The organism is Streptomyces sp. NPDC051555 (assembly GCF_044454405.1).
Classification (GTDB): Bacteria; Actinomycetota; Actinomycetes; order Streptomycetales; family Streptomycetaceae; genus Streptomyces.
Genome location: NZ_JBITDP010000003.1, coordinates 464,436 through 522,106 on the forward strand (window position 1 = coordinate 464,436; position 57,671 = coordinate 522,106).

A 57,671-nucleotide genomic window follows, 5' to 3' on the forward strand; every position below is an offset into this window, starting at 1 on the left:
GAGTGCCCGACAAATTCGCCACGCTGGGGCTCACTTACGACGATGTGCTGCTCCTGCCGGGCGTGTCGGACATGGCGCCTGACCAGATCGACACCTCCTCCCGGATTTCGCGGAACGTGCGGGTCAACGTCCCGCTGCTGTCCGCCGCGATGGACAAGGTCACCGAGTCCCGCATGGCCATCGCCATGGCCCGCCAGGGCGGCGTCGGCGTGCTGCACCGCAACCTCTCCATCGCCGATCAGGCCAACCAGGTGGACCTGGTCAAGCGCTCCGAGTCCGGCATGGTCACCGACCCGATCACGGTGCACCCCGACGCGACCCTGCGCGAGGCCGACGAGCTGTGCGCGAAGTTCCGCATCAGCGGCGTCCCGGTCACGGACCCGGCGGGCAAGCTGCTCGGCATCGTCACCAACCGCGACATGGCCTTCGAGTCGGACCGCGCCCGCCAGGTGCGCGAGGTCATGACCCCGATGCCGCTGGTCACCGGCAAGGTCGGCATCACCGGCGTCGACGCCATGGAGCTGCTGCGCCGCCACAAGATCGAGAAGCTTCCGCTGGTCGACGAGGCCGGCATCCTCAAGGGCCTCATCACGGTCAAGGACTTCGTCAAGGCCGAGAAGTACCCGAACGCCGCCAAGGACAAGGACGGCCGCCTGCTGGTCGGCGCGGCCGTCGGCGTCGCGGGCGACGCGTACGAGCGCGCCCAGGCCCTGATCGAGGCGGGCGCCGACTTCATCGTCGTCGACACCGCCCACGGCCACTCCCGCCTCGTCGGCGACATGGTCTCCAAGATCAAGTCGAACTCGACGGTCGACGTCATCGGCGGCAACATCGCCACCCGCGACGGCGCCCAGGCGCTCATCGACGCCGGCTGCGACGGCATCAAGGTCGGCGTCGGCCCCGGCTCGATCTGCACCACCCGCGTGGTCGCCGGCATCGGCGTCCCGCAGGTCACCGCGATCTACGAAGCCGCCCTCGCCGCCAAGGCCGCGGGCGTCCCGGTCATCGGCGACGGCGGCCTGCAGTACTCCGGCGACATCGCGAAGGCCCTGGTCGCGGGTGCCGACACGGTGATGCTCGGTTCGCTGCTCGCGGGCTGCGAGGAGTCTCCGGGCGAGCTGCTCTTCATCAACGGCAAGCAGTTCAAGTCGTACCGCGGCATGGGCTCGCTCGGCGCGATGCAGTCGCGCGGCGACCGCAAGTCCTTCTCCAAGGACCGCTACTTCCAGGAGGGCGTCGGCGGCGACGACAAGCTGATCCCCGAGGGCATCGAGGGGCAGGTGCCGTACCGCGGCCCGCTCTCCGCCGTCGTGCACCAGCTGGTCGGCGGCCTGCGCCAGTCGATGTTCTACGTCGGCGGCCGCACGGTGCCGGAGCTCCAGGACCGGGGCCGTTTCGTCCGGATCACCTCGGCGGGGCTCAAGGAGAGCCACCCGCACGACATCCAGATGACGGTGGAAGCGCCGAACTACTCCCGCAAGGGCTGAGCGGGCGACGTACGCGTAGGGGGCGGGTCCGCACGGCGGACCCGCCCCCTTCCCGTGCGCCCGTACAGCGTCCGTCCGACGTCGATCCGGCGTCCGTACCGCGTCCGTACAGCGTCCGTACAGCGGTCACCGAAACGCGGCCCGCCGCCGGTCGGGGATACTGGACGGGCAGACCCAGAGGAAAGGCCACCACACGTGACTGAGATCGAGATCGGGCGCGGCAAGCGCGGCCGCAGGGCGTACGCGTTCGATGACATCGCCATCGTCCCCAGCCGCCGTACGCGAGACCCGAAGGAGGTCTCGATCGCCTGGCAGATCGACGCCTACCGCTTCGAGCTTCCGTTCCTGGCCGCTCCGATGGACTCGGTGGTCTCCCCGCAGACCGCCATCCGCATCGGCGAGCTGGGCGGTCTGGGTGTGCTCAACCTCGAGGGTCTGTGGACCCGGTACGAGGACCCGCAGCCGCTGCTCGACGAGATCGCCGCGCTGGACGAGGAGTCGGCCACCCGCCGCCTCCAGGAGATCTACGAGGCCCCGATCCAGGCCGAGCTGATCAAGCAGCGCATCAAGGAGGTGCGCGACTCCGGTGTCGTCACCGCCGCCGCGCTCTCCCCGCAGCGCACCGCCGAGTTCTCCAAGGCGGTCGTGGACGCGGGCGTCGACATCTTCGTGATCCGCGGCACCACGGTCTCCGCCGAGCACGTCTCCGGCGCCGCCGAACCGCTGAACCTGAAGCAGTTCATCTACGAGCTGGACGTCCCGGTGATCGTCGGCGGCTGCGCCACCTACACCGCGGCCCTGCACCTGATGCGCACCGGCGCGGCCGGCGTGCTGGTGGGCTTCGGCGGCGGCGCCGCGCACACCACCCGCAACGTGCTGGGCATCCAGGTCCCGATGGCGACCGCCGTCGCCGACGTGGCCGCGGCCCGCCGCGACTACATGGACGAGTCCGGCGGCCGCTACGTGCACGTGATCGCCGACGGCGGCGTGGGCTGGTCCGGCGACATCCCGAAGGCCGTCGCCTGCGGCGCCGACGCGGTCATGATGGGCTCCCCGCTCGCCCGTGCCACGGACGCGCCCGGCAAGGGCCACCACTGGGGCATGGAGGCCGTCCACGAGGACGTGCCGCGCGGCAAGAAGGTCGACCTCGGCACCGTCGGCACCACCGAGGAGATCCTCACCGGCCCGTCGCACTCCCCGGACGGATCGATGAACATCTTCGGCGCCCTGCGCCGCTCGATGGCCACCACCGGCTACAGCGAGCTGAAGGAATTCCAGCGCGTCGAGGTCACCGTCGCGGACTCCCAGCACCGCCGCTGACACCGCGGACCGAACGCCGCAGGGCCGCCACCCCGAACGGGGTGGCGGCCCTGCGGCGTTCGCGCGCGACCGGCCCGTCAGTAGCGGCCCTTCGAACGGCGGCGCAGCATGACTCCCCACGGCGCCAGGAAGACCGCCGCGAACAGCCAGAAGATCCCCGCGGCGGCCCAGTCGGAGGTGCTCAGCCGCTCCGCGTCGCGGAAGATGACGTAGCTGCCCAGTGCGGCGAAGACGCCGAGCGCCACGGCGGGCACGCCGAGCACCCACAGCACGACCGTCACCCAGGTGAGCCGCGGCCCGGCGGGCGCGCCCGTGGTCCCGGCGGTCGGCGCGGCAGCCTCCGCCCGCGGGATCCGCGACGGATCGCGCGGCGGCATCGAGACGACCGCCGAGGGGTGGACCCCGGCGTCCAGCGGGGCCAGCTGCGCCGCGCCGATGCCGTAGAGGGTGGGCTCGATGGTGAGCGTGAAGCCGTCCTGGCCGACGAGGTAGCGGGCGCCGTCCGGGTAGGAGTTCAGCAGGACGCACTCGGCGTAGCGGATGGTCACCTGGTGGTCGGGCGCCACCAGGCTGATGCCGTCGCCGCCGACGATCAGCGTCGCCTTCTGCTCGCCCAGACGGGCGTAGCGCCGGCCGGTGACCACCTCGGCGGACTGCTGCGGGGCCTCCGCGAGGCCCGCCCAGTCCACGCCCCGGCCGCCGGGCACCTGCATCAGGGCGCCCGCCCACACCTCGCGCGCGATCCGGTGCAGGCCCTCGACCGTGACGGCCTCGATCTCGGCCGCGGCCTCGGCCGTGGTGAGGTTGCGGTGGCCCATGAGCAGGTTCATGGCGTGCCCGGGGAGCTGGTGCGCGGCCAGCTCCGGCACGTCGAAGCGGGCGAGCGCGGTGGTCCGTACGGACTCCAGGTCGGCCTGCTCGATCCGGCCGGCGCGCAGCTTCGCGAGCACGTCGAGGAACGCGCCGACCATCGCGTCCCGCTTCTCGGGCAGCGCGTCGGCGAAGGCCACGACGGTCGCGCTGTCGCGGTCGCGCGGCTGGTAGTCGGCCTCGGCGGTGTAGGAGTAGCCGCCCTTCTGGCGCAGCTCGCGGAACAGCTCCTTGCCCAGCACCTCGGAGAACAGCATGGCCTCGGTGGAGCGCGGGACGACGGCGCTGAGCACGGTCCCGCCCTCTTCGCCGTGGTAGTACGCGGGGGTGGCCGGGAGCGCGGAGGTGACCTCCGGCAGTTCCTGCCACGCACCGGCCGGCAGGGTCAGGTCCAGGCCCTCGGGAACGGTGTCGCTGGTGATCCACAGGACCGCGTTCTCGGTGGTGAAGCGGGTCCGGGCCCATTCGCGGACGGCGTGCGCGGTGAGCCGGGGCAGGCCCGCCTCGGCGTAGCTGAGCAGGCCGTGGCCGCGGGCCCCGTAGCGCCACAGCGGCATGCCGTGGCCGGGGCCGCGGGAGCGCCCGGCGGCCTCGGTGCGCAGGATCTCCTTCTCGGTCTCCAGCCGCTCCGTCGGCAGGTCGCGCAGTGCGGCGCAGACGCCGTTCAGGTACTCGACGACGTCGGCCGGGGTGCCGGAGACGTGGAAGTGGGTGTAGACCGCGGCGGTGGCGCCGTTGTAGTGCAGGTCGCCCAGGCCGTGCCGGTGCAGTGCGAGGTGCTCGACGAGGTGGGTGATGCCGCTGGTGGCGAGGGTCTCGTCGGCGCGGCCGACCCGGAAGAGCAGCCCGGCGGCGACGGGGCCGGAGCGCGGGGCGAGGACGGTGCGGATGCCGCCCACGGTGGTGTGGCGGATGCCGTCGACGACGTAGTCGGTGTCGGTGTTGCTGTTCACGGGACCCCCTAGCCCTTGGCCAGGGCGAGCTTGCGGTGACGGACGAACGCGGCCTCGTAGTCGACCTTGACGTAGCCCCAGGGGAACTCGTGGGCGTGGTCGCCGAGGGCGCGGAAGTGCGGCGCGGCCTCGGCGTGGCGCCCCGCCACGGAGTGAGCTGCCGCGAAGGCGCTGTGCGCGCCGACGGCCTGCGGGTCGTCGGGGCGGGCGTCCGGGTGCAGGACGGACCGGGCGGCGGCGTCCCGCAGCCGGCTCTGCCGGGCGGGTTCGCGCAGGTACGCCTCGCGCGCCGGGTCGCCTTCCAGCTCCAGCCACTGCTCCATCTGCGCGATCGCGACCAGGGCTCCGTTGGGGCTGCCCGCGGGTGCGTTCACGGTGGCTTCCCAGGCGAAGCCGTGCGCGGCCTCCCAGCTGCCGCCCCACTTCGGGCAGAGCTTCTGGAGCAGCTGCATCTGCGCCGGGTAGTGGTGCGGGTGGTGCTCGGCGAGTCGGTCGTAGCGGCGGCGGGCCTCGCTCTGGCCCAGCTCCAGGCCGCGCGCGGTGATCACCCGGTGGTGCCAGGCGAGCCCGAAGGCGGGGTACTCGGCGCACACGTCGATCAGGAGGACCTCGGCGCGCCGCAGGTAGGCGTGGAAATCGCGGAACTGGTCCTTCGAGACGTGCTCGGCCCCGTACCCGCTGCGGATGTTCCAGCCGATCTGGACGAAGGTGTCGGCGAGCAGCGTGCGGGCCAGCGGGTCGCCGGGCCGTTGCGCCACGACCCGGCCGAGGAACTCCTCGGCCCCTTCGGTGTCGGCGACGACCCGGGAGGCCGCGGGCCGTTCCTGTTCGCGGGGCAGGGCGTCGAAGGCGGCGGCGACGGCGGACCAGTCCTGGCCCCGTACCGCGCTGCGGAGGGTGGCGAGGGCCGGTATGCGGTCGACGGGTTCGAATACGGGCCGACCGAGCGGCGGATGAGCGGACACGGCCGGATCATATGACCGGGGCATGTGACCACAACAGTGGTTTCAACGCTCCGTGATCCGGTCGTGCCTGCTCAGGGTCGTGCCGGTGGTCTCTGACGAGGGTTACGCGGCGGTCTTGCGGGCCGTGGTGAAGCCGGCGAAGGCCCCGAGCCCGAGGAAGAGGAACTCCATGAGGTCCGCAGCCTTGCTCCAGACGTCGGTCAGGCCGTCGATGCCAGGGGTGTCGAGCACGTCGGCCACGCCCACGTGCTGGAGGCGCGCGAAGGTGAGCGCGATGAAGAACAGCTGACCGGCGTACACGGCGCCGACGGAGAGCGCCCCGGCCAGGACCGGGAGAACCGGGTTCCGGCCGCCGAGCTTTCCAGCAGCGATGCCGACGAGAGCACCGACGCCGACAGCGGCGTAGCCGAACTCGCGATCGATCGCGTTCATGATCCCGCCGTACGCCGCCGCCGCGACCAGCGCCGCGACCACGGCCGCGATGACGCCGAGGGCCACGTTGCCCTTCGGCGCCGGCGGGGCCGGGTAGCCGGGGGCCGGGGTGACGGAGTCGGGCGCGGGCGGCTGGAACTGCTGGCTCATGAGAGATCCCCCCCAGGGATACGGGCGCACGGGTGCCCCAGGGGTGACCGTGGGGACGTAAGTGCGAAATAAGAACGCCGCAGGCTAACAGGTGCCGGTGACAGCCCGAGGGGGGATTTCGGCGCGCCTTCAGAGCCGGTACGCGGCCCCCACCGGACTCGCGCCCCGCGTGTCCAGCAGCAACTGGGCCTTCACCGCGAGTCCTTGCAGGTCATAGGTGCGGTGGTGCTGGAGCAGGATCGTCAGGTCGGCGTTGGCCGCGGCCTCGTACAACGATTCGGCACGCGGTACGGGCTGGTCCCGTACCCGCCATCCCGCGATGTACGGATCGTGGTAGCTGATCAGGGCGCCGAGGTCGAGGAGCCGGCTCGCGATCTCGCGGGCCGGGGAGCCCTCCTGGTCGGCCAGGTCCGGCTTGTAGGTGACCCCCAGCAGCAGCACCCGCGCCCCGCGCGCGGACTTGCCGTGCTCGTTGAGCAGGGTGGCGCTGCGCTGGATGACGTACTGCGGCATCCGGTCGTTGATCTCCTGCGCCAGGCCGACCATGCGCAGGGGGTGGCCGGGGGTGCGGGTGGTGTGCGGGAGGTAGTTGGGGTCCAGGGGGATGCCGTGGCCGCCGACGCCCGGGCCGGGCCGGAAGGCCTGGTAGCCGTACGGCTTCGTCTCGGCGCAGCGGATCACGTCCCACAGGTCCACGCCGAGGTCGTGGCAGAGGACCGCCATCTCGTTCATGAGCGCGATGTTGACGTGCCGGTAGTTGGTCTCCAGGAGCTGGACGGTCTCCGCCTCGCGCAGTCCGCGCGCGCGGACCACCTTCTCCGTGAGGCGCGCGTAGAAGGCCGCGGCGGATTCGGTGCAGGCCGGGGTCAGTCCGCCGATCACCTTGGGGGTGTTGGCGATGCCGTGCGTCCGGTTGCCGGGGTCGTGGCGGCTGGGGGAGTAGGCGAGGTGGAAGTCGCGGCCTGCGCGCAGACCCGAGCCCGCTTCGAGGACGGGGCGCAAGTATTCCTCGGTGACGCCCGGGTGGGCGGCGGATTCGAGGATGACCGTGGTGTGCGGGCGCAGCCGGGCGGCCAGGGCGCGGCCGGCCTCGCCGACGGCGGACAGGTCGAGGGCACGGTCCGCGCCGAGCCGGGTGGGCGCGCAGATCACGGCCGTGCGGACCCGGCCGAGTTCGGCGGGGTTGGTGGTGACGCGGAAGCCCGCCGCCGACATTCGGCGGATCTCCGCGGCCGTGAGGGTGGAGTCGGTGGCGGGTCCGCTGTCGTATCCGACGGTCTCGATTCCGGCGGAAACGGCGGCCTGTGCGAGCGGGAGGCCGAGGTGGCCGAGTCCGATGACGGCGAGGTCAGCGGGCATGGGGTTTGCCGTCCTTCCTCCCCTGACATGAGGGGGCTGAACGCGCAAGTCCTGTGGACAGCTGGAGCTGGCGCTATGTCAGACTAGGCGTATATATGACCGATCTGCGGCATTGTGGGGTGGTCGCCACCGCTGTGTTGTCCACAGGCGGTGGCCGATGTGGGTGTGCCACGGTCAGAATCGTGACCAAGGGGGACATGAGCGGGAACACCCGCATCAACGGGAGGCAGCCGTGAGGACAGCGACACTGGGGCCAGCGCAGCGCGCCGAGGCGCTCGCCCGGATGGCCGAGCGAGAACTCGACGTGCTCGTGGTGGGCGCGGGCGTGGTGGGAGCCGGCACCGCGCTCGACGCCGTGACCCGAGGTCTCTCCACCGGCCTGGTGGAGGCCCGCGACTGGGCCTCGGGAACCTCCAGCCGCTCCAGCAAACTGATCCACGGCGGGCTCAGGTACCTGGAGATGCTCGACTTCGCGCTCGTCCGCGAAGCCCTCAAGGAGCGCGGCCTGCTGCTGGAGCGGCTCGCGCCGCACCTGGTCAAGCCGGTCCCGTTCCTCTACCCGCTCCAGCACAAGGGCTGGGAGCGGCTGTACGCGGGCTCCGGCGTGGCCCTGTACGACGCGATGTCCATCTCCAGCGGGCACGGCCGCGGCCTGCCGGTGCACCGCCACCTCTCTCGTCGGCGCGCCCTGCGGATCGCCCCCGCGCTGCGCAAGGACGCCCTGGTCGGGGCGCTCCAGTACTACGACGCCCAGATGGACGACGCGCGCTACGTCGCCACGCTGGTGCGCACGGCCGCGGCGTACGGGGCGCACTGCGCCAACCGGGCCCGGGTCGTCGGCTTCCTGCGCGAGGGCGAACGGGTGGTCGGCGCGCGCGTCCAGGACGTCGAGGGCGGGGGCGAGTACGAGATCCGCGCGAAGCAGATCGTGAACGCGACCGGGGTGTGGACGGACGACACGCAGGCCCTGATCGGCGAGCGCGGTCAGTTCCACGTCCGGGCCTCCAAGGGCATCCACCTGGTGGTGCCGAAGGACCGGATCCACTCGGCGACGGGGCTCATCCTGCGGACCGAGAAGTCCGTCCTGTTCGTCATCCCGTGGGGACGGCACTGGATCGTGGGCACCACGGACACCGACTGGGACCTCGACAAGGCGCATCCGGCGGCGTCCAGCGCCGACATCGACTACCTGTTGGAGCACGTGAACTCGGTGCTGGCGGTGCCGCTCACCCGGGACGACGTGCAGGGCGTCTACGCGGGCCTGCGGCCGCTGCTGGCGGGGGAGTCGGACGCGACGAGCAAGCTCTCGCGCGAGCACACGGTCGCGCATCCGGTGCCGGGGCTGGTCGTGGTGGCGGGCGGCAAGTACACGACGTACCGGGTCATGGCCAAGGACGCGGTCGACGAGGCGGTGCACGGACTGGACCAGCGGGTCGCCGAGTGCGTGACGGAGGACGTCCCGCTGGTGGGGGCGGAGGGGTACCGGGCGCTGTGGAACGCGCGGGCCCGGATCGCCGCCCGGACGGGCCTCCATGTGGTCCGGGTGGAACACCTGTTGAACCGGTACGGCTCGCTGACGGAGGAACTGCTGGACCTCATCGCGGCGGATCCGGGGCTGGCGGAGCCGCTGGCGGCCGCGGACGACTACCTGAGGGCCGAGATCGTCTACGCCGCTTCGCACGAGGGTGCGCGGCACTTGGACGACGTGCTCACGCGGCGGACCCGGATCTCGATCGAGACCTTCGACCGGGGGGCGCGGTCGGCGCGGGAGTGCGCGGAGCTGATGGCGCCGGTGCTGGGGTGGGACGAGGAGCAGATCGCGAAGGAGGTGGAGCACTACGAGAAGCGGGTGCAGGCGGAGCGGGAGTCGCAGCGTCAACCGGACGACCAGACGGCGGACGCGGCCCGGTTGGGGGCTCCGGACATCGTTCCGCTCTGAGCCGACCCCGTTCCGCTCCCGCCCTTCCCCCGGCCCGGATGCACGGCCCGACCCCCGCCCCGGTCCCGGTTCCGCTTCCGGCTCCGCTCCGGGTCGTGCTCCGTACCGCGGGTCGGGCGGACGGCGTACGGTGGCCCGGGGGAACCGCGGACCCGGAACACCCGTCCGTTGCGGAGTGAGGAACAATGAGGTTTCGGCCGGGGCGGGTTACGTCGGGCCCAGCGGGATGACGGGCCGGCCGGAGAAGGCGGCACGATCGCAGAGGGGACGCATGTCGAAGCCGGAGCACAAGCGCAAGCCGGAGTCCCCTGCGGAAACCGCCGACGCGGTGGCGGAGTCAGCCGTCGGGGGAGGCCCTGACCGGGTGTCGGGGCAGGGGTCGGACCAGGTGTCGGACCAGCCTTCCGCCGCAGCCGGCGGGGGCGTTCAGGACGCCACCTCGATACCGGACGCGGACCCGGCCCCTGCCGGGGCCGACGCCGAGGCCGCTGAGGCCGCTGAGGCCGAGGACGCCGCGCCGGACGTCGACGCCGCACCGGACGTCGACGCCGAGCCGAAGGACGCGGAGCCGAAGGACGCCGAGCCGAAGGACGCGGAGCCCGCGGCCGTCGAGCCGAAGGGCGCCGGCTCCAAGGCGTCCGAGCCCGCGGCCGCCGCGTCGAAGAGCGCCGGGCCCGAGGCCGTCGCGCGTCGGGACGGCGGTGCGAAGGTCGGGCTGTTGAAGGACGCCGTGTCCCTGGACGCCGCGGCGAAGGATGCCGCTCCCGCGGTCGCGTTGTCCAAGGGTGCCGCTTCGAAGGGCGCCGGCTCCCAGGCGGCCGGACCCGAAGCCGTTGCGCCGCAGGACGCCGAGCCGCAGGACGCCGAGCTTAAGGACGCCGCGACTAAGGACGCCGAGCCGCAGGACGCCGCGCCCGAGGACGAGGTGCTGGAAGTGCCCGGGATCGTCCGCACGCGGTCCGGGTCGGCCCCTTCGGGCGCCGCGGACCCCGCGTCGCCGCGCGCCGGTCGCCAGCCGGTCGCGGCCAGTGCCCCGGTGCCGCCGACCGGAACCACCGACGAAGGGCGCCTGCTCGCCCGCCGGTACCGCCTCGGCGGAGTGCTCGGCAAGGGCGGCATGGGCACCGTGTGGCGGGCCAAGGACATCACCCTCGGCCGCACCGTCGCCGTCAAGGAACTCCGCTTCGGCCACGGCGTGGACGAGGACGAGAAGCGCCGCCTGGTCACCCGTACCCTGCGCGAGGCCAAGGCCATCGCCCGGATCCGCAGCGCCGGCGCCGTGACGGTGTACGACGTCGTCGACGAGGACGACCGCCCCTGGATCGTGATGGAGCTGATCGAGGGCCCCTCCCTCGCCGAGTTCATCCGCGAGCGCGGCCCGCTCACCCCCCGCCGCGCGGCCGAGGTCGGCCTCGCCGTGCTCGACGTGCTCAAGGCCGCGCACGGCGAAGGCATCCTGCACCGCGACGTGAAGCCGTCCAACGTGCTCATCGCCGAGAGCGGCCGCGTCGTCCTCACCGACTTCGGCATCGCCCAGGTCGAGGGCGACCCCTCCGTCACCTCCACCGGCATGCTCGTCGGCGCCCCGTCCTACATCTCGCCCGAGCGCGCCCGCGGCTACAAGCCGGGCCCGCCCGCCGACATGTGGTCGCTCGGCGGGCTGATCTACGCCTCCGTGGAGGGCACCCCGCCGTACGACAAGGGTTCCGCGCTCGCCACGCTCACCGCCGTGATGACCGAGCCCGTCGACCCGCCGAAGAACGCGGGCCCGCTCACCGAGGTCATCTACGGCCTGCTTGCCAAGGACCCGGCGCACCGGCTCGACGACGCCGGTGCCCGCGCCCTGCTGAACGCCGTCCTCGATGCCCCGGAGGAACCGCCCGCGCCGCTCATCCCGGCCGTGGAGGAGACCCGCCAGATATCGCTCGCGGAAGCCCAGCAGGCTGCCGCGGACAAGGTCGCGGAGAAGGCCGCCGAACGCGCCGCCGAGAAGGCGGAGAAGGCCGAGCAGAAGGAACGCGACCGCGCGCAGCGCGAACGCGCCCGCGCCGCGCTGAAGTCGGCGCGCAAGGCCGCCGCGCTCGCCGCGGCCGAACAGAAGGCGGCGGCGAGCGCGGCTTCGGCGGCGGAGGCCCCGGCCGCCCCCGCCCGTACGCCGCGCACGGCCCCCGTCGCCGCCCCGCTCACCGACGTCATGTCGCGCCGCACGATCGCCCTGGCGATCGCCGGCCTGATCGTCGTCCTGGCGGTCATCGGCTCGCTCATCGCCTACGCCGTCAGTGGTGACGACGACCCCGGCAAGAAGAACACGGGCAAGGGCGCCGGTGGCAGCGGTACGTCGGCCAGCCCGAAGACGGGCGCGAGCGCGAGCGGCGACGGCAAGGGGACCGGCAACGCCGGCACCACCGGCGGTACCTCGCCCAGCCCCGACGGCAGCACCGGACAGCAGACCCAGGGCCAGTCCTCGCAGGGCCAGGGCCAGGCGCAGACCCCCGGCCAGAACGCGGGCCAGCTCCCGGGACAGGGCACGGGGAACGGCGTACCGGCGGGCTACGCCCTGGTGACGAGCGAGAAGTTCCACTTCTCCATGACGATGCCGCAGGGCTTCCACCAGACCGGCGTCGCGGGCAGGAACTCCGGCGGCATCTTCAGCCGCGACGGCGGCTTCCCGCGGATCCAGGTCGACTACACCGACAGCCCCGGGGGTGACGCCCGGCTCGCCTGGGCCGAGGCGGCTCCGGGCGTGGCGAGCGACAGCAAGGACTACAAGCTGCTCGGGCTGCGCGTCGTGGAGTATCGGGGCTACCCGACCGTCGCCGACTGGGAGTTCGAGCGTACCCAGAACGGGATGAAGGTCCGCGTCCTGAACCGCGGCTTCAAGATGGACGCCACGCACGGCTACGCGATCATGCTCAGCTGCGCGTCGGACCAGTGGGACGGAGCCGAGTGCACGCAGATGCGGAACACGGCCTTCGACACCTTCCAGCCGGTCGGCTGACCCCCTGACGGAGTTCCCCGTGCCGCACTGAATGTCGCGGCGGCGTCACGGGCCTGGGAAGGCCCGGGACGCGGGCGCCCCGGGCGACGTATCGTGTCAGCGGGGCCACGGGAGCGCACACCGCGCAGACCCGGGGCGCCCGCTCACCAACGCGCTCGGGGGAGGCGACATGGAGGAGTACGCGGGCCGGATCCTGGCCGAGCGGTACCGCCTTCCGCTGCCCCCGCAGGACGCGTCCAACGAGTACGAACTGGTCGAAACCCGGGCCTTCGACACGCGCAGCGGGCAGGAAGTACTGGTCCGGCAGGTGCCGTTACCGGAGATCGTCGACGCGGAGATGCTCGACGGCCACCGCGCGCCCGCGGCCGGACGGCGGCCCGTGCACGAACTGCCGGCGGTGCGGCGCGCGATCGCCGCGGCGCAGGCGGCGGCGCGGGTGCCGGACCATCCGCGCCTCGACCAGGTCTTCGACGTCTTCGCCGAGGGCAACTCGCTGTGGATCGTGAGCGAGCTGGTGCCCGCGAGGTCGCTGGCCGCGCTGATAGCGGACGAGCCGCTGAGCCCGTACCGCGCGGCGGAGGTGGCCGCGGACGTGCTGACGGCGCTGCGGGTGCTGCACGCGCACGGTTGGACCCACCGGAACATCACCGCCCGCACGGTGCTCGTCTGCGAGGACGGGCGCGTCGTGCTGACCGGCCTGGCGGCCGGGGCGGCGGAGGAAGCCCTGTGCGGCTACGACCCCGTGCCGGCGGCCGACCCGTCGGAACTCCCGGTGGATCCGGGTGGCGCCGAGGGCGCGCGCCAGGACGCGGCATGGGCGCGGGGCGTGCCGGCGCCGCGGCAACAGCCGCCGGGGGCGGTGCGGTCCGGGCCGCCGGGGCCGACGGGGCCGACCGGGCAGCCCTACGGGGCCTCGGAGTTCGGCAGCCCCGACCTGGGCGCTCCGAGCTTCGGCGGGCGGGGCCCGGTCCCCTCCCACGAGCCGGGCGACCACTACGGCTACGACGACCCCCTCGGCGGACCCGGACCCGGACCCGGTCCTGGCGATGACGACAACCGCGGCCCCGGGCTCGGCCGTTTCGCGTCCGAGGACCCTGATCCGGAGCAGGAGCGCGAGGGCGTACCCGAGCCGGACCCGGGCCGGGGCGAGGCGCCGCCGTACGCGCCGCTGGTGGCGCCCGGCTACGACACCGCGCCGCTGTCGGGGACCCTGCCGGGGTCGCGGGGCGTGCCGACCTACACCGATCACATCACTCCCGACGCGACGGCCGGGCGCCCCGACCTCAAGGCCACCGCGCGCGCCGGGTCCGTCGCGGCCTACCGGGCCGGGGCGCAGGCCGCCGCGCGCCTGACGGAGGAACGACGCGGCGGGGCGGCCCCGGAGGAGAACCGGCCCGAGGGGTCCAACCTGCCGCAGGGGTACTCGTACCCGTACGGCGGCCCCGGTGCCACCTGGCACGGCGCCACCCCCCGCCGCACCACCACCCCGGCGGCCCTCCCCCCGGCCCCGGACCAGCGGCCCGCCCCGGACGGGGCCCGGATCCCGGACCCGGAGACGAACCCGCCCGCACCCGGCACCGGCGCCCCGGCCCCCGGACCGGCCCCGGACGCCGGGACACCGCCGTCCCCCGCCCCGGCCTGGGCCCTGGGCGCGGAGCCGACCCCGGACCCTGACCCGCGTGTCGGCGCCGGCGGCGAAGGGTTCCCGTCCCCGGAGGCGTCCTGGTCCCGGGAGCCCGGGGCGGACGCGCCCGCGGAGCCGACCTGGGCGCTGGGCCCGGAGCCCGGCGCGGACCCGACCCCGGACCCGTATCTCCGCGGCGGGGCCGAGGGGTTCCCGGACCGCTCCCCGGAGCCGGAGGTGCTGTGGTCGCCGTACGCCGGGGACGAGGTGTCCGTCGCGCCGGACGGCAGCCGTGGCGCGGGAGCCGGAGCGGCGCCGACCCCGGACCGGGACCGGTCCCCCGGCCCGGAGTTCGGCTCGCCGGAACCCCGGACCGCCGCGGACCCGGACCGCGGCTGGACCCCGATCCCGGCCCGGACCCGGACGGGCGATGACGGACCGCGGTACGCGGCTGCCGCGGATCCGGAGTACGGGCCCCCGCGGGGCCCCGGCCAGGGCGGCTCCCCAGCACCCGGGCTGCCGGGCCGGTTGGCGTTGCCGCAGGGGTTCCGCGAGGCCGAGGCGCCCGCGGCGGTGGAGCGTGCGGTGCCCGCCGCCGGCGGTTGGGCCGCGGCCGTGGCCGCGGGGCCCGTCACCGCGCTCGACGCCGAGCGCGCCCGGCTCACCCGCATGGCCGTCGTCGGGGCCGTCACCGAGCGCTGGGCGCCCGAACAGGCCGGCCCCGTCCACGACAACTGGCAGCTGGCCGCGCCCATCGGGCCCGCCACCGATCTGTGGGCCCTGGGCGCGCTCCTCTACCGGGCCGTCCAGGGGCACGCCCCTTACCCCGAGGACAGCGCCGCCGAGCTGGTCGAGATGGTGTGCGCCGAGCCGCCCGCCTTCGCGGAGGAGTGCGGTCCGCTGCGCCCGATCGTCGAGTCGCTGCTGCGCCAGGACCCGACCGAGCGGCCCGACTTCGAGGAGCTGCGCGGCTGGCTGCGCTCGCTCGTACGCTCCGCCCCCGAGCCGGACGGCGTCGGCATCGGCGGCTTCGCCTTCCCGCTGCCCGAAGCCGACCCGGCCCGGCTGCCCGTCGTGCGCCGCAAGGGCGACCTCTCGCACGGCCGCCACCGCGGCAGCCAGCACGCCACCTCCCGCCCCCGCGGCGGGCGTTCCCTCGGCCGGACCCTGCTGCTGCTCGTCCTGGTGGCGCTGGCGGGCGGGGTCGCGTACGCCATGTTCTTCCTGCCCAAGGCGACGACCGGGGACGGGGACGGCGCCCAGGCCCGGGGCGGCGGCGGGCCGACCGCCTCCGCCTCCGCACCGGGATCGGGCGGGGCCGACGCCCCCACCGGCACGCCCCAGTCCAAGCCGGCCCCGCAGAGCGGTAGTCCTTCCGCTCCACCCGCCAGCGCGCCCGCCGGCTACACAGCCGAGCAGGACCCGGAGGGCTTCCAGGTCCTCGTCCCCAGCGGTTGGGAGCGCCACGGGGTCAATGACATGAGTCAGGTCCGCTACACCAACGGCGACTTCGTGCTCATCGTGACCCCCGGCCGGGACGCCGTGGACGGCAACCCGGACCCGCTCAGCTACCAGCGCGACAAGGAGCGCGAGCTGGAGCCCTTCCGCACCTCGACCTGGGCGACCTCGACCGGGGTGAAGCAGACCAAGGTCGGTCAGCAGCTGATGGCGGAGGGCCAGTACACCTGGACCGACGGAGGCGGGCGTTCCGTCTACGTGCGCAACCGCGTCGTCGCCCTCGGCGGCCGCTATCACGTGGTGATGGTCATCGGCCCGCAGGACGCCCAGGACAAGGTGACCGAAGTCTTCGAGAAGGCCACGGGGAGTTACCGGCCGGGTTCCTGAGGCCCTGCTGACAGGTGATCAGTACGGCGATTGCGTCACAGTGCTGTCTCACCGGCCCCGCGCGGTTCCGGCAGTGCCCGCGCGCTCCGTAATCTGGCCCGTAGGCAGAGAGCGGCGGGGTTGAGTGGAACACAGGACAGGCGCGGGCGCGGTACTTGCGGGCCGGTACCGGCTCGGCGAGCCGATCGGCAGCGGCGGCATGGGCAAGGTGTGGCGCGCGCACGATGAACTCCTCAGCAGGACGGTCGCCGTCAAGGAACTGACGGCGGGTCTGTACGTCGCCGAGGCCGACCGTGCGGTGCTGCACGCCCGGACGAAGAAGGAGGCCCGGGCCGCGGCCCGGATCGCCCACCCGGCGGTCGTCACCGTCCACGACGTGTTCGAGCACGACGACCGGCCGTGGATCGTCATGGAGTACATCGACGGGCCCTCCCTCGCCGAGGCGGCCAAGGCGGCCGGGCGGATCGAGCCCCGCGAGGCGGCCCGGATCGGGCTGCACGTGCTGGGCGCGCTGCGCGCCGCGCACGCGGTCGGCGTGCTGCACCGGGACGTCAAGCCCGGCAACGTCCTGCTGGCCAAGGACGGCCGGGTACTGCTCACGGACTTCGGGATCGCGGCGATCGAGGGGGACACCTCGATCACCCGGACCGGTGAACTCGTCGGGTCCATCGACTACCTGGCCCCCGAGCGGGTCACCGGTGGGGCGCCGGACCCGGCCTCCGACCTGTGGTCGTTGGGCGCCACCCTCTACACGGCGGTGGAGGCGCGCTCGCCCTTCCGCCGCACCTCGCCCATCTCCAGCCTGCAGGCCGTGGTCAACGACGAACCGCCGGCCCTGCGCCAGGCGGGCGCCCTCGGCGCGGTCATCACGGCGCTGCTGCGCAAGGACCCGGCGCAGCGGCCGTCGGCCGCCGAGGCCGAGCGGATGCTGCTCCAGGCGATGGAGGGGCGCGAGCCGAAGTCGGCGCACGCGTACGTGCCCACGCGCGGCCTGACCCCGGAGGAGCTGGCCACCCCCGCGCCCGGCCCCGCCCCGGCCGCCGAGCCGGAGCCCGCGGCGCCCGCCGCCGCACCGGCGGGGTTCCGTACGGAGGCGCCGACCGCGCCCTCCGCGCACCCCGAAACGCGCACGACCCCGGACCCGCACCCGCACCCGCACCCGCACTCGGCGCCGCGCCCCACCGGCGGCCGGATCCGGCGCGCGGCGGTGGTGGCCGTGGTGGCGGCCCTGCTGGGCGGGGCCGGAGCCTTCGGGATCCTCAAGTACACGGAGTCGCAGGACGGTGCGGACGGCAAGGACGGCGGCTCGGGCCAGAGCGCCCAGGCCCAGTCGCAGTCCCAGTCCCCGGTACCCGTTCCCAACGGGTGGCAGCGGGTGAAGGACCCGACGGGCTTCACCCTGCTGGTGCCCGACGGCTGGACGCGCCAGATGAACGGCGACCAGATCGACTACACCCCGGACAACGGCAAGCACTTCATCCGGATCGCCGTGGACGCCTCCCCGGACTACGTCAACCCGTACACGCACCTGCTCGACCTGGAGCAGCAGGTGCGCGTACGGACGGACTACAAGCGGCAGCTGTTGAACCAGAACACCTTCCGCGGCAGCACGCGCGCGGCCCTGTGGGACTTCACCTGGACCGAGAAGGGCACGCACGCAGGTCCCCGCCGGGCCATCGAGCAGATGTACATCGCCCCGAACGAGACCGAGTACGCCGTCTACATGTCCGGGCCGGTCGAGGGCTGGGCCAAACTGCGCCAGCAGTTCGACGTCGTGCTCACCGGCTGGGAGCCGCCGGGCGCGAAGGGCTGAGCGGGGCCGGCGCGAGGGGCCGAGCGGGGCGGTCCGGTCCCCGGTGCGCCGGGCGCGGGCGCGGAGATCACGCCAATCGGAGCGATCCTGCCAGCGATCACTGGCGGAAATGACAAAATCCGGTTACCCACGGGTACCCAAAGCCCTCCCGGCGCAATACGCTCACCGCCATGACGGACTCGCAGGCCCCCGCCCCCCTCCGCGCCGCTCCGGCCCCCACCAATCCGGTGGCCCCCGCCCCGCCCGGCGCCCGGACCGCCACCGACGTCGTGACCCCGGACCTGGTGGCCCGGCTCACCCGGGGGGTGCTCGGTTCCGGCCGCACCGCCAACCACACGCCCTTCACCGGTGACCGGCTGGCGGAGCTGCCCGAGGCCACCCCCGAGGACGTCGCCGAGGCCTTCGAGCGGGCCCGCGCCGCGCAGGCCGCCTGGGCCGCCGTGCCGGTGCGCCGCCGCGCCGCCGTCCTCCTGCGCTTCCACGACCTGGTGCTCGACCGGCAGGCCGAGGTCCTCGACCTGATCCAGCTGGAGACCGGCAAGGCCCGCCTGCACGCGGCCGAGGAGGTGCAGGCCGTCGCCATCGCGGCCCGCCACTACGGCCGCCAGGCCCCCTCCTACCTGCGGCCCAAGAGCCACACCGGCGCCGTGCCGGTGCTGACCAAGGTCGTCGAGCTGCGCCAGCCGCGCGGGGTCGTGGGCCAGATCGCCCCCTGGAACTACCCGCTGGAACTCTCCGTCGGTGACGCGCTGCCCGCCTTCGTCGCCGGCAACGCCGTCGTGATGAAGCCGGACACCGAGACCGCGCTGACCGCCCTGTGGGCGCGCGACCTGCTCATCGAGGCGGGGCTGCCCGCGGCCGTCTTCCAGATCGTGCTCGGCGAGGGCCCGGTCGTCGGCCCCGAGGTGGTCCGCCACGCCGATTACGTCTCCTTCACCGGCTCCACCCGCACCGGCCGCGAGGTCGCCCAGGGGGCCGCCGCCCGCCTGGTCGGGGTCTCCCTCGAACTCGGCGGCAAGAACGCCATGCTGGTGCTGCGCGACGCCGACGTGGAGAAGGCCGCCGCGGGCGCCGTCCGCGCCTGCTTCTCCTCCGCGGGCCAGCTGTGCATCTCCATCGAGCGGCTCTACGTCCACGAGTCGATCGCCGACGCCTTCGTCGAGCGGTTCGCCGCCCGCACCAAGGCCATGCGGCTCGGCAACTCCCTCGCCTACGGAGCGGACATGGGCTCGCTGGTGGGCGAGCGCCAGTTGGAGACCGTACAGCGGCACGTCGACGAGGCCGTCGCCAAGGGCGCGACCCTGGTCGCGGGCGGTACCGCCCGACCCGACATCGGCCCGCTCTTCTACGAGCCCACCATCCTCGACGGCGTCGAGGCGCCGATGGCGGTGTGCGCCGAGGAGACCTTCGGCCCGGTCGTCTCGATCTACCGCTTCGGCGACGAGGACACGGCCATCGACCAGGCGAACGCCACCGCCTACGGGCTCAACGCCAGCGTGTGGACCAAGGACGCCCGCCGCGGCCTGGCGGTCGCCGCCCGGCTGCGCACCGGCACCGTCAACATCAACGAGGGCTACGCGCCCGCCTACGGCAGCGCGCAGGCCCCCATGGGCGGCATGAAGGACTCCGGCCTCGGGCGCCGGCACGGCTCCGAGGGCATCCTCAAGTACACCGAGGCCCAGACCGTCGCGCACCAGCGACTGCTCCCCATGGCGCCCTCACTGGGCATGGACGACGAGAAGTACGCGGCGTTCATGACCCGCAGCCTCAAGGTCATGAAGGCTCTCCGACTGCGCTAGGAGCACGGCTGTGCCGCAGGACAACGACGTGTACGACGGGCCGGGCGACCTGCCCGACGCGCAGAACGACGCGCAGGGCGGCGACGCGTACGACTACGACGTGATCGTCATCGGTTCGGGTTTCGGCGGCGCGGTCTCCGCGCTGCGGCTCACGGAGAAGGGGTACCGGGTCGGCGTCCTGGAGGCGGGGCGCCGCTTCACCCGGGAGGGCCTGCCCAGGAACAGCTGGGACCTGCGCAACTACCTGTGGGCCCCGGCCCTCGGGCTGTACGGGATCCAGCGCATCCACCTGCTCGGCAACGTGATGGTGCTCGCCGGCGCCGGAGTGGGCGGCGGCTCGCTCAACTACGCCAACACGCTGTACGTGCCGCCCACGGCCTTCTTCGAGGACCGGCAGTGGGCGGCCATCACCGACTGGTACGACGAGCTGGCGCCCTACTACGACCAGGCCAAGCGGATGTTGGGGGTCCGGCTCAACCCGACCATGACCCCCTCCGACGTGCACCTGAAGGCCGCGGCAGCCCGGATGGGCGTCGCTGACTCCTTCCACATGGCGCCCGTCGGCGTCTTCTTCGGCGACGGGTCGGACGCCGAGGGGCAGCGCGGGGTCCGACCGGGCGAGGAGGTCGCCGACCCCTACTTCGGCGGCGCGGGCCCCTCCCGCAAGGCCTGCACGGAGTGCGGCGAGTGCATGACCGGCTGCCGCCACGGGGCCAAGAACACCCTCAACGAGAACTACCTGCACCTCGCCGAGCGCGCGGGCGCCGTCATCCACCCGATGACCACGGTCACCGCCGTCTCCGAACACCCGGACGGCGGCCACCGGGTCCGTACGGTCCCCACCGACGGCCGCCGCAAGGGCAGCCGGGCGAAGGTCCTGCGCGCCCGGTACGTCGTCATCGCGGCGGGCACCTACGGCACCCAGACGCTGCTGCACGCCATGAAGGACCGCGGCGAGCTGCCCCGGCTCTCGGACCGGCTCGGCGACCTGACCCGGACCAACTCCGAGGGCCTGGTCGGCGCGCAGACCGACGACCGCCGCTACCGCCGGCGCCACGGCAAGGACGCGCGCGCCGACTTCACCCGGGGTGTGGCCATCACCTCCTCGGTGCACCCCAACGCCGACACCCACATCGAACCGGTGCGCTACGGCAAGGGCTCCAACGCGATGGGGTTCATGACCATCCTGCAGGTGCCCTACGCCCCGCACCGGGTGCGCGCCTGGTTCGCCCGTACCGCCAAGCACCCGCTGCAGTTCGCCCGTTCGCTCTCCAACCGCCGCTGGTCCGAGCGGACCATCATCGGCCTGGTCATGCAGTCGCTGGACAACTCGCTGACGACGTACCGCAAGCCCGGCGGCATCGGCAAGGGCCTGCTGACCGCCCGGCAGGGCCACGGCGCGCCCAACCCGGTCCAGATCGCGGAGGCCACGCAGGCCGCCACCCTGCTGGCCGAGGAGATCAACGGCTTCCCCGGCAGCAACATCGGCGAGTTGATGGGGACCCCGCTGACCGCGCACTTCCTCGGCGGCTGTCCCATCGGCGCCTCCCCCGAGGAGGGCGTGGTGGACCCGTACCACCGGCTCCACGGGCACCCCGGCATCTCGGTGGTGGACGGCTCGGCGGTCTCCGCGAACCTCGGCGTGAACCCGTCGCTGACGATCACCGCCCAGGCCGAGCGGGCCATGTCGTACTGGCCCAACAAGGGCGAGCGCGACCCCCGCCCCGGCCAGGGCGCGGCGTACGAGCGTCTGACGGCCGTGGAACCGGCCCGTCCGGCGGTCCCCAAGGAAGCCTTCGCGGCGCTCCGCCTGCCCTTCCTGGCGGTTCCGCCGGTCCCGCCGAAGAAGCGGAACGACTGAGTCTGCGGGCATGGGAACAGGCATGGGAACAGGCATGACAACGGGGTCTGCTCTCCCCCTCCGAGGGCAGACCCCGTACTCAAGTGACACACGACGCCTCCGGATGGTTGCGAGTGATGCCTGTCACAGGGGGAACCAGGCAACTGCCACAGACGTTCGGCAGTCTCGATGGTCATGAGAAAGAGCATCTCCCTGCTGGCCGTGGCCGGTTCGGTGGCCCTGGGGCTGACCACCCCGGCCGCCGCCGCGGATCCCGTCCTTCCGCTCATCGGTCCGTCCGCCGTCGGCCTCCGGCTCCACCCGGGGACCCCGACGGGCGTGGCGAAGGAATCCCGCCTCGTCTTCACCCTGCCCGAACCGGCGGCGGGGGACGCGGCCCAGGTCCCCCGGGGCGAGGTCACCTTCACCGTCGACCTCGGCAAGCTCGCCGGGATCGCCGACGTCCGGGAGAACCCGGCCGTCGCCCACCCCGAGTGCGTGCGCGCCGCCGCCACCCTCGTCTGCAAGGACCCCGGTACCGCGGGCGTGCGCCCCGGGATCGACCTGCTGATCGGCGCGGCCAAGGGCAGCGCGGACGGCGCCGCCGCCGACCTCGCGGTGACCGCGACCCTCCAGGGCGCCACCATCCGGCCCGCCACCACCAAGGTGAGCGTCGGCGGCCCCGACCTGGTGATGGAGAAGCTCCCGCTCAAGGCCGACCTGGTGCCCGGGCAGAAGCAGCCCGTGGCGCTCGCCTTCGCCAACACCGGCAACCGCGCCGCCCACGGCGTGGTCCTCGAACTCACCGCCACCCGCGGCATGGAGTTCGTGGAGAGCTACGACAACTGCGTCACCCGCGGCGGCGGCCGGACCGCCGTCACCCTCTGCTCCTTCGAGGGCGACTTCGCCCCCGGCGAAGCCTGGGAGCTGGCGGACCCGCTGACCATCAAGGCCACCGAGCGGGCGTACGAGGACCAGCTCGGCTACGGCATCTACGAGACGGGCAGCCGTCCGGACGGGGCCTCCGCCCTCTCGACCCCGGCCGGCAAGGGCACGGGCAAGACCCTGGCCGTCAAGAAGCACGGGGCCGTGACGAGCGGCAAGTCCGCCACCGACCTCGAACCGGGCGACAACCGGCGCGAGTTCGCCTTCCGCACCGCCAACACCGCGGACTTCGGCGCCACCGGCGCCACCGTCCCGGCCAAGGCGGGCCAGACCGTCACGGCCGAAGTCGGCTTCCGCAACCAGGGCCCGGCCTGGATCGACCGCGCGCGCATCGGCGAGGCACCGGTCGCCGTGGCCCGTACCGACGTCCGCGTCCCGGCCGGCACCTCCGTCACCAAGAAGCCGGAAGCCTGCCGCGCCGTGAACGCCGACGGCAGCGAGCGCACGGCGCAGCAGCAGCTCGGCGCGCCCCGCTACTTCTGCGAGAGCGCGGCGACCGTGCTGGAGAACGGGAAGGAGGGCTACGCCTTCGAGCTGCGCGTGGACAAGATCGTCGAGGGGGCCGCGGGCAAGGGCTCCGTCTCCGTCGGCGAGGCGGGCCCGCAGGGGGTCACCCCGCACCGCTTCGACCCGAAGACGGGCAACAACACCGCCGAGATCGTCCTGGACGCCAAGGGCGGCGCCAGCCCGTCCCCGTCGGGTTCGCCGAGCGGCAGCCCGAGCCCGTCCACCTCGCCCAGCCCGACCACCTCGGTCTCGGCCGGCGCGTCGAGCAACACCGCGACCGGTGGCGCCGCGGGCGCCCAGGGCGGGAAGGGGCCGCTGGCCTCCACCGGTAGCTCCGCCGCGCCGCTCGCGCTGGGCGCGGCCATGCTGCTGGCGGCCGGTGGCGCGCTGTTCGTGGCGTTCCGCCGCCGCAGCGGGCGCGCGTAACGACGGGACACCGGAAACGGAAGAACGGCCGGCCCGGGGCGTCCCCTGGGCCGGCCGTTCTTTTCTGTGACCGGGCTGCTGTCCCCTGCCGTCCGGTCGTACGAAGGAGCGAGGTCCCACGACGCGCGCTCCACGGGGCGGGCGTCTCCATCGCTCCAGCGGAGCCACGCGTGGTTCTTGCGGGCCGCGCCTGGCTGGCACGGACAATCCACTCAACGCGGGGAGGTCGAGGCCGGTCACGGCCCGGACGAGTGACGAACAGGCGCGCGCGGGCCGCGGCGGGGCCCCGTCACACCCGGCCGCGGGACAACTCCAGCAGGGTCAGGGCCAGCGCGGTGCCCGACTTGCCGAGGGCGCCGCTCCAGTGCGAGAGCACCTCGTTCTCCCGTGACAGGTGCACCCGACGCCCGCCCGCGGCGATGCGCGCGTCCTGGATGACGGCCGAGACGGCCATCCGCTCCTGGATCAGCCCGATGATCCGGTCGTCGAGGGCGTCGATCCGCTCGCGGGAATCGGTGATCAGCTGCGCGGGGGTGGTGGCGGTGGTGGCGGTGGTGACGGACATGTTTTCCTCCGGTGGGGTGGGGGCCCGCAGGTCCGGGGGAACGCCAGAGCGCCCCGGTCCTGTCGGACCGGGGCGCTCTGGGAAGTCAGCGGCTCAAGCGAGCATCACGATGACCCATGGCGACCGGACCGGCCGGTGCCATAGGTAAAGAGGAAGCTCAGCTGCTTGCGCATGGGAGCGATTATTACCATCCGCCCCCTCCGCCGCCAAGTGCATTCGGATACTGAGACGCCTCGTCCCCGCGCGTGACCCGTGCGTGGTCGGTGGGAGGTGGTCGGTGGTGGGGGTCGCCAGGATCTATGCGCGGTTATGCGCGTACACCCACGCTCTATGCCCAGTAATTCTCCCGCAGGGCCCCGGAATCCCTAGCCGGCGGGACGAGCGCTGCCCGATGCTTGGCCCACCGGCTAGGGGAGGGGTGACGCCATGGCGCGTCGACGTGAGCAGGTCGAGCTCGGCAGGCGCTGCGCGCGCGTCCGCATCGTCGACGAACCGGCCGCCCCGGGGGCATGGAGCGGGCACCGGTGAGCACGGACTATCAGCAGGCACGGGAAGCGCTCGGCATACGGCTGCGCGAACTCCGGCTCGCCGCTGCCGACGGTCGGCTCACCGGTTCCGCGCTGGCCCGGCGGCTGGATTGGCCGCAGCCCAAGGTCAGCAAGTTGGAGAACGGCCGGCAGACGGCGACGCCCGAGGACCTGCGCGCATGGGCCGAGGGGACCGGTCAGCCCGAGGCCTACGACGAACTGCTCGCTCGGCTCCGGGGCTTCGAGAGCCACATCCGGTCGTGGCGGCGCCAGCTGAGCGCCGGGCACAAGCGCGTGCAGGACACGCACCTCGCCGCGCACGCGGAGGCGGCCGTCCTGCGGGGGTGGGAGTGCTCCATGGTCATGGGGATCCTCCAGACGCCCGACTACGCACGGTCGATCTTCACCCGGTACGCCGAGCTGCATCAGTCGCCCCGCGACACGGAAGAGGCGGTGCGTTCGCGCGTGCGGCGCCAAGAAGCGCTGTACGACCCGGCCAAGCGCTTCCACCTGCTCATGTGGGAGGCGGCCCTCCACGCCCGGATCTGCCCGCCGCCCGTGCTCGCCGCGCAGCTCGACCGGCTGCTGGGGGTGATCGGACTCGACACCGTCGAGCTGGGGATCGTCCCGTTCGACGCGGCGTTGAGCATCCCGCCCGCCACCGGGTTCTGGATCTACGACGACCGGCAGGTGATCGTGGAGACCTGGCACGCCGAGCTGTGGCTGGACGACGCCGACAGCGTCGCCACCCACCTCCGCGTCTGGGAGACGCTGCGGGAGTCAGCCGTGTACGGGGCCGACGCCCGGCGGGTGATCGGGGACGCGCGGCGGGCGCTCGCGCGGTGACGTGCGCCTCGGATGGTGCGACAAAGCGGGGGCCTGCGCCACCGGTAGAATCGACAAAACAGCCACCCTCTCCCGCCGGAAGGCCGCCCCGTGCCAGAAGCACCCTCCGCCGCCCACGACAGCGCCCCGGACACGGTTCTCGTCGTCGACTTCGGCGCCCAGTACGCCCAGCTCATCGCCCGCCGCGTCCGTGAGGCCCGGGTCTACAGCGAGATCGTGCCCAGCACGATGCCCGTGGGGGAGATGCTGGCCAAGAACCCCAAGGCGATCATCCTCTCCGGCGGCCCGTCCTCCGTGTACGAGGAAGGCGCGCCGCGCCTGGACGACGCCCGCGCCCTCTTCGAGGCCGGGATCCCGGTCTTCGGCATGTGCTACGGCTTCCAGCTGATGGCGACCACCCTCGGCGGCACCGTCGACAACAGCGGCGCCCGCGAGTACGGCCGCACCGCGCTGGCCGTCTCCAAGTCCGGCTCCACCCTGTTCGAGGGCACCCCGGCCGAGCAGTCGGTGTGGATGTCGCACGGCGACGCCTGCTCCGCCGCCCCCGAGGGCTTCACCGTCACCGCCTCCACCGAGGTCGTCCCGGTCGCCGCCTTCGAGAACGACGCGCAGCGGCTGTACGGGGTCCAGTACCACCCCGAGGTCATGCACTCCACGCACGGCCAGCAGATCCTGGAGCACTTCCTCTACCGCGGCGCGGGCCTGGCCCCCACCTGGACCACCGGCAACATCGTCGAGGAGCAGATCGCGCTCATCCGCGCGCAGGTCGGCGACAAGCGCGCCATCTGCGGCCTCTCCGGCGGCGTGGACTCCGCGGTCGCCGCGGCCCTCGTCCAGAAGGCCATCGGCTCGCAGCTCACCTGCGTGTACGTCGACCACGGTCTGATGCGCAAGGGCGAGACCGAGCAGGTCGAGAAGGACTTCGTCGCCGCCACCGGCGTGCAGCTGAAGGTCGTCGACGCGCAGGAGCGCTTCCTGACCGCGCTCGCCGGCGTCTCCGACCCGGAGACCAAGCGGAAGATCATCGGCCGCGAGTTCATCCGCGTCTTCGAGCAGGCCCAGCTGGAGATCCTCCAGGAGGACGGCCCCGCGGTCGCCTTCCTCGTGCAGGGCACCCTGTACCCGGACGTCGTCGAGTCCGGCGGCGGCACCGGCACCGCCAACATCAAGTCCCACCACAACGTGGGCGGGCTCCCCGACGACATCGAGTTCGAGCTCGTCGAGCCGCTGCGCCAGCTGTTCAAGGACGAGGTCCGGATGGTCGGCCAGGAGCTCGGCCTGCCGGACGAGATCGTCCAGCGCCAGCCCTTCCCGGGCCCGGGCCTGGGCATCCGCATCGTCGGCGAGGTCACCAAGGAGCGCCTGGACCTGCTCCGCGAGGCCGACGCCATCGCCCGCCACGAGCTGACCGCCGCCGGTCTGGACCGGGAGATCTGGCAGTGCCCGGTCGTCCTGCTCGCGGACGTCCGCAGCGTCGGCGTCCAGGGTGACGGCCGCACCTACGGCCACCCGATCGTGCTGCGCCCCGTCTCCTCCGAGGACGCGATGACCGCGGACTGGACGCGCATGCCCTACGAGGTGCTGGCCAAGATCTCGACCCGCATCACCAACGAGGTGCCGGACGTGAACCGCGTGGTCCTGGACTGCACGAGCAAGCCCCCGGGCACCATCGAGTGGGAGTAGGGGACCCGTCCCCACCCCGTCCGTACGAACGGAGCCGCCGTCCCCTTCCGGGGCGGCGGCTCCGCCGTTTCTCCGGCCGCTCCTCTCCGGCCCCACTTCGCTCTGGCCACTTCGACCGGCCACCGGTACCTTGCGCCGCGACCTCGAAGGACGCGAACGTGAAGGAGGGGCCATGGCCGAGGGGCACGTACGGACGCCCGCACCCGCACCCGTGCCCGTGGAGCGGCTCGGCTTCGAGCTGCCGCCGGTCTTCGCCACCGCCGAGGAGAGCCGCGCGCACCGCAAGCGGCGGCTGGCGGGCGCGCTGCGGCTGTTGGGGCGGCTCGGGTACGAGGACGGGGTCGGCGGGCACGTCACCGCCCGCGACCCGGAGTACGACGACTGCTACTGGGTGAACCCCTTCGGTCGGGCCTTCGCCGGCCTCGGCCCCGAGGACCTGCTGCTGGTCGACGGGGAGGGCCGGGTGGTCCGGGGGGAGCGCCGGGTCAACCAACTGGCCTTCGCCGTGCACGCCGCCGTGCACCGGGCCCGGCCCGAGGTGGTGTCCGTGGTCCGCGCGCACGCCCCGTACGGCAGGGCGCTCGCGGCGCTGGGCGAGCTGCTGGCCCCGATCACCCACGAGGCCTGCGCCTTCTACGAGGACCACGCGCTCCTGGATGAGTACGCGGGCGCCGGGGCGGACCCGGGGCGGATCGGGCGCGCGCTGGGCCCGTACAAGGCGCTGGTGCTGCGCAACCTCGGGGTGCTGACCGTCGGGGACTCGGTGGACGCGGCGCTGTGGTGGTTCGTCGCGGCCGAGCGGGCCGCGCAGGTGCAGCTGATCGCGCGGGCGGCCGGGAAGCCGGTGCTCATCGACCACCACGGCGCGGCCTCGACCCGGCAGCAGTTCGGCACCGACCTGGCGGCGTGGGTGAACTGCCAGCCGCTGTGGGAGCAGGTGGAGCGGCCGGAGCAGGAGGTGTGACACCCCGCCCCGCGGCGGTGGCGTCAACATCATGAACGGTTAATCACCTGCTCTGACATCGTGCGCAATCCGGAGCACTGCCGCAGTGGTGCACAATTCGCTGGCATTGCCCGGTAGTTGCGCGAAAGTAGTCAGAGAGGCGGCACGCACGTGGCTGTCCAAGAGATGCACAGAAGTACCCACGGCGGCGGCTGCACGTGTGACGACTGCCCACACGGCGCCCGGGAAGGCCACCGCCGCGCGGTCGAAGCCTTCCTGGAGCAGCGTGACGGGCTCGCCGCCGGGCAGGGCCTGCCCGCCGCCGTCGCCCGCTCGGCCGGGGCCTCCCGCCAGTGGGTGTCCGACGAACTGACGCTGTCCGCCCGGACGGTGGCCGCCCGCGGCCGGGAGGCCGGGCACTCCTGGCTCTACCTGCTCTCGCGCCGCGCGGTCCTCGGCGTGTGGATCGCCGCCGGGGTGCTGCTGCTCGTCCAGGTCGGCACCGCCGTCGGCAACGGGTGGAGCACGGCGCGCACCGCCGCGCTGCTGGCCGCGCTGGTGCTCGCGGGGCTGCTGACCGTGGCCGCCCGCGCCCAGACCGTGCGGGGCGGGCTGCTGGCCCCGATGGTCGGCGAGGACAACCGGCTGTCCACTTCCAAGACGGTGGCGTGCGCCTGGCTCGTGCTCACCGCCTTCGCGGCGCTGCTGCCCGCGGTGCGGCTGGCCGCCTCGACGCCCGGGCCGGAGCGGGTCGCGCTCTACGCCGGGCTCGGGCTGTGGCGCGCGCTGCCGCTGCTGGCGGTCGTGGCGCTGACCGCGGGCGTGGCCGTACTGGTCCGGCGGGTGGTCGCCGTACGGATCATGGGCCAGCGGCTACAGAAGCTGCCCGCGGACCGGCCGCGAGGGGCGGACCTGCTGACCGACGACGCGGGGCGCGGCAGCTTCCCCGACGCCCAGTACGCGCTGGTGTCCACGGTGGTGCTGGCCTTCGCGGCGGTGACGCTGGCCCGCTTCCCCGACCGGCTCCCGCGACTGCCGTGGGCGCTGGCGCTGCTGGTCGCGCTGTCGGCGGCGGTGTACCTGGCGGCCAAGTACGCGGAGGGCAGCCGCCCCCTGGTGCTGTCGGTGGTGCGGACCCGGGAGCCGGGGGACATCGACGCCTCCGTGCGGCCGGGGGACGACATCGAGATCCGGGGCGTGGGCTTCGTACCGCCCGGGGCGCAGACGCCCGAGATGCTGGCGCGGCTGGTGGTGCGGATCGGGACGGTGCACGTGCACGTGCCGCTGGTGCCCGTCGCGGGCGGGTTCACCACCCCGTCCGACACGGTGCTGACCGTGCCGGTCCCGGCGGAGGTGGAACCGGGGCGGGTCGACGTCCAGGTGGTGACGGCGGCCGGGGTGGAATCCAACCGGTGCAGCATCGACGTCGCGGAGTGAGTGGTGAGCGGTGAGCGGTGAGCGCAGTGGGGCGCACGGGGCGGGGCGGGCGTGGAGGCGCTGGGTGGATCGGGCGAAGGCGGCCTCCCGTCCGAGTACGCCCGGCGCGCACGCGGTACACAATGAGGCGTGAGCCGAACTGATGAGGTCCGCGACCGCCTGTCCCAGCTGCGCGCCGCGGGCGTGCGCCACGCGCTGTTGCCCCTGCGGATCTTCCTCGGCGTCACCTTCGTCTACGCCGGTCTGGACAAGCTGACCGACTCCGCGTTCCTCTCGGCCTCGGGCGACGGCTCCATCGGCGACCTGATGCGCGGGGTGCGCGACACCTCCGCGATCCCCGCCCTGGTGGACCTGGCCCTCAAGGCGCCCGTCGGCTTCGCGGTGCTGCTGGCCGTCGGGGAGCTGCTGGTCGGTCTCGCGGTGCTGGCCGGGCTCCTGACCCGGCTCGCGGCGGCCGGGGGCGCCCTGATCTCGCTCAGCCTGTGGCTGACGGTCTCCTGGACGGCGACCCCGTACTACTACGGCAACGACCTCGTGTACCTGATGGCCTGGCTGCCGCTGGTCCTGGCCGGGGCGCCCTACCTCTCGCTGGACTCCCGGATCCGGTCCTTGCGGTCGCGCCGCACCGCGTAGGTCGTCACGCCCACCAGCGCCGCCAGGGTCAGCCCGCCGAAGGCCAGCGGGAGGATCAGGAACCAGGGGACGTCCCGCTCGCCCGCGGCGTCCAGCAGGTACAGCACTCCCCCGGTCAGCAGGACCAGGCCCGCCAGCAGCCGTCCCGGTTGGAACTCATGACGCGGCACGGGCCACCTCCACCTGTCCGACACCCGTCTCCAGGTGCAGCTCGATCGTCCCGCCGGCCTCGGTGCCGGGAGCGGGCGCTGCGGTCGCCGTTCGCGTCGCGGGGTGCTGGATGCGCAGGTAGTCGCGGGTGTCCCCGGGCAGGCGCACCTCGCCCCAGGAGAGGCGGACGTCGGTCTTCGCGGTGACCTCGCGCGGCAGGATCACCTTCAGCCGACCCGCGTCGAGCGAGGCGCTGATGCGCAGCGTGGTCCCCTTGGGCACGTCCAGCCGGCTCAGGTCCAGCGTGGCCAAGCCGGTGCCCGCCGTGTAGGCGGGCCGCACGTCGGCCACCGCCGCCGGCCGCCATTCGATCCGGCGCCAGTCGGTGCCGATCTCCCGCGGCATCACGGTGGCCCCGGCCAGCAGCACAGCGGTGATCAGGCCCAGCAGCACCGTGCCGAAACCGGTCCGGCCCCGGATCGAACTGACCGCGAGGCCCAGGCCGAAGACGGCCAGCGCGCAGGCGAAGCCGATCTCCAGGGCGTGCCCCAGCGGCCCGGTGCGCCATTCGCTCGCGGTCCCCGCGATCGCGGCCAGCATCGCCAGGACGAAGACCCGCCCGCCGATGCCGCCGCGCGGGACGCTCGGGGCGGTGGCGCGCGGCGCCGGGGCCGCCGGGCCCGGGCCGTCGGCCGGGACGACGGCGTCGGCGGGCCCCCACAGGTAGCCGGTGGACCCGACCGGTCCGGTCGTACCGTCCTTGACCAGGGGGTCGCGCCACCAGGACGGGCGGCCGGGCGCGGGCGGTGCCTGGGTCTCCGGCGGCACCGGTCGGTGCCCCGGGCGCTGTGCGGCGCGCGCCGCCGCGGATCCCTGCGGATCGGGCGCGTCCGCCTCCGGCGGCTGGAGGTGGCGGCGGCGCTGGGACCAGTACGAGGCCCCGGCCAGCGCGAGCACGACCAGGACCGAGAACACCGCCATCGCGCCGTTGTCCGCCATGGTCAGGAACAGCGCGCAGCCCACCAGCGCGGCGAACACCGCCGCCAGCGTCGCGCCCTCGACCCGTCCGGTCAGCAGCTTCTTCGCCTCGCTGTCCTCCTCGCCCTCCTGGGGCAGCAGCAGCCAGGCGAAGCCGTAGAAGATCAGGCCGACGCCGCCGGTGACGGCGAGGACGCCCAGCACCACGCGGAAGACCACCGGGTCGAGGTCGAAATGCCGGCCGAGGCCCCCGCACACGCCCGCGAGGACCTTGTCGCGCCTGCTGCGGCGCAGCGGCGGACGGTCGGCGGGGTCCGCCGCCGGGGGCGTCGCCGGGGGCGGAGGGGAGTCGTGCACTTCGGTCATGGGTCCATGGTGCCGGGCGGTCCGGCCGAGCGGCACCGGGCCCGACCCTGGCGCAACCCTGATATCCCCCCGACGGAACTGGGGGGCTGCCCTGATGTCCCGGACCCCTCGCGCGTGTGACCATCGGTGACATGCCCGCACCAGCCGCCCCCCGCACACCGCACGCCCACGCCTCCGCCTCCGCCGAGACCACCGACATCCCGCCGCGCAAGCTCTACCGCAGCGCCGACGGACGGATGCTCGGCGGCGTCGCCCGCGGGCTCGCCGGGCACCTCGGGCTGCCCGTGCTCTGGGTCCGGCTCGCCTTCCTCGGCACCTTCCTGTTCGGTGACGGCCTCGGGGTGCTGCTCTACGCCGCCTTCTGGGTGTTCGTACCGCTCGGCGTCGGCGGCCGCACCGGGCACCGGTCCTTCTTCGAGACCCTGGCCGACGGCAGCAGGCGGCTGCGCAAGCCCGACCGGGGGCAGGTCACCGCGCTGATCGCGCTCTTCGTCGGCGCGGGCATCTTCATCTCGAAGCTCCAGGCCGGGGACCAGAAGGCCGACCGCTACATCTGGCCGACCCTGCTCGTCGGCGCCGGCGTGGTGCTGGTGTGGCGGCAGGCCGACAACGCCCGCCGGGCCCACTGGAGCTCCGCGGACGGCCGGCACGGTCAGCTCCTGCAGATCGCCCGCGCGCTCGCCGGGGTCGTCCTGGTCGGCGTCGGCCTCACCGTCTTCATCGTCGTACGGGGCTCCGCGGCCCAGCTCGGCAACGTCCTCACCGCGACCCTCGCCGTCCTCGTCGGCGTGGCCCTGCTGGCCGGCCCCTGGCTGATCCGGATGACCCAGGACCTCTCCGAGGAGCGCCTCATGCGCATCCGGGCCCAGGAGCGGGCCGAGGTCGCCGCCCACGTCCACGACTCGGTGCTGCACACCCTCACCCTGATCCAGCGCAACGCCGAGGACGTCGGCGAGGTCCGGCGCCTGGCCCGCGCCCAGGAGCGGGAGCTGCGGAACTGGCTCTACAAGCCCGAGGGCACCGGCAAGGACGAGGACGAGGAGCCCGACACCCTCGCCGAGGCCGTCAAGAAGACCGCCGCCGACGTCGAGGACCACCACGGCGTGCCCATCGAGGTCGTCGTGGTCGGCGACTGCCCGCTCGACGAGAGGCTGGTCGCGCAGGTCCAGGCCGCGCGCGAAGCGATGGTCAACGCCGCCAAGTACGGTGGCGAGGGCGGGCCCGTCCAGGTCTACGCCGAGGTCGAGGGCCGGACGGTGTTCGTGTCCGTACGGGACCGGGGCCCCGGTTTCGACATCGACGCGGTACCCGACGACCGCATGGGCGTACGAGAATCGATCATCGGCCGGATGCAGCGCAACGGCGGGACCGCGCGGCTGCGGTCCGCGCCCGACGGCGGCACGGAAGTCGAACTGGAGATGGAGAGGGCGGCGATGCCGGCATGACCGAGGACAACGCGAGCACCACGGGCGAGGCCGTCGGTGGCGAGACCCGGAGGGTCAAGGTGGTGCTCGTCGACGACCACCGGATGTTCCGCACCGGCGTGCAGGCGGAGATCGGCGAGACGCCGCGCACGGGCGTCGAGGTCGTCGGCGAGGCCGCCGACGTCGACCAGGCCGTCACAGTCATCACCGCCACCCGGCCCGAGGTGGTGCTCCTCGACGTCCATCTCCCCGGCGGCGGCGGGGTCGAGGTGCTGCGGCGCTGCGCCCCGCTGATGTCGGCGGCCGAGAACCCGGTGCGCTTCCTGGCACTGTCCGTCTCGGACGCGGCCGAGGACGTCATCGGCGTCATCCGGGGCGGCGCGCGCGGCTACGTCACCAAGACCATCACCGGCGCCGACCTGGTCGACTCGGTCTTCCGGGTGCAGGACGGCGACGCGGTCTTCTCGCCCCGGCTGGCGGGCTTCGTCCTCGACGCCTTCGCCTCGACGGACGCGCCGCCGGTCGACGAGGACCTGGACCGGCTGACCCAGCGCGAGCGCGAGGTGCTGCGGCTGATCGCGCGCGGGTACGCCTACAAGGAGATCGCCAAGCAGCTCTTCATCTCGGTCAAGACGGTCGAGTCGCACGTCTCGGCGGTGCTCAGGAAGCTCCAGCTCTCCAACCGCCACGAACTGACCCGCTGGGCGACGGCGCGCCGCCTGGTCTGACCGTCCCGTAGGCGTATAAGCGATCACGCGACTACTCTGTGTGCGACGAGAGGAGGGTGAATGCTGCTGGGATTCCGCACGGCGAACGTACGGTCGCTACGTGAGGAGCAGGAGCTTTCCTTCGTCGTACCGCAGGCCGAGGAGTCGGACGCTGCGAGGACGGTCGAGCTGTCCGACGGCAGGCAGCTCCGCGTTTATCCACTGCTGGGTATCTTCGGCGCGAACGCTTCCGGTAAGTCCAATGTGATCTTCGCGCTGAGGGAGATGCGGGAGGCTGTCCTCAGCTCATACGCACAGTGGACCGCGTACCAGGGGATTCCTCGCGACGTCTTCGCTCTCGACCCGAAGGCCGCTGAGGAAACCGCCTTCTACGAGGCGGATTTCGTTCTCGACGACGGTGTGCGCTGGACCTACGGATTCGAACTGGGTCCCAACCGTGTGGAGTCCGAGTGGCTGCACGCCTACCCCAAGGGGAGGCGTCAGGAGTGGCTCGACCGGGATGCCTCGCGGGAGAAGGTCTTCAAGTTTCCGAATGAGCGGATCCAAGATCGAGCGCTACTGGCCCGGACGACCCGGCCGGACGCACTCTTCCTTTCTCGTGCGGCCAACGACAATCACCCGCAGCTCACCCGGATCTACCGCTGGTTCCAGGAGAACCTCTGGGACGTCACTCCGGAGACGGAAATCGCGCAACGTGAGGCTTTCACGGCGGGCAGGCTGCTCGATGAAGAGTCACGTGAGCGGATCGAAGAGCTTCTGCGGGTCGCCGACCTGGGCATCACCGGGGCCGAAGTCGAGCGTCAGCCGGGGAAGGCGCCCGTGGTCCGGCTTCTCCACGCCGGTGAAGGCGGGGAGTCCGTCTCCCTCGACTGGGATCGGGAGTCCTTCGGTACGCGTTCGTGGTTCGCGCTGATCGGACCGCTCCTCTTGGCTTTGGACAAGGGTGCGGTCCTCCTGATCGATGAACTGGATGCGAGCCTCCACCCACGATTCGCGGCGGAAGTGGTGCGCCTCTTCCAGGCGTCGTGGAGCAACACCAAGGGCGCTCAGCTCGTGTTCACCTCCCATGATCCTTCGTTGCTCAGCTCCCCCCGGGGCGGGCGTCAGCTGGAGCCGGGCCAGATCTGGCTCACGGAGAAGGACAAGCAGGGCGCCACGGAGATCTACCCCCTGAGTGACGTGGGGCCGGGGGCTGAGGAAGACCTCACGGACTCCTACCTGGCGGGTGCCTTCGGGGGCGTGCCGCGGATGCCGGCGGGGCAGATCGGGCGAAAGTTGCTGACGGCACGGGTGCAGGAGGCGGAGCGGGCCTGATGGCGAGGGACAAGGGGAGGAACAATCCGGGACGCGCGAAGAAGGCGCGACCGGAGGAGCGGCCGCGCGAGGTGTACGTCTTCACAGAGGGCGAGGTCACGGAGCCGGGCTTTGTCGAGTTCGTACGCGATTCCGGTACGCCCGCGCAGCGGGGACACGGCGTAGAGATCCTCTTCAAGAACCTGACAGCGCCCTCCAAGCGTCGCAAGCCGCTGCCTCTGGTGGAGGAGGCCATCCCCTACGTGGCCGCGGCCGAGCGCGCGGCACGGAAGGCCGGACTCAAGGAAGGCGACTGGAACTGGCCTCAGGTCTGGTGCCTCTTCGACCGCGATCAGCACGAGGACATCCCGACCGCCTTCGCCAGGGCGAAGAAGGCAGGTGTGAAGATCGCGTACTCGCACCCCTGCTTCGAGCTGTGGCGGCTCCTGCACTACCAGAACTACACCGCCAGTTTCGGTGGTGTTTGTGATGACGCCGCAAGCCGCCTCAAGGGGCAGCCCGGGTTCCCGCAGACCTACGGCTTGAAGATCCAGAGCGTCTCCCCAGAGATGGCGAAGCGTGTGATGCCGGATCAGGTTCGCGGCAGGTACAAGAAGGCCCGAGGGTTTGCTCAGCAGCTGAACGCCCGGCACGAGGGCCCGGACCAGAACAAGTGGGACCCGTACACAGACGTGGACAGCTTCGTCGAGGATGCCCTGGGCATCGTCGACTACTGACTGCGCCACGTCCAGATCAGTCAGTGGTAGAGGAGTGCCGTACGTGGCCAAGCTGACGCTTGCGCAATTGGAACGCCACCTGTTCGCGGCCGCGGACATTCTGCGCGGCACGATGGTCGCGGCGGAGCATCGTGACGTCATCTTCGTGCTGTTGTTCCTGAAGCGCGTCAATGATGAGTTCGAGGCCGCGCGTGACGTGATCACCGCTGAGGAGCGGGCGGCGGGCGCCTCGGAGGAGGGCATCCAAGCCGAGGCGGAGGCGTACCAGAACTACCGCCTGCGCGGCGTCCTGTACGTACCGGAGGCGGCCCGCTGGGATCGGCTCACCGATGCGGTGAACGAGGTCGCGACGCAGTACCTCCGGCCCGCCCTCAAGGAGTTGGAGAACCAAGAGGGCAACGGCGAGCTACGCGGCCTCTTCCGACACGTCAATTTCCACCGTATCGCGGACGAGCGGCTGGTGGCGCTGATCGAGCACTTCGGCAGTATCCGGATGCGCGGCGAGGACTTCGAGTTCCCGGACATGGTCGGTGCCGCGTACGAGTGCCTGATCAAGGCCTTCGCGGACACTGTGGGCAGTAAGGGCGGCGAGTTCTACACCCCTCGATCGGTGGTCCGGATGATGGTCGAGCTGGCCCGGCCGACGGCCGGAATGCGGATCTACGACCCGTGTGCGGGCTCGGGCGGCATGCTGATCCATGCCAAGGAGTACATCGACGAGCACGGTGGCGATTCCGGGGACCTGTTCCTCGCCGGCCAGGACGTCAATAACGGCTCCTGGGCCACGGCCACGATGAACATGCTCTTCCACGGCGCCAAGTCCTTCTCGCTCAAGACCGGCGACACCCTCACGAACCCTTCGCACCCCGAAGGCGACTTCGATCTGGTGCTCAGCAACCCGCCGTTCTCCATGGACTACAAGCAGGCCGATGTACCGCACCAGAAGTCACGGATGCCGTACGGGGAGGCGCCGGAGAAGGGTAAGGCCGACCTGATGTTCGTCCAGCACATGCTGGACATGGTGAAGGGGAAGGGCGGCTCGGTCCTCACGGTCATGCCGCACGGCATTCTCTTCCGTGGCGGAGTCGAGCGGCTGATCCGTACGGCGCTCTTGGACGCGGACCTGATCGAGGCCGTGATCGGCCTCGCTCCGAACCTCTTCTACGGGACCGGCATCCCGGTGTGTGTGATCGTGCTGCGGGCGCCTGGCCGCAGGCCGCAGGCCCGGCGGGGCAAGGTGCTCTTCATCAATGCCGACCGCGAGTACGGGGCAGGACGTTCACAGAACACGCTCCTGCCGGAGCACGTCGAGAAGATCGTGTCCACCTTCCACGCGTACGCGGACGTCGAGGGCTTCGCGAGGATCGTCGACCGGTCGGAGCTTGCGGAGAGCGCGGACGACCTGAACATCCGCCGGTACGTGGACAGCACCCCGTCGCCGGAGCCACAGGACATGCGGGCACATCTGGTGGGTGGCGTGCCGGTCGCGGAGATCGAGGCGAAGAGGCCACTGCTGGACGCGTACGGCGTGGATGTGCCGGGGCTGTTCGCGGTGCGGGAGGGCGACCCGGAGTACGTCGACTTCTTGCCGGAGGGCGAGCGGCCGGACGCGGCGCGGCTGACGGAGCTGGCGGCTGAGCGGGAGGCGATGCTGTGGAGGGCTTTCGAGGAGTGGTGGCGGTCGGAAGCAGAACAGATCGCGCTGCTCGCGCCAGCCGATGGCGGCGGTCGCGCGGAGGGTGAGCGCAAGGCTCAACTGGCCCATTTGCGGGCAGGCTTGATCGATTCATTCTGCTCCAGGCTTGGCGAGGTGGGCCTCCTGGACCGATACGCGCTGGCGGGTGCGGCCACCGGCTGGTGGCACGAGGCGAAGTACGGCCTGGCGGCGCTCTCGGTGACAGGGTTCGGCGGGGTCATCGACGGTTGGGTCGAGATGGTCAAGGCCATGCTCGTGCCGGAACGTAAGCGCACCGCGGTGGAACGCCGTCAGGCGTACGACCACAAGGTGGTCGCAGCCATCGTCCCCGAATTCCTCGCCGAACTCGCGGTACTCGCGGAGGTGAACCGGGGTGATACGGACCTCGACAAGAAAGCAAAGGTCGAGAGTCGGCGAGCGATTCTTGAATTGGAAAGAGCCTTTCTCGGGCGCCTGGGTCAAGTCCGCGATGGGCTTGACTTGGCCGGGGAGCGGGGTGCGGTGCTGGGTGTCTTGCGCGGCGATCTGGCGAATGTTCTCGTGCCGCACATTGAGCTCAGGCGGCGTGAAGTAATCCGGGCATATGGGAACTTGGAGGACAAGTATCGGGTCTCATTCCGGGAGGTCGAGTTCCAGGTAACTGGTTCGGCCAAGCGACTTTTCGGCAGTAACCCCTGGTCGCGACCCTCTGCGGCTTGGGACTTCCGCGAGTTGAGGTCTTCGGCTACTTCGCGCGAGGCAGCCACCCAGCGCATCCACGAGATCATTGACACGGAGAAGGAAGTTGAGGCGGCGCTGGCCAAGTTGGACGTTGCCGAGCAGGTGCTCTGGCTTCCGGTCCTCGCTCCCGTTGCTGGGGACGCGCAGGATACCGACCGCCGTGCCCTGCGCGAGGTGATCGCGGCTACCCGGTACTACAAGCACTCCGATGTTGGCACCCAAGGGATTCCGGTTGCGCAGACAAGGCGCGTAGGCGAGGGAGTGCTGGACGTTTCGGAACTCAGCGAGAAGCGCCCACGCAGCTCCTTCGGCCCATCCCCGCAACCCGGCGACGTGCTTGTCACGACCGAACCCATCTTCCAGGGCCGCCCCTTCTACGTGGCTGAACGGCAGGAGTTCGTGCCGTCGGCATCAGTTTTCGCAAGGCTGCTTTGTCTCACTCCGCATCACGAACACGTTCACGCCTCCTACCTTGCGGGGTGGCTGCGTCACCCCATGGTGCAGCAGCGGATACGTGCTCAGGCAGTGGAAGGGCTACCTCGTGAGCGACTGGTGACAAGCCGGATGCTCGACGTGGAGATCGAGCTGCCGAGCATCTCGGAGCAGCGGCGCATCGTCGAGGAGCTGAGGGCGTTGGCGCAATCGCGTGCTCGTATCCCTAAGCAACTGGCGAAACTTCGCCTGATCAAACAGACCCTGATGAACGATCTGATCGCCGACCGAACGTAGATCCGCTACGGCGCTCACGCCGGGCGGGAGGCTCCCGCCCAGGGCATCGAGGCGATCGGGGCGATCCGGACCGGGGCGCCGGGGTGCGGGGCGTGGATCATCTGGCCGTTGCCGATGTACATGCCGACGTGACTGATCCCGGAGTAGAAGAACACCAGGTCCCCCGGGGCGAGCTGGTCGCGGGAGACCCGGTGGCCGGCGTTGATCTGGGTGTAGGTGGTGCGGGGCAGGGAGACCCCGGCCGCCTTCCAGGCCGCCTGGGTCAGCCCCGAGCAGTCGAAGGAGCCGGGCCCGGTGGCCCCCCAGACGTACGGCTTGCCGAGCGCGCCGTAGGCGAAGGCCACCGCCTTGGCCGCGCGCGAACCGTCGCCGGGCGGGGCGGCCGCCAGGGCTGTGGCGGAGCCCGCTCCGGTGGTGGGTCCCGCGCCCTGGGCCTCGTACCGCGCGCGCTCCTCGGCCGTGAGCTTGGCCAGCAGCTGCTTCGCGGCGTCGAGCTTGCCCTCGACGACGGACTTGCGGTCGGAGAGTTCGGCCTCGCGGGCGCGCAGCTCCGAGAGCCGGCCCGCCGCCTTGTCGCGCAGCCGCCCGACCTCGTCGAGCTGACGGCGTACGGAGGCCACCTCCGAGGCGGTGCGGTCGCCGGCCCGCGTGATGAAGGCGGCCCGGTCGAGGTAGTCCTGCGGGTCGTCGGCGAGCGCGAGCTGGACGGCGGTGCCCAGGCTCCCGCTGCGGTACTGCGAGGCGGCGAGCGAGCCGAGGGCGCTGCGCGCGCTGTTCAACCGGTCGGTCTTGCGGGCCGTCTCGTCGCGCAGCTCGGTCAGCGACTTCTGCGCGGCCTCCGCCTTCTCCTTCGCCCCGTTGTACTGCTCCGTCGCCGCCTCGGCCTCCTCGTAGAGCCGGTCCACCTGGGCCTTGACCTGGTCCGGGGTGGGCTGGGGGTCGGCCTGCGAGGTGCCTTCGTAGGCGGTGGCGGTGGCAGCGCCCGCCAGGGCGAGGGTGGCGGCGGTGCGGAGGGTGCCGCCGGAGAGGAGCGGGCGCTGCCTGGGCTTTCGATGACTGGCCACGGGGGCCTCACATCCTTCCCTGCTGATCCGTCGTGCGGGTCTTGGGGGAGGACGCTAAACCTGGAGGTAACGGGAAGATGTCGAGATGATCCGAACTGCCCGGAGCTGATCTGCACTGATTCCGATTGTCGTCCGGTGATCGTTCGTGGCCGCCCGATGACACCCCTAGCCCGGCCGGACGCTCCCGTACATCGGCTGGTAGTGGATCGAGTCCTCGCGGACGTACGCCCCGGGGCGCGGGGCGTGGATCATCCGGCCGCCGCCGATGTACAGCCCGACGTGGCTGATGTCGTCGTAGAAGAACACCAGGTCACCGGGGCGCAGGTCGGCCGTCGCGATCCGCGGGCCCGCCTGGACCTGGTCCCACGTGGTGCGCGGCAGGTCGATGCCCGCCGCGCGCCAGGCGGCCTGGGTCAGCCCCGAGCAGTCGTAGGAGCCGGGTCCGGTGGCCCCCCACACGTACGGCTTGCCCAGCTGGGCCCGGGCGAAGGCGACCGCCCGCGCGCCGTGCGCCGAGGGCGGTGCGTCCGCGGGCAGCGGGCCGCCCGGGGCCTCGGCCCCCGCGCCCGCCTCCAGCTCCGCGAGCCGGGTCCGCTCGGCCCGGGTCAGCCCCGTGAGCAGGGCGTTCGCCTCGGCCAGCCGGCCTTGCACCGCCTTTTTGCGCTGCCGCAGTTCCGCCTGGGAGGACTCCACTTCGCTCAGCGCCCCGGCCGCTTCCGCCCTTCTCTTCGAGGTGTCCAGCTGCTGCTGCCGCGCGTCCGCCAGGAGGCGCTCGCCGCGGTCCCCGAGCCGGGACATCAGGTGTTCCTGGGCGAAGAAGCCCTGCGGATCGGAGCCGAGCAGCAGCGCGGCGGCGTCGCCCAGGGGGCCGGCGCCCCGGTACTGGGCCGCCGCGAGGCTGCCCAGGAGGCGCCGGGTCTCGTTCAGCCGCTGCGTGTTGTGGGCGACCTGGTCCATCAGCGCGACCAGCTTCGCCCGCTGTACGGCCACCCGCTCGGCGGCCGCGTCGTACTCCTGGGTGGCGGTCCCGGCCTGCCGCTGGAGCGCGTCCACCCGGGAGCGCACCTCCTCCACGGAGGGCCGCGGGGCCGGGACGGCCGGGGCGGCCGGGGCGGCAGGGGCGGCGAGGACCAGTTGCTGGGGGAGCAGCCCCAGCGCGGCGACGGCGGCGGTGGTGACGACGCCCAGTCGGCCCGCGGCGGCCGCCGGGGTGCTCGGGCGTAATCGGGTGCGCGGCTTGCGGTGGGGGGAGGGAGCGGGGTGGGACACGGGCCGGCACCTCCTTCCGGTTGGCGCTGGACGCTAGCGCCGCCGGGCGGGGCTGGGAAGGGTCCGGGAGCATATGCGGGACCGAATTTCCGGTGCCGGGACCGGCTGTCGGTCCCGGGCCCTAGACTCGGAAGGCGATGAGCAGCCTCTTTGACGACAGTTTCCTGGCGGACCTCACCCCCTCCCACGAGGAGCCTCCGCCGCCGCCCGAGGACCACGCCCCCGAGTCGGGCGCCGACGACCTCTTCGGGGGTCGCTTCGACGCGCCCCCGAGCGGGGACGCGTACTACCGGGGCGGGTCCCCCCGGGCGGTCATCGACCCGGAGGCGCTGCTCGTCGGCCTCAATGACGAGCAGCGCGCCGCCGTCGTGCACGCGGACTCCCCGCTGCTGATCGTGGCGGGCGCCGGTTCCGGCAAGACCCGGGTGCTGACCCACCGCATCGGCCACCTGCTGGGTGCCCGCGGGGTCCATCCCGGCCAGATCCTGGCGATCACCTTCACCAACAAGGCCGCCGGAGAGATGAAGGAGCGCGTCGGGGAGCTGGTCGGCGCGCGCGCGAACGCGATGTGGGTGCTGACCTTCCACAGCGCGTGCGTGCGCATCCTGCGCCGCGAGTCCAAGCTCCTCGGCTTCACCTCGTCCTTCTCGATCTACGACGCGGCGGACTCGAAGCGGTTGATGGCGCTCGTCTGCCGGGACCTCGACCTGGACCCCAAGCGCTTCCCGCCGAAGTCCTTCAGCGCGAAGGTCTCCAACCTCAAGAACGAGCTGATCGACGCCGACGCCTTCGCCGCACAGGCGGTGGACGGCTTCGAGAAGACCGTCGCCCAGGCGTACGCGATGTACCAGGCACGGCTGCGCGAGGCCAACGCCCTCGACTTCGACGACATCATCATGACCACGGTGCACCTGCTCCAGGCGTTCCCGGACGTCGCCGAGCACTACCGGCGCCGCTTCCGCCACGTACTGGTCGACGAGTACCAGGACACCAACCACGCGCAGTACACGCTCGTGCGCGAGCTGGTCGGCACCGGGTACCCGGACCTGCCGCCCGCCGAGCTGTGCGTCGTGGGTGACGCGGACCAGTCGATCTACGCCTTCCGCGGCGCGACCATCCGCAACATCCTCCAGTTCGAGGAGGACTACCCGAACGCGACGACGATCCTGCTGGAGCAGAACTACCGCTCCACCCAGACGATCCTGTCCGCCGCCAACGCGGTCATCGAGCGCAACGAGAACCGCCGCCCCAAGAACCTGTGGACGCAGGCCGGCTCGGGCGCCGGGATCACCGGCTACGTCGCGGACACCGAGCACGACGAGGCGCAGTTCGTCGCCGACGAGATCGACCGACTGACGGACGCGGGCGACGCGAAGGCGGGCGACGTCGCCGTCTTCTACCGCACCAACGCCCAGTCCCGCGTCTTCGAGGAGATCTTCATCCGGGTCGGCCTGCCCTACAAGGTCGTCGGCGGAGTGCGGTTCTACGAGCGCAAGGAGGTCCGGGACGTCCTGGCCTACCTGCGGGTGCTCTCGAACCCCGAGGACGTGGTGCCGCTGCGCCGGATCCTGAACGTGCCCAAGCGCGGCATCGGCGACCGCGCCGAGGCGATGATCGACGCGCTGTCGCTGCGCGAGAGGATCACCTTCCCGCAGGCGCTGAAGCGCGTGGACGAGGCGTACGGCATGGCCGCGCGCTCGACCAACGCGGTGAAGCGGTTCAACGTGCTCATGGAGGAACTGCGCACGATCGTCGACTCGGGCGCGGGCCCGGCCGTGGTGCTGGAAGCGGTCCTGGAGCGTACGGGCTACCTCGCCGAGCTCCAGGCCTCGACCGACCCGCAGGACGAGACGCGGATCGAGAACCTCCAGGAACTCGCGGCCGTGGCGCTGGAGTTCGAGCAGGCGCGGGCGGCCGCCGCGGACGCGGCGCCGGCGGCGCCCGAGGCCGACGCCCCGGGGACGGTGGCGGTGGCCGATGCGGGCGCCGACGCCGATCCGGACGCTGTGGCCCCGCCCGCGGCGCCGGGACCGGGCACGCTCGCGGAGTTCCTGGAGCAGGTCGCGCTGGTGGCCGACTCCGACCAGATCCCCGACGAGGACACCGAGGGCACGGGCGTCATCACCCTGATGACCCTGCACACCGCCAAGGGCCTGGAGTTCCCGGTGGTCTTCGTGACCGGCATGGAGGACGGGGTCTTCCCGCACATGCGGGCGCTCGGTCAGACCAAGGAGCTGGAGGAGGAGCGGCGCCTCGCGTACGTCGGGATCACCCGGGCGCGCGAGCGGCTGTACCTGACCCGCTCCTCGATGCGCAGCGCCTGGGGCACGCCCTCCTACAACCCGCCCTCGCGGTTCCTGGAAGAGATCCCGGACCAGTACCTCCAGTGGAAGCGGACGGGGGCGCAGAAGCCCGCGGGCCCGATGCGCAGTTCCGTCGGTTCCCGCTCGGGCGGTGGCGGCGGTACCTCCTTCGGCACCTCGCCCGAGTCGTTCCTGTCGTCCTCGCGCTCCAAGTCGGGCCCCTCGGGCTTCGCGACGCGCCGGACCTCGGACAAGCCGGTCATCACGCTGCTGGTGGGGGACCGGGTCACGCACGACCAGTTCGGGCTGGGCACGGTGATGGAGGTCAAGGGGACCGGCGCGGACGCGCAGGCCACCATCGACTTCGGGGACGAGAAGCCGAAGCGGCTGCTGCTGCGGTACGCGCCCGTCCAGAAGCTGTAGGCCGCCGGTCGCACGAGAAGGGGGCGGGGCCCGGGGTGAAGTCCCCGGGCCCCGCCCCCTTGTTCGTGTGTCTGCGTGTGTCTGCGTGCGTCTTCGTGTGTCTGCGTGGCTTCGTGCGGCCTAGTTGGGGTCGATGCCGTGGCTGCGCAGCCACGCCTGCGGGTCGATCGGGGAGCCGCTGTCCGGCCGTACCTCGAAGTGCAGGTGCGGGCCGGTGGAGTTGCCGGAGTTGCCCGAGTACGCGATGACGTCACCGGCCTTGACCTTGCCGGACCGGATCTTGGTGCTGCTGAGGTGGCAGTACCAGGTCTCGGTGCCGTCGGGCGAGACCACGATGGCCATGTTGCCGTAGGCGCTGTTCCACTGGGTGCGCACGGTGCCATCGGTGGCCGCCATGACCGGCGTGCCGTACGAGACCGGGAAGTCGATGCCGGTGTGCACGGACATCCACATGCCGCCGGCCTGTCCGAAGCCCGCGCTGAGGCCGTGCTGGTCGACCGGGAGGGAGAACTTGGGGCGGGCCGCTTCCTTGGCCGCCGCCTCCTCCGCGCGCTTCTTCTTCTCCAGGTCCTGCCGTTCCTTCAGGTCGATGCGCTCCTGGGTACGGCTGGCCCGGTCCGCGAAGTCGCCCGCGTCGGCGCTGAGTGCGGTGAGCTGGGTGTCGAGCTTGCTGTTCGCGGCGACCGGTTTGACGGACGCCGGGTCGGGCGCGGCCATCGTGGTCGTCTCGCCGGACGGCTTGTCACCGGAGGGCAAGCCGCCGACCGCTGCGGCGGCCACGCCCGCGACCCCTATGACGCACACCGAGGGGACGGCGACGGTCAGCAGCGCGGACCGCTTCGCCGGGGACCGGCGGCCGCCGGTCGCCTTGGCGGGGGCCCGGCGCGCGGAGCGCGGCACGGGCGGGGTCGTGGCCATGGTCTGGGTGGGGAGGTCGGCGTGGGCGGCCGCGGCCAGGACGTCGTCCCGCTCGGCCGAGGTGTCCTCGGCGGGCACGGCGTCGAAGACGGCGGTGGCCGGGCCGGACTCCGGTGCGGCCTCGTAGCCGCTGTCGTGTCCGCTGTCGTGTCCGCTGTCGTATCCGCCGACGCCGTCGTCGTAGCCGCCGTCGTGGTGCGCGGCGTAGTCGCCCTCGTACGTCGGGGCCGCGTAGGCGCCGGCGTCGTAGGCGGGGGTGAGCGTGGTGGCCTCGTACGCGTAGGAGTACGTGTAGGCCGCCTCGGGCTGGAGCTGCTGCGGCAGTTCCTCCGGGACCACGGTGTTCCAGGCGGTGGCGTCGTAGGCGCCGGTCTCGTTGCCGGTCGTGCCGTAGCCCGGCATCGCCCAGTGGCCCGAGGGGTCGCCGGTGGTCGCGCCGACGGGGGCGGCGCCGCCGTCGTGGCCGAAGGAGGTCGGCTGGTACTCCGTGTTCCAGGCGCCGGCGTCCCACTGGCCGCTGACGTCGTCGGCGGCGCTCTGGGTGGGGATGCTGGAGAGATAGCCGTCCTGGACGGGGGCGTTCCACGCGGTGGTGTCGTAGGCGCCGGTGTCGTAGGGAGCGGCGTAGGCGCCGTAGTCGTACCCCTGGCCCTGTGTGTCGAAGGACGGGTACGGCACCTCGCTGGCGAAGGTGGTGGTGGAGAGGCCGTCGTATCCGTTGTCCGGATACTGGCCCGACGTGGTGCTGTCGTTCACCAACTTCTCTTTCGCCTCGGCGGTGGGGAGCCTGGGTGGCCGGGGGGTTCGTGGACCCCGGAGGAGAGCAGTGGCGTGACTGTACCCGTCGGTTACTGGCAACGACAATCTTCTAGGGGTTCTCGAGTTTCCGGAACCGGGCATTCGGCCGTCTTTCGGTCGTGCGGAGACGGAGCCTTGGCCCTGGGTTCGAAATCCGTTCGACTGCGCGGTGTTCGCCGATCAGGCGACGGAGGCGGTTCCCGGGGCGGCCGGGGCGAGGGGTGACGGGCCGTCGAGGGCCCGGTGGACGGCCGCGATGACAGCCGGATGCTTCGGGAGCGCGAGGTGTCCGATGCCGGTGACCTGCACGTTCTCCACCCGCAGGTCGGGATGGTCGAGTCGGGCCGTCTCCACCGGAACCATCAACTGGTCGAACTCGCTCCAGAAGGCGACGAACCGGGTCCGGCATCCGGGCGCGGCCGCGGCCAGTTCGGCCATCACCGAGGAGTCCGGGCGGATCTGCCGGATCACGGGGTGCGCGCCCGCGAACGCAGCCACCCGGGTGCCCGCGTGGGGAGTACCGAGAGTGACGAGGGTGCGCACCCGCGCGTCACCGCCGAGGCGCTGGACGTAGTACCGGGCGATGAGCCCGCCGAGGCTGTGCCCCACCAGGTCCACGCGCGGGGCCCCGGTGCGCCGGCACACCTCCTCGACGTGCTCGGCGAGCCGGCGGGCGGCCGCGCGCAGATCGAGGGTGAGGGGCGAGTAGTTGTACGTCTCCACCCGGCGGCGGCCGCCCTTGGCCAGGGCGCGGCGCAGCAGCACGAAGACGGACCGGTTGTCGGTGAACCCGTGCAGCAGCAGCGCCGGCGGCCGGGCCCCCGGGGTCGCGGCCCCGGGCGCGCAGCCGGTCCGCTCCGGCCGTTCCGGGAGGATCCCGGTCGGGTAGAGCAGCAGGTGTCCGGCGAGGACGACGAGTTCGAGCGCGGCGGCGCGCAGCGCGGCGCCGGACGCGGGTACGGACGTGAAGACGAATGGCAGCCCCATCGACGGCCTCCCCCTGGCGGCTTCCGGGTGTGGCCTTCGGCGCTCCGGGCGCGGCTCCCCTGGTCCGCTGCGTGGCCGCCGTCGCCCCGCCGCCGTGCCGTGCGGCTGACGGCGCGGTGGCGGGGTGGCTCTACGCGGCTCTCCCGGCGACCGACGGCGCGGACGTCCCGAGTGAATCAATGCTGTCCCACGTGTGATTTCCCCCTCCCGGTTGACCGCGAAACGGAGGTGTGCGCGATGCTGTACTTAACGTTCGTTCACTCGGGAGGCAGTGCGATGGGTGTGACCGGTCCGATCCGTGTGGTGGTGGCGAAGCCGGGTCTTGACGGCCACGACCGTGGTGCCAAGGTGATCGCGCGGGCGCTGCGGGACGCGGGCATGGAGGTCATCTACACCGGCCTCCACCAGACCCCCGAACAGATCGTGGACACCGCCATCCAGGAGGACGCCGACGCGATCGGCCTCTCGATCCTCTCCGGCGCCCACAACACGCTCTTCGCGAAGGTCCTGGAACTCCTGCGCGAGCGCGAGGCGGAGGACATCAAGGTCTTCGGCGGCGGGATCATCCCGGAGGACGACATCGGTCCGCTCAAGGAGAAGGGCGTGGCCGAGATCTTCACCCCGGGCGCCACGACCACCGCCATCGTCGACTGGGTCCGCGCGAACGTCCGCCAGTCGGCCTGAGCCACCGGACCACCGGACCACCGGACCACCGAGCCCCCGCCCCGGCGGCCCGGCCCCCCGCACCGCCGCGGGTCAGGCCGCCCGGGCGGGGGCCGGCTCCGCCAGCTCCGCCAGCATCGCCGCGCGCAGGCGCAGGGTGGACACCAACCGCTGGAAGGCCTCGGCCCAGTACGCCTCGGCGCCCGGCGTGACCTCCGCGGCCGCCGATCCGCCGGGGGCGTTCGCGTCCGCCCCGGGCGCTCCGGCCGATTCCGCGGCCAGCGCCACCGAGAGCAGGGACTCCAGCCGGTCGGCCGCCGCCGGGTCCAGGCAGCGCTCGGCGAGCCCCATCACCCCGCTGAAGCTCCAGGGGTAACTCCCCGCCGACCGGGCCGAGTCCAGCGCGTCGACCACGGCGTCGCCCAGCTCGGCGGCCCACGGCACCACGCTCACCCCGAGCAGCTGGAAGGCCTCCGACAGCCCGTGGGCCCGCACGAACTCGGCGACCCAACGGGCCCGTTCCTCCTCGGGCAGGGTCTCCAGGAGCTTCGCCCGCTCGGCGAGCGAGGCGGTGGCCGGGCCCGCCGCGGGCGGCGCGGACGCCGAGCCGAGCAGGGCCTTCGACCAGAGCGGGTCGCGCTGGCGGACCGCCGCCCGGCACCAGGCCGCGTGCAGTTCCTCGGCCCAGCCCTCGGCCACCGGCAGCGCCAGGATCCCGGCCGGGTCCAGGCCGGCGAACCGCTCCCGCCAGCACGACAGCGGAGCCGCCTCCACCAGCTGCCCCAGCCACCAGGCCCGCTCCCCGCGACCGGCCGGCGGGCGCTCGACCACGCCGTCCCGCTGCATCCCGGCATCGCAGGCGACCGGCGGGACCACGCCCTCCGGCCCCACGCAGGCCAGTGCCCGCTGCGCCATCCGGCCCGCCAGTGCGGACCCCACGAGTGCGGAGAGCAGCTCGGCCGCCGTCGCCCGGACATTGCGGCTCCGGTCGCCCAGGGCCTGCTCCAGGAAGGGCTCGTCCGCCTCCGACAGCCCCGAGCGGAGCGAATCGAGGAACATCAGCCGGTCCTCGGCGCGCTCGGTGGACCACGTGGTCGCCAGGAGCAGCGGAGCGGCCGCCGCCTCATGTGCCCGGACCGCCCCCAGCAGCGCCACCCGTTCCGCGAACAGCCCCTCCTGCCACAGCCGTGCCACGCCCGCCGGATCGTCGGGGGCGGGCAGTTCGCCGCCCCCGGCCCCGCTGCGCAGCGCGAACCGCCACTCCGGGTTGAGCCGGGCCAGCCACCGCCCCCGCGCGCCGGCGAGCGCCAGGGCCTGCGGGCGCAGATCCGTACGGGCCTTGGCCGCGTCCAGCAGCGCGGGTACCTGGGCGGCGGGCGCCCGGTAGCCGTGCCGCACGGCGGCGGCCAGCCACTGCGGCAGCAGCTCGGTCAGGTCCGGCGCCGATCCGCGCCGCCCGCCGCCCCCGCCCGTGCGGCCCGCCAGCAGCTGCGCGAGCCGCCGCCGCGCGGCATCCGGCGGCGCTGGGCGCGGGTCCGGCGCCGCGGGCTCGGGCCGCGGGCCCGCCTCGGCCGGACGCAGCCCCGCCCGGCGGCGCACCGCCGCGACGGCCGCCGCGTCCAGCAGGGCCTGCGGCGAGCCGGTCGCCCCGCTGCCGCGCCGCCGCTCGGTGCCGAGCAGTGCGGCGCTGACCAGCTCCTCCCACGGCTCGGCCCCGGGCGCCTGGCCGTGCCCGTCCCCGTGTCCGTCCCCGTTCATGTGCCCCTCCCTCGTCCTCGTTCTCGTTCTCGGCCTCGTCCTTGCTCTCGGGCCCGGCCTTGTTGCTGGGTGGTGCGCTCCGGTCCCGCCCCCTCCGCGGGACCGGAGCAGTCCTCCCCGTGTGTGGTCGTGTGCGTCGTGTTCGTGTCGTGTGTGCGGTCGTGTGTGTGGTCGTGTGCGTCGTGCCTTCGGCCGGCCCTTCGGCCCGCTAGCTGGCGTGGTTGTCGTTCACAGAAGCCCCCCGGCTTGCTCGTTGCCCGCTGGCGCCCCCGCGCCAGCGGTACTGCCGCGCGGCTCGCGCCGCGCCGTCGTTCAGCCCAGGGCGACGGGCTCGTCGGAGCCCGCGGCCCAGGCGGTCAGTGGAGTGAACCCGCGGTGTCCGCATTCGCCGAACACCGTCACCGGGTCGCCCCCGGACAGCGCCGCCAACTGCCACAGCCCTGAACGGGATCGCCCCGCGGCCGCCGTCACGGGCAGGGCGGACGTTCCCCGGGCGTCCGCCAGCTGCCAGCCGTGCTCCCCGGGGAGCGGAACCACCGGGCCGAGCACCACCGGCCAGGCGTCCAGCCACGGGTCCTCGCGCAACGCCGTTCCGTAGGCGTCGAGCGCGGCCCCCGCCCCGATCCCCGCCGGGGCCGGCGGCCACGGCACGGGCGCGGCGAACCGCTCCCCGAGGTCCGCCCGCAGCCCCGCCGACCCGGGCCGGAAGCGGGCTTCCGCATCCAGCGCCAGGCCGACCGGCAGGGCGAGCCCCGGTGGCCGCCCGGGCGGACCGAAGTCCAGGACCAGTGCCGCCCGTCCGCTCGCCGCCCCGCGCAGCCAGATCCGGCGCGTGGTGAGCCGGCCGTCCGGCGAGACGGTGTCGTACTGGGACAGCACCAGCCAGTGGTCGCGCACCGCGTCCCCCTCCGCGGTGCTCGTGATGCCCACTCCGGCCCGGACCGTGGCGGCCAGCGGCCCGGGAAGTTCCCCCACCCCGAGCCAGGCCCGGTCCAGCAGATGGAGGAGCGCGCACTCCTCCAGCATCCGGCCGGGCCAACCCGGACCGGAGGTCGGTATGGTTCCCAACTCCCTTACACGGGAGGCCAGTCCGGGTGCCTGTGCATCGACCATACGGGCCGCCGTCTCCTCCCACAGGGAATATCCGGCGTGCTCCTGACCGGCCAGTCCGCCGCGCAGAAGATCGGCCAGCCGCTGCTCCAGTTCGCTCACGCCCGCGCCGATCCGGGCCGCCCTGCGCTCGGCGCGCCGGCGGGCCGCCTCCGGGTCCGCGACCGCCGCGGCCGCCCCCGGGGCGGCGGCCCGGGCGGCCCGCGCCGCCCGCTCGGTCAGCCAGGTCGAGGCCCACTCCGGAGCCTCGACCGGTTCGCCGAAGCCCTCCGCCGCCCAGAGCAACAGCAGCCCCAGGGCGTGCTTGCACGGGAACTTCCGACTCGGGCAGGAGCACGTGTACGCCGGGCCCGTCAGGTCCACGACCGTCCGGTACGGCGTACTGCCGCTGCCCTTGCACCACCCCCACAGCGCGCCGGAAGCGGAACCTCCGGTCTGCGACCACGGACCCGCCCCACCCAGCTTGGCCCCCGCCTTGCGTGACGCCACGTCAGGAGCCAGAGCCAGTACCTGTTCCGCTGTCCAGCGGACCCCCTGCTCAGTCATGTGTTCCACCGTAGGCACCCCCACTGACAATCGCCCTGACCTGCAACAACGTGCTGAGCAGGGGGTGTTGTCAGTGGCGTGGTGCACCGTGGTCACAGCAGTCGGGAGCGGCTGCCGAGCATTGGAGGGGGACCATGACCATGCCCGAGAACGGCGCCGGCGCCGAGGTGCTGCGCCCGCATGCCGAAGACGCCTTCGCCCAAGAACTGAAAGCCCTCGCGGCCGCCGACGACCGGCCCCGCCCGGTCCGCTGGAAGCTCTCGCCCTGGGCCGTCGCCACCTACCTGCTCGGCGGCGAACTCGCCGACGGCACCGTGATCACGCCCAAGTACGTCGGCCCGCGCCGCATCGTCGAGGTCGCCGTCACCACCCTGGCCACCGACCGCGCCCTGCTCCTGCTCGGCGTCCCCGGCACCGCCAAGACCTGGGTGTCGGAACACCTGGCCGCCGCGGTCAGCGGGGACTCCACGCTGCTCGTCCAGGGCACCGCGGGCACCCCGGAGGAGGCGATGCGCTACGGCTGGAACTACGCGCGGCTGCTCGCCCACGGCCCGAGCCGCGAGGCGCTCGTCCCCAGCCCGATCATGCGGGCCATGACCGAGGGCATGACGGCGCGCGTCGAGGAGCTGACCCGGATCCCCGCGGACGTCCAGGACTCCCTGATCACCGTGTTGTCCGAGAAGACCCTGCCCATACCCGAGTTGGGGCAGGAGGCGCAGGCCGTCCGCGGCTTCAACCTCATCGCCACCGCCAACGACCGCGACCGCGGGGTCAACGAGCTCTCCAGCGCGCTGCGCCGCCGCTTCAACACCGTCGTACTGCCCCTGCCCGCGACCGCCGACGCCGAGGTCGACATCGTCGCCCGCCGGGTCGACCAGATGGGCCGCGCCCTGGACCTGCCGCCCGCACCCGAGGGCCTGGAGGAGATCCGCCGCGTCGTCACCGTCTTCCGCGAGCTGCGGGGCGGCATCACCGACGACGGCCGCACCAAGGTGAAGTCGCCGAGCGGCACCCTGTCGACCGCCGAGGCGATATCCGTCGTCACCAACGGACTCGCCCTGGCCGCCCACTTCGGCGACGGCGTACTGCGCCCCTCGGACGTGGCCGCCGGCATCCTCGGCGCGGTCGTCCGTGATCCGGCCGCCGACCGGGTGGTCTGGCAGGAGTACTTGGAGGCCGTGGTCCGCGAGCGCGAGGGCTGGAAGGACTTCTACCGCGCCTGCCGGGAGGTGACGGCGTGAGCCCGCGGACCACGGGCCCGCTCCTGCTGGGCGTGCGCCACCACGGGCCCGGCTCCGCCCGGGCGGTGCGCGCCGCCCTGGACGCGGCGGCGCCGCGGGCCGTGCTGATCGAGGGCCCGCCGGAGGGGGACGCGCTGCTGCCGTTGGCCGCCGACCCGGGGATGCGCCCGCCCGTGGCGCTGCTGGCCCACGTCGCCGACGATCCGGGCCGGGCCGCCTTCTGGCCGCTGGCCGGCTTCTCCCCGGAGTGGGTCGCCATCCGTTGGGCGCAGACCCGCGGGATCCCGGTCCGCTTCATCGACCTGCCGGCCGCGCACTCGCTCGCCGTCGCGCCGGGGGCCGATGCGGAGCCGGATCCCGAGCCCGCGCCGGAGTCCGGGCCCGGGACCGAGGGCGCCGAGGGGGCGCCGGTCGAGGGGGACCATCAGGTCGCCGGCATCCGGCTCGACCCGCTCGCGGCGCTCGCCGGAGCCGCGGGCTACGAGGACCCGGAGCAGTGGTGGGAGGACGTCGTCGAACACCGGGGGAGCGGCGGCGGGGCCGAGCCGCTGGCCGCCTTCGAGGCGCTCGGCGAGGCCATGGCCGCCCTGCGCGAGGAGTACGGCGACGGCGGCCACCCCCGCGACGCGGTCCGCGAGGCGTACATGCGCCAGCGGATGCGGGCCGCCCGCCGCGAGTTCGGCGACGACTACGCGGTGGTGTGCGGGGCCTGGCACGTGCCCGCACTGCGCGCGAAGACCACGGCGGCCGCCGACAAGGCGCTGCTCACCGGCCTGCCCAAGGTCAAGGTGGAGACCACCTGGGTGCCCTGGACCCACCGCAGACTGGCCCGGGCCGGCGGCTACGGAGCGGGCATCACCTCCCCCGGCTGGTACGCGCACCTCTTCGCGGCCCGCGACCGGCCCGTGGAGCGCTGGCTGACGAAGGTCGCCGGGCTGCTCCGCGAAGCGGACCGGCAGGTGTCCTCGGCGCATGTGATCGAGGCGGTCCGGCTCGCGGAGACCCTGGCCGCGCTGCGCGGCCGTCCGCTGCCCGGCCTCGGCGAAACCCTCGAAGCGGCCACCGCGGTGATGTGCGAGGGCTCCACCGTGCCCCTCACGCTCATCGAGGACCACCTGGTCGTGGGCGACGTGCTCGGCGAGGTCCCGGACGAGACGCCCGTCGTGCCCCTGCAACGGGACCTGACCCGGCTCCAGCGCTCCCTGCGCCTGAAGGCGGAGGCCCAGGTGCGGGACCTGGAGCTGGACCTGCGCAAGGACACCGACGGCGCCAAGAGCCTGTTGCTGCACCGCTTGCGGCTGCTGGGCATCGGGTGGGGCGCGCCCGCCGCCTCCCGGAGCGGCACCGGCACCTTTCGCGAGAGCTGGCGGCTGCGTTGGGAACCGGAGCTGTCGGTGCGGGTCGCCGAAGCCGGGATCTGGGGCACCACCGTGCTCGCCGCGGCCACCGCCAAGGCCGAGGCCGACGCGGCGGCCGCCGCGGAGCTGGGCGAGGTGACGGCCCTGGCCGAGCAGTGCCTGCTGGCCGGGCTGGGGCGGGCGCTGCCCGCCGTGCTGCGGGCGCTGGCCGACCGGGCCGCGCTGGACACCGATGTGGCCCGGCTCGCCCGGGCGCTGCCCGCCCTCGCCCGGTCGCTGCGCTACGGCGACGTGCGCGGTACGGACACGGCCGCGCTGGGCACGGTCGCGGCCGGGCTCGCCGAGCGGATCTGCGTCGCGCTGCCGCCCGCCTGCGCCACCGGGCTCGACGCCGATGCCGCGGCCGAGATGCGCGGCCACGTGGACGCGGTCCACGGGGCGATCGGGATGCTCGACCGTGGCGACGCCGCGGACGCCCCGGTAACCACCGACGCCGAGCGCGCCGCGGACGACGCCGGTGCGGACGGGCTGCGCGGGCGCTGGGCCGGGGTGCTGCGGACCCTGGCCGGCCGGGACACGGTGCCCGGGCTGATCCGCGGCCGGGCGGTCCGGCTGCTGCTCGACGAGGGCGCCCTCACCGCCGAGGAGACCGCGCGGCTGATGGGCCTCGCGCTGTCCCCGGCGACCGGACCCGCCGATGCGGCCGGCTGGATCGAGGGCTTCGCGGGCGGAGCGTCCGGCGGCGGCACGCTGCTGGTGCACGACGAACGCCTGCTCGGCCTGATCGACGGCTGGCTGACCGGGGTGCCGGAGCGTGCGTTCGTCGACGTACTGCCGCTGCTGCGGCGCACGTTCGGCGCCTACGAGCCGGGGGTGAAGCGGACCCTGGGCGAGCTGGTGCGCCGCGGCCCCGCCGCGCCGGGCGGCGCCGCGTCCACGGCCGGGCCGGCGCCCGAGGGCTTCGGACCGGAGCTGGACGCGGAGCGGGCGGACGCGGTGGTGGCCATGGTCCGGATGCTGCTGGCGGGCGCCCGTGGCGAAGACGACGAGCTGGTGGGGGTGGCCCGGTGAACACGACGGACACGACGGACACGATGCACACGACGGATGCGACGGATGCGACGGATGCGACGGACTCGGCGGGGGAGCGGCTGCGGCGCTGGCGCCTGGTGCTCGGCGGGAGCGAGGCGGACGGCACGGGACACGCCCTGACCGGCCGGGACGCGGCGATGGACGCCGCCCTCGGCGCCCTCTACGGCGGCCCCGGCGGCGGCCGCAAGGCGCCCGGCCGCACCGGGGAGCGCTCCGCCGGGCTCGGCGGCTCCGCCCCGGCGGTGGCCCGCTGGCTCGGTGACATCCGTACGTACTTCCCCGCCTCCGTCGTCCAGGTCATGCAGCGCGACGCCATCGAGCGGCTCGGCCTCTCCGCCCTGCTGCTGGAACCGGAGATGCTGGAGGCCGTCGAGCCGGACGTCCACCTGGTCGGCACCCTGCTCTCGCTCAACAAGGCGATGCCCGACACCACGCGGGAGACCGCCCGCATGGTGGTCCGCGCGGTGGTGGAGCAGCTGGAGAAGAAGCTCTCCGGCCGGACCCGGGCCGTCCTGGGCGGCGCGCTCGACCGCTCCGCCCGGATCAGCCGCCCCCGGCACCGGGACATCGACTGGGACCGTACGATCCGCGCCAACCTCAAGAACTACCTGGCGGAGCACCGCACGGTCGTCCCCGAACGGCTGATCGGCTACGGCCGGGCGGCGCAATCGGTGAAGAAGGAGGTGATCCTCTGCATCGACCAGTCGGGTTCGATGGCCGCCTCCGTCGTCTACGCCTCGGTCTTCGGCGCCGTCCTCGCCTCCATGCGCTCGATCGCCACCCGCCTCGTCGTCTTCGACACCGCCGTCGTGGACCTCACCGACCAGCTGGACGACCCCGTCGACGTCCTCTTCGGCACCCAGCTCGGCGGCGGCACGGACATCAACCGCGCCCTCGCCTACTGCCAGTCGAAGATCACCCGGCCCGCGGACACCGTCGTCGTCCTGATCAGCGACCTCTACGAGGGCGGCATCCGCAACGAGATGCTGCGCCGGGTCGCGACGATGAAGGCGGCCGGCGTCCAGTTCGTCACCCTGCTCGCGCTCTCGGACGAGGGCGCCCCCGCCTACGACCGCGAACACGCGGCGGCCCTCGCCGCCCTCGGCGCCCCGGCCTTCGCCTGCACCCCCGACCTCTTCCCGGAGGTGATGGCGGCCGCGATCGAGAAGAAGCCGCTGCCGGTCCCGGAGTGAGGAACCGCCCCGACGACCCACCGACCTCTGGACCACGCTCCCGTCCGCTGCACAGGGGCGGATCGCACGAATCTGCAGATCAACCGTGAGGCGATCTGTGACAGGTATCACCGCTCAGGTGTGATCTGCGATTTAGGGACCTACGGCCCGCGGGGATAACCTGCGGGACGGACATGCCGCGTCCACGGTCACCGTGTGCGCCTCCCTTGTGACAGCGCCGTCACGTTGCCCTCCGCGGCACGCCCACGCAGATAGCAGAAAACCGCGAATCACTGCGAATCTTTGAAGACAAGGGACGGACGCGCGTGGACCTGTTCGAGTACCAGGCGAGGGACCTCTTCGCCAAGCACGGTGTACCGGTGCTGGCCGGTGAAGTGATCGACACGCCTGAGGCGGCTCGCGAGGCCACCGAGCGGCTGGGCGGCAAGTCGGTCGTCAAGGCGCAGGTGAAGGTCGGAGGCCGCGGCAAGGCCGGCGGCGTCAAGCTGGCCGCCAACGCGGACGAGGCCGTCGCCCGTGCGACGGACATTCTCGGCATGGACATCAAGGGCCACACGGTCCACAAGGTGATGATCGCCGAGCTGTCCCCGGAGATCGAGGCGGAGTACTACGTCTCGTACCTCCTCGACCGCACCAACCGCACCTTCCTGGCCATGGCCTCGGTGCAGGGCGGCATGGACATCGAGGAGGTCGCGGAGAAGACCCCCGAGGCCCTCGCGAAGGTTCCGGTCAACGCGGTCGACGGTGTCGACATCGTCAAGGCCCGCGAGATCGTGGCCCTGGCGAAGTTCCCGGCCGACGTGGCCGAGGGCGTCGCCGAGGCGATGGTGACCCTTTGGGACACCTTCGTCGCCGAGGACGCGCTCCTCGTCGAGGTCAACCCGCTGGTCAAGACCAAGGACGGCCGCATCCTGGCCCTGGACGGAAAGGTGTCTCTCGACGAGAACGCCGAGTTCCGCCAGCCGGGCCACGAGGAGTTCGTGGACCACGCGGCCGCGAACCCGCTCGAGGCGGCCGCCAAGGCCAAGAACCTCAACTACGTCAAGCTCGACGGTGAGGTCGGCATCATCGGCAACGGCGCGGGTCTCGTCATGAGCACCCTCGACGTCGTCGCGTACGCCGGCGAGAACCATGGCGGCGTCAAGCCCGCCAACTTCCTCGACATCGGCGGTGGCGCCTCCGCCGCCGTCATGGCGAACGGCCTCGAGATCATCCTCGGCGACCCGGACGTCAAGTCCGTCTTCGTCAACGTCTTCGGTGGCATCACCGCGTGCGACGAGGTCGCCAACGGCATCGTCCAGGCGCTGCAGCTGCTCGAGGACAAGGGCGAGGCGGTCACCAAGCCGCTCGTCGTCCGCCTCGACGGCAACAACGCCGAGCTGGGTCGCAAGATCCTCTCGGACGCCAACCACCCGCTGGTCCAGCGCGTGGACACCATGGACGGCGCGGCCGACAAGGCCGCCGAGCTCGCGGCTGCGAAGTAAGGGCAGAGGTCACAGACTCACATGGCTATCTTCCTCAACAAGGACAGCAAGGTCATCGTCCAGGGCATGACCGGTGCCACGGGCATGAAGCACACCAAGCTGATGCTGGCTGACGGCACCAACATCGTCGGCGGCGTGAACCCGCGCAAGGCCGGCACCACCGTCGACTTCGACGGCACCGAGGTCCCGGTCTTCGGCTCCGTCGCCGAGGCGATGGAGAAGACGGGCGCCAACGTCTCCGTCCTCTTCGTCCCGCCGGCCTTCGCCAAGGCCGCCGTGATCGAGGCGATCGACGCCGAGATCCCGCTGGCCGTCATCATCACCGAGGGCATCGCGGTGCACGACTCCGCCGCCTTCTGGGCGTACGCCACCGCCAAGGGCAACACGACGCGGATCATCGGCCCGAACTGCCCCGGTCTGATCACGCCGGGCCAGTCCAACGCCGGCATCATCCCGGGCGACATCACCAAGCCCGGCCGCATCGGTCTCGTGTCCAAGTCCGGCACGCTGACCTACCAGATGATGTACGAGCTGCGCGACCTCGGCTTCTCGTCCGCCGTCGGCATCGGTGGCGACCCGGTCATCGGCACCACGCACATCGACGCCCTGGAGGCGTTCGAGGCGGACCCCGACACCGACCTGATCGTCATGATCGGTGAGATCGGCGGCGACGCCGAGGAGCGTGCGGCGGACTTCATCGCCAAGCACGTCACCAAGCCGGTCGTCGGTTACGTCGC

Annotated in this window: 39 protein-coding genes (2 of these 39 cut by a window edge); 26 read left to right on the plus strand and 13 right to left on the minus strand. The window is 72.9% G+C overall.

Features of this window, described 5'->3' with window-relative positions; genetic code table 11:
* Nucleotides 1–1,487: the 3' portion of an IMP dehydrogenase gene (gene guaB, locus ACIBEA_RS10635; RefSeq protein WP_399259446.1), read on the plus strand. Its footprint begins 19 nt before the window's first position; 1,487 of the gene's 1,506 nt are visible here — the last part of the coding sequence; its start codon lies off the left edge, out of view; its stop codon occupies nt 1,485–1,487.
* Between the two features lie 195 nt (nt 1,488–1,682).
* Complete coding sequence (locus ACIBEA_RS10640) at nt 1,683–2,807, plus strand: GuaB3 family IMP dehydrogenase-related protein (RefSeq protein WP_399259447.1); 1,125 nt, start codon at nt 1,683–1,685, stop codon at nt 2,805–2,807.
* Nucleotides 2,808–2,884: 77 nt separating this feature from the next.
* Here the strand turns inward: ACIBEA_RS10640 and ACIBEA_RS10645 are convergent, their stop codons facing one another.
* The 4 genes from ACIBEA_RS10645 to ACIBEA_RS10660 all read right to left on the minus strand — a co-directional run bounded on the left by ACIBEA_RS10645 (nt 2,885) and on the right by ACIBEA_RS10660 (nt 7,536).
* Nucleotides 2,885–4,630 carry a M16 family metallopeptidase gene (locus tag ACIBEA_RS10645; protein ID WP_399259448.1) on the minus strand — a complete coding sequence of 582 codons (1,746 nt, stop codon included), beginning with the start codon at nt 4,628–4,630 and terminating at the stop codon, nt 2,885–2,887.
* Between the two features lie 8 nt (nt 4,631–4,638).
* On the minus strand, nt 4,639–5,595 hold the full coding sequence (locus tag ACIBEA_RS10650) for a hypothetical protein (RefSeq protein ID WP_399259449.1): 957 nt from the start codon (nt 5,593–5,595) through the stop codon (nt 4,639–4,641).
* Between the two features lie 102 nt (nt 5,596–5,697).
* The gene (locus tag ACIBEA_RS10655; RefSeq protein ID WP_399259450.1) at nt 5,698–6,177 is read right to left on the minus strand and encodes a hypothetical protein; all 480 of its coding nucleotides are present in this window, start codon (nt 6,175–6,177) and stop codon (nt 5,698–5,700) included.
* Between the two features lie 129 nt (nt 6,178–6,306).
* Nucleotides 6,307–7,536, minus strand: a complete 1,230-nt coding sequence (locus ACIBEA_RS10660) for a nucleotide sugar dehydrogenase (RefSeq protein ID WP_399259451.1) — start codon at nt 7,534–7,536, stop codon at nt 6,307–6,309.
* A gap of 232 nt (nt 7,537–7,768) precedes the next feature.
* On the opposite strand from ACIBEA_RS10660, the gene ACIBEA_RS10665 reads away from it, so the two are divergent.
* The 7 genes from ACIBEA_RS10665 (at nt 7,769) to ACIBEA_RS10695 (ending at nt 23,272) form a co-directional block, all read left to right on the plus strand.
* Nucleotides 7,769–9,475 (plus strand): glycerol-3-phosphate dehydrogenase/oxidase, encoded by a 1,707-nt coding sequence (locus ACIBEA_RS10665; RefSeq protein WP_399259452.1) that lies wholly within the window; start codon nt 7,769–7,771, stop codon nt 9,473–9,475.
* Between the two features lie 271 nt (nt 9,476–9,746).
* The gene (locus ACIBEA_RS10670; RefSeq protein ID WP_399259453.1) at nt 9,747–12,473 is read left to right on the plus strand and encodes a protein kinase; all 2,727 of its coding nucleotides are present in this window, start codon (nt 9,747–9,749) and stop codon (nt 12,471–12,473) included.
* Between the two features lie 169 nt (nt 12,474–12,642).
* Entirely contained in the window at nt 12,643–15,942 is a 3,300-nt protein-coding gene (locus ACIBEA_RS10675) for a protein kinase (RefSeq protein ID WP_399259454.1), read from the plus strand.
* A gap of 124 nt (nt 15,943–16,066) precedes the next feature.
* The gene (locus ACIBEA_RS10680) at nt 16,067–17,755 is read left to right on the plus strand and encodes a serine/threonine-protein kinase (RefSeq protein WP_399259455.1); all 1,689 of its coding nucleotides are present in this window, start codon (nt 16,067–16,069) and stop codon (nt 17,753–17,755) included.
* Nucleotides 17,756–17,925: 170 nt separating this feature from the next.
* The gene (locus ACIBEA_RS10685; protein ID WP_399259456.1) at nt 17,926–19,554 is read left to right on the plus strand and encodes a succinic semialdehyde dehydrogenase; all 1,629 of its coding nucleotides are present in this window, start codon (nt 17,926–17,928) and stop codon (nt 19,552–19,554) included.
* A gap of 28 nt (nt 19,555–19,582) precedes the next feature.
* The gene (locus ACIBEA_RS10690; protein WP_399259543.1) at nt 19,583–21,415 is read left to right on the plus strand and encodes a GMC oxidoreductase; all 1,833 of its coding nucleotides are present in this window, start codon (nt 19,583–19,585) and stop codon (nt 21,413–21,415) included.
* 174 nt (nt 21,416–21,589) lie between these two features.
* Entirely contained in the window at nt 21,590–23,272 is a 1,683-nt protein-coding gene (locus ACIBEA_RS10695; RefSeq protein ID WP_399259457.1) for an LPXTG cell wall anchor domain-containing protein, read from the plus strand.
* 289 nt (nt 23,273–23,561) lie between these two features.
* Here the strand turns inward: ACIBEA_RS10695 and ACIBEA_RS10700 are convergent, their stop codons facing one another.
* Nucleotides 23,562–23,837: a chorismate mutase gene (locus tag ACIBEA_RS10700; protein WP_399259458.1), complete on the minus strand. Its 276-nt coding sequence runs from the start codon at nt 23,835–23,837 to the stop codon at nt 23,562–23,564.
* Between the two features lie 524 nt (nt 23,838–24,361).
* Between ACIBEA_RS10700 and ACIBEA_RS10705 the strand changes: the two genes are divergently transcribed.
* The 5 genes from ACIBEA_RS10705 to ACIBEA_RS10725 all read left to right on the plus strand — a co-directional run bounded on the left by ACIBEA_RS10705 (nt 24,362) and on the right by ACIBEA_RS10725 (nt 29,906).
* On the plus strand, nt 24,362–25,210 hold the full coding sequence (locus tag ACIBEA_RS10705; protein ID WP_399259459.1) for a helix-turn-helix domain-containing protein: 849 nt from the start codon (nt 24,362–24,364) through the stop codon (nt 25,208–25,210).
* Between the two features lie 90 nt (nt 25,211–25,300).
* On the plus strand, nt 25,301–26,893 hold the full coding sequence (gene guaA, locus ACIBEA_RS10710; RefSeq protein ID WP_399259460.1) for a glutamine-hydrolyzing GMP synthase: 1,593 nt from the start codon (nt 25,301–25,303) through the stop codon (nt 26,891–26,893).
* Between the two features lie 172 nt (nt 26,894–27,065).
* Nucleotides 27,066–27,857, plus strand: a complete 792-nt coding sequence (locus tag ACIBEA_RS10715; protein WP_399259461.1) for a class II aldolase/adducin family protein — start codon at nt 27,066–27,068, stop codon at nt 27,855–27,857.
* 150 nt (nt 27,858–28,007) lie between these two features.
* Complete coding sequence (locus ACIBEA_RS10720) at nt 28,008–29,273, plus strand: hypothetical protein (protein WP_399259462.1); 1,266 nt, start codon at nt 28,008–28,010, stop codon at nt 29,271–29,273.
* A 129-nt stretch (nt 29,274–29,402) separates the two neighbouring features.
* A complete protein-coding gene (locus ACIBEA_RS10725; protein ID WP_399259463.1) occupies nt 29,403–29,906 on the plus strand; it encodes a DoxX family protein in 504 nt (167 codons plus the stop codon).
* Here ACIBEA_RS10725 and ACIBEA_RS10730 read toward each other — a convergent pair.
* Both ACIBEA_RS10730 and ACIBEA_RS10735 read right to left on the minus strand, forming a co-directional pair.
* The gene (locus tag ACIBEA_RS10730) at nt 29,852–30,076 is read right to left on the minus strand and encodes a hypothetical protein (protein ID WP_399259464.1); all 225 of its coding nucleotides are present in this window, start codon (nt 30,074–30,076) and stop codon (nt 29,852–29,854) included. The two genes, ACIBEA_RS10725 and ACIBEA_RS10730, sit on opposite strands and share 55 nt — an antisense overlap.
* Nucleotides 30,063–31,400 carry a PspC domain-containing protein gene (locus ACIBEA_RS10735; RefSeq protein WP_399259465.1) on the minus strand — a complete coding sequence of 446 codons (1,338 nt, stop codon included), beginning with the start codon at nt 31,398–31,400 and terminating at the stop codon, nt 30,063–30,065. Before ACIBEA_RS10735 ends, ACIBEA_RS10730 begins: the two co-directional genes overlap by 14 nt.
* 131 nt (nt 31,401–31,531) lie before the next feature.
* Between ACIBEA_RS10735 and ACIBEA_RS10740 the strand changes: the two genes are divergently transcribed.
* The 5 genes from ACIBEA_RS10740 to ACIBEA_RS10760 are packed head-to-tail and all read left to right on the plus strand — an operon-like array spanning nt 31,532 to nt 38,727.
* The gene (locus ACIBEA_RS10740; protein WP_399259466.1) at nt 31,532–32,845 is read left to right on the plus strand and encodes a PspC domain-containing protein; all 1,314 of its coding nucleotides are present in this window, start codon (nt 31,532–31,534) and stop codon (nt 32,843–32,845) included.
* The gene (locus ACIBEA_RS10745) at nt 32,842–33,552 is read left to right on the plus strand and encodes a LuxR C-terminal-related transcriptional regulator (RefSeq protein ID WP_399259467.1); all 711 of its coding nucleotides are present in this window, start codon (nt 32,842–32,844) and stop codon (nt 33,550–33,552) included. The genes ACIBEA_RS10740 and ACIBEA_RS10745 overlap by 4 nt, the downstream gene beginning before the upstream one ends.
* Nucleotides 33,553–33,612: 60 nt before the next feature.
* Nucleotides 33,613–34,866 (plus strand): ATP/GTP-binding protein, encoded by a 1,254-nt coding sequence (locus ACIBEA_RS10750; RefSeq protein WP_399259468.1) that lies wholly within the window; start codon nt 33,613–33,615, stop codon nt 34,864–34,866.
* Nucleotides 34,866–35,582: an RloB family protein gene (locus tag ACIBEA_RS10755; RefSeq protein WP_399259469.1), complete on the plus strand. Its 717-nt coding sequence runs from the start codon at nt 34,866–34,868 to the stop codon at nt 35,580–35,582. Before ACIBEA_RS10750 ends, ACIBEA_RS10755 begins: the two co-directional genes overlap by 1 nt.
* Nucleotides 35,583–35,625: 43 nt before the next feature.
* Complete coding sequence (locus tag ACIBEA_RS10760) at nt 35,626–38,727, plus strand: N-6 DNA methylase (RefSeq protein ID WP_399259470.1); 3,102 nt, start codon at nt 35,626–35,628, stop codon at nt 38,725–38,727.
* A 14-nt stretch (nt 38,728–38,741) separates the two neighbouring features.
* Here the strand turns inward: ACIBEA_RS10760 and ACIBEA_RS10765 are convergent, their stop codons facing one another.
* Together ACIBEA_RS10765 and ACIBEA_RS10770 are read right to left on the minus strand one after the other, a co-directional pair.
* Nucleotides 38,742–39,791 (minus strand): NlpC/P60 family protein, encoded by a 1,050-nt coding sequence (locus ACIBEA_RS10765; protein WP_399259471.1) that lies wholly within the window; start codon nt 39,789–39,791, stop codon nt 38,742–38,744.
* A gap of 165 nt (nt 39,792–39,956) precedes the next feature.
* On the minus strand, nt 39,957–41,060 hold the full coding sequence (locus ACIBEA_RS10770) for an NlpC/P60 family protein (RefSeq protein WP_399259472.1): 1,104 nt from the start codon (nt 41,058–41,060) through the stop codon (nt 39,957–39,959).
* A gap of 137 nt (nt 41,061–41,197) precedes the next feature.
* Between ACIBEA_RS10770 and ACIBEA_RS10775 the strand changes: the two genes are divergently transcribed.
* Nucleotides 41,198–43,786 carry an ATP-dependent DNA helicase gene (locus tag ACIBEA_RS10775; protein ID WP_399259473.1) on the plus strand — a complete coding sequence of 863 codons (2,589 nt, stop codon included), beginning with the start codon at nt 41,198–41,200 and terminating at the stop codon, nt 43,784–43,786.
* A 120-nt stretch (nt 43,787–43,906) separates the two neighbouring features.
* Here the strand turns inward: ACIBEA_RS10775 and ACIBEA_RS10780 are convergent, their stop codons facing one another.
* On the minus strand, nt 43,907–45,604 hold the full coding sequence (locus ACIBEA_RS10780) for a M23 family metallopeptidase (protein WP_399259474.1): 1,698 nt from the start codon (nt 45,602–45,604) through the stop codon (nt 43,907–43,909).
* A gap of 78 nt (nt 45,605–45,682) precedes the next feature.
* Nucleotides 45,683–46,489: an esterase/lipase family protein gene (locus ACIBEA_RS10785; protein ID WP_399259475.1), complete on the minus strand. Its 807-nt coding sequence runs from the start codon at nt 46,487–46,489 to the stop codon at nt 45,683–45,685.
* 276 nt (nt 46,490–46,765) lie between these two features.
* On the opposite strand from ACIBEA_RS10785, the gene ACIBEA_RS10790 reads away from it, so the two are divergent.
* The gene (locus ACIBEA_RS10790) at nt 46,766–47,173 is read left to right on the plus strand and encodes a cobalamin B12-binding domain-containing protein (RefSeq protein WP_399259476.1); all 408 of its coding nucleotides are present in this window, start codon (nt 46,766–46,768) and stop codon (nt 47,171–47,173) included.
* A gap of 72 nt (nt 47,174–47,245) precedes the next feature.
* On the opposite strand, the gene ACIBEA_RS10795 is transcribed toward ACIBEA_RS10790, so the two are convergent.
* The gene (locus tag ACIBEA_RS10795) at nt 47,246–48,910 is read right to left on the minus strand and encodes a DUF5691 domain-containing protein (protein WP_399259477.1); all 1,665 of its coding nucleotides are present in this window, start codon (nt 48,908–48,910) and stop codon (nt 47,246–47,248) included.
* Nucleotides 48,911–49,222: 312 nt separating this feature from the next.
* Complete coding sequence (locus tag ACIBEA_RS10800; RefSeq protein WP_399259478.1) at nt 49,223–50,566, minus strand: SWIM zinc finger family protein; 1,344 nt, start codon at nt 50,564–50,566, stop codon at nt 49,223–49,225.
* Nucleotides 50,567–50,700: 134 nt separating this feature from the next.
* Between ACIBEA_RS10800 and ACIBEA_RS10805 the strand changes: the two genes are divergently transcribed.
* The 5 genes from ACIBEA_RS10805 to sucD form a co-directional block, all read left to right on the plus strand.
* Nucleotides 50,701–51,807, plus strand: coding sequence for an AAA family ATPase (locus ACIBEA_RS10805; protein WP_399259479.1), 1,107 nt, complete (start codon nt 50,701–50,703; stop codon nt 51,805–51,807).
* A complete protein-coding gene (locus tag ACIBEA_RS10810; protein ID WP_399259480.1) occupies nt 51,804–54,236 on the plus strand; it encodes a DUF5682 family protein in 2,433 nt (810 codons plus the stop codon). The genes ACIBEA_RS10805 and ACIBEA_RS10810 overlap by 4 nt, the downstream gene beginning before the upstream one ends.
* Nucleotides 54,237–54,259: 23 nt before the next feature.
* On the plus strand, nt 54,260–55,450 hold the full coding sequence (locus tag ACIBEA_RS10815) for a VWA domain-containing protein (protein WP_399259544.1): 1,191 nt from the start codon (nt 54,260–54,262) through the stop codon (nt 55,448–55,450).
* A gap of 305 nt (nt 55,451–55,755) precedes the next feature.
* Nucleotides 55,756–56,934, plus strand: a complete 1,179-nt coding sequence (gene sucC, locus ACIBEA_RS10820) for an ADP-forming succinate--CoA ligase subunit beta (RefSeq protein WP_399259481.1) — start codon at nt 55,756–55,758, stop codon at nt 56,932–56,934.
* A gap of 21 nt (nt 56,935–56,955) precedes the next feature.
* A protein-coding gene (gene sucD, locus ACIBEA_RS10825; protein ID WP_399259482.1) for a succinate--CoA ligase subunit alpha crosses the window boundary here: on the plus strand, nt 56,956–57,671 show its 5' portion. 178 nt of this gene lie beyond the right edge of the window; the window shows 716 of its 894 coding nt (coding positions 1–716); its start codon is at nt 56,956–56,958; the stop codon falls past the right edge of the window.

Excerpts from the sequence above, each read along its gene's own strand:
- ACIBEA_RS10700 (WP_399259458.1), bottom strand. The coding sequence starts at position 23,837 with ATGTCCGTCACCACCGCCACCACCGCCACCACCCCCGCGCAGCTGATC.
- ACIBEA_RS10745 (WP_399259467.1), top strand. The coding sequence starts at position 32,842 with ATGACCGAGGACAACGCGAGCACCACGGGCGAGGCCGTCGGTGGCGAG.
- ACIBEA_RS10815 (WP_399259544.1), top strand. The coding sequence starts at position 54,260 with ATGCACACGACGGATGCGACGGATGCGACGGATGCGACGGACTCGGCG.
- ACIBEA_RS10715 (WP_399259461.1), top strand. The coding sequence starts at position 27,066 with ATGGCCGAGGGGCACGTACGGACGCCCGCACCCGCACCCGTGCCCGTG.
- ACIBEA_RS10790 (WP_399259476.1), top strand. The coding sequence starts at position 46,766 with ATGGGTGTGACCGGTCCGATCCGTGTGGTGGTGGCGAAGCCGGGTCTT.
- ACIBEA_RS10800 (WP_399259478.1), bottom strand. The coding sequence starts at position 50,566 with ATGACTGAGCAGGGGGTCCGCTGGACAGCGGAACAGGTACTGGCTCTG.
- ACIBEA_RS10750 (WP_399259468.1), top strand. The coding sequence starts at position 33,613 with ATGCTGCTGGGATTCCGCACGGCGAACGTACGGTCGCTACGTGAGGAG.
- ACIBEA_RS10695 (WP_399259457.1), top strand. The coding sequence starts at position 21,590 with ATGAGAAAGAGCATCTCCCTGCTGGCCGTGGCCGGTTCGGTGGCCCTG.
- ACIBEA_RS10740 (WP_399259466.1), top strand. The coding sequence starts at position 31,532 with ATGCCCGCACCAGCCGCCCCCCGCACACCGCACGCCCACGCCTCCGCC.
- ACIBEA_RS10685 (WP_399259456.1), top strand. The coding sequence starts at position 17,926 with ATGACGGACTCGCAGGCCCCCGCCCCCCTCCGCGCCGCTCCGGCCCCC.
- ACIBEA_RS10675 (WP_399259454.1), top strand. The coding sequence starts at position 12,643 with ATGGAGGAGTACGCGGGCCGGATCCTGGCCGAGCGGTACCGCCTTCCG.
- ACIBEA_RS10655 (WP_399259450.1), bottom strand. The coding sequence starts at position 6,177 with ATGAGCCAGCAGTTCCAGCCGCCCGCGCCCGACTCCGTCACCCCGGCC.
- ACIBEA_RS10795 (WP_399259477.1), bottom strand. The coding sequence starts at position 48,910 with ATGAACGGGGACGGACACGGGGACGGGCACGGCCAGGCGCCCGGGGCC.
- ACIBEA_RS10670 (WP_399259453.1), top strand. The coding sequence starts at position 9,747 with ATGTCGAAGCCGGAGCACAAGCGCAAGCCGGAGTCCCCTGCGGAAACC.
- ACIBEA_RS10775 (WP_399259473.1), top strand. The coding sequence starts at position 41,198 with ATGAGCAGCCTCTTTGACGACAGTTTCCTGGCGGACCTCACCCCCTCC.
- ACIBEA_RS10755 (WP_399259469.1), top strand. The coding sequence starts at position 34,866 with ATGGCGAGGGACAAGGGGAGGAACAATCCGGGACGCGCGAAGAAGGCG.
- ACIBEA_RS10660 (WP_399259451.1), bottom strand. The coding sequence starts at position 7,536 with ATGCCCGCTGACCTCGCCGTCATCGGACTCGGCCACCTCGGCCTCCCG.
- ACIBEA_RS10735 (WP_399259465.1), bottom strand. The coding sequence starts at position 31,400 with ATGACCGAAGTGCACGACTCCCCTCCGCCCCCGGCGACGCCCCCGGCG.
- ACIBEA_RS10785 (WP_399259475.1), bottom strand. The coding sequence starts at position 46,489 with ATGGGGCTGCCATTCGTCTTCACGTCCGTACCCGCGTCCGGCGCCGCG.
- ACIBEA_RS10805 (WP_399259479.1), top strand. The coding sequence starts at position 50,701 with ATGACCATGCCCGAGAACGGCGCCGGCGCCGAGGTGCTGCGCCCGCAT.
- ACIBEA_RS10780 (WP_399259474.1), bottom strand. The coding sequence starts at position 45,604 with ATGCCCGGTTCCGGAAACTCGAGAACCCCTAGAAGATTGTCGTTGCCA.